This window comes from Paenibacillus methanolicus, assembly GCF_008124765.1.
GTDB lineage: Bacteria > Bacillota > Bacilli > Paenibacillales > Paenibacillaceae > Paenibacillus_Z > Paenibacillus_Z methanolicus.
Genome location: NZ_VNHS01000002.1, coordinates 230,685 through 288,212, shown reverse-complemented (window position 1 = coordinate 288,212; position 57,528 = coordinate 230,685). Strand labels below are relative to the sequence as shown.

General features: G+C 53.8%; 62 protein-coding genes (2 of these 62 running past the window's edge). 61 read left to right on the top strand and 1 reads right to left on the bottom strand.

The window, feature by feature from the left end; genetic code table 11:
* The 8 genes from trmD to BCM02_RS06055 all read left to right on the top strand — a co-directional run.
* On the top strand, positions 1–654 hold the 3' portion of the coding sequence (gene trmD / locus BCM02_RS06090) for a tRNA (guanosine(37)-N1)-methyltransferase TrmD (RefSeq protein ID WP_148928175.1). The gene continues 87 nt to the left of window position 1, outside the view; 654 of the gene's 741 nt are visible here — the last part of the coding sequence; its start codon lies off the left edge, out of view; the stop codon is at positions 652–654.
* A gap of 145 nt (positions 655–799) precedes the next feature.
* Entirely contained in the window at positions 800–1,141 is a 342-nt protein-coding gene (rplS, locus tag BCM02_RS06085) for a 50S ribosomal protein L19 (protein WP_148928174.1), read from the top strand.
* Positions 1,142–1,220: 79 nt separating this feature from the next.
* A complete protein-coding gene (gene lepB, locus BCM02_RS06080; protein ID WP_148928173.1) occupies positions 1,221–1,916 on the top strand; it encodes a signal peptidase I in 696 nt (231 codons plus the stop codon).
* 13 nt (positions 1,917–1,929) lie between these two features.
* On the top strand, positions 1,930–2,802 hold the full coding sequence (gene ylqF / locus BCM02_RS06075; protein WP_148928172.1) for a ribosome biogenesis GTPase YlqF: 873 nt from the start codon (positions 1,930–1,932) through the stop codon (positions 2,800–2,802).
* Between the two features lie 57 nt (positions 2,803–2,859).
* A complete protein-coding gene (locus tag BCM02_RS06070) occupies positions 2,860–3,474 on the top strand; it encodes a ribonuclease HII (RefSeq protein WP_148928171.1) in 615 nt (204 codons plus the stop codon).
* A gap of 228 nt (positions 3,475–3,702) precedes the next feature.
* On the top strand, positions 3,703–5,775 hold the full coding sequence (locus BCM02_RS06065) for a flagellar hook-length control protein FliK (protein ID WP_148928170.1): 2,073 nt from the start codon (positions 3,703–3,705) through the stop codon (positions 5,773–5,775).
* Positions 5,772–6,080: an EscU/YscU/HrcU family type III secretion system export apparatus switch protein gene (locus BCM02_RS06060; RefSeq protein ID WP_148928169.1), complete on the top strand. Its 309-nt coding sequence runs from the start codon at positions 5,772–5,774 to the stop codon at positions 6,078–6,080. Before BCM02_RS06065 ends, BCM02_RS06060 begins: the two co-directional genes overlap by 4 nt.
* A complete protein-coding gene (locus BCM02_RS06055) occupies positions 6,077–6,463 on the top strand; it encodes a YraN family protein (protein ID WP_148928168.1) in 387 nt (128 codons plus the stop codon). The genes BCM02_RS06060 and BCM02_RS06055 overlap by 4 nt, the downstream gene beginning before the upstream one ends.
* 194 nt (positions 6,464–6,657) lie before the next feature.
* On the opposite strand, the gene BCM02_RS06050 is transcribed toward BCM02_RS06055, so the two are convergent.
* On the bottom strand, positions 6,658–8,202 hold the full coding sequence (locus tag BCM02_RS06050; RefSeq protein WP_148928167.1) for a YifB family Mg chelatase-like AAA ATPase: 1,545 nt from the start codon (positions 8,200–8,202) through the stop codon (positions 6,658–6,660).
* Positions 8,203–8,631: 429 nt separating this feature from the next.
* On the opposite strand from BCM02_RS06050, the gene sucC reads away from it, so the two are divergent.
* The 53 genes from sucC to rseP form a co-directional block, all read left to right on the top strand.
* Positions 8,632–9,792, top strand: coding sequence for an ADP-forming succinate--CoA ligase subunit beta (gene sucC, locus BCM02_RS06045; RefSeq protein ID WP_148928166.1), 1,161 nt, complete (start codon positions 8,632–8,634; stop codon positions 9,790–9,792).
* Positions 9,793–9,863: 71 nt separating this feature from the next.
* Positions 9,864–10,793 carry a succinate--CoA ligase subunit alpha gene (sucD, locus tag BCM02_RS06040; RefSeq protein WP_148928165.1) on the top strand — a complete coding sequence of 310 codons (930 nt, stop codon included), beginning with the start codon at positions 9,864–9,866 and terminating at the stop codon, positions 10,791–10,793.
* Between the two features lie 188 nt (positions 10,794–10,981).
* Positions 10,982–12,112: a DNA-processing protein DprA gene (dprA, locus tag BCM02_RS06035; protein ID WP_246183245.1), complete on the top strand. Its 1,131-nt coding sequence runs from the start codon at positions 10,982–10,984 to the stop codon at positions 12,110–12,112.
* Between the two features lie 26 nt (positions 12,113–12,138).
* Positions 12,139–14,241, top strand: a complete 2,103-nt coding sequence (topA, locus tag BCM02_RS06030) for a type I DNA topoisomerase (protein WP_148928164.1) — start codon at positions 12,139–12,141, stop codon at positions 14,239–14,241.
* Between the two features lie 41 nt (positions 14,242–14,282).
* Complete coding sequence (trmFO, locus tag BCM02_RS06025; protein ID WP_148928163.1) at positions 14,283–15,623, top strand: FADH(2)-oxidizing methylenetetrahydrofolate--tRNA-(uracil(54)-C(5))-methyltransferase TrmFO; 1,341 nt, start codon at positions 14,283–14,285, stop codon at positions 15,621–15,623.
* Between the two features lie 191 nt (positions 15,624–15,814).
* A complete protein-coding gene (hslV, locus tag BCM02_RS06020) occupies positions 15,815–16,360 on the top strand; it encodes an ATP-dependent protease subunit HslV (protein WP_148928162.1) in 546 nt (181 codons plus the stop codon).
* Positions 16,361–16,394: 34 nt separating this feature from the next.
* On the top strand, positions 16,395–17,810 hold the full coding sequence (hslU, locus tag BCM02_RS06015; protein WP_148928161.1) for an ATP-dependent protease ATPase subunit HslU: 1,416 nt from the start codon (positions 16,395–16,397) through the stop codon (positions 17,808–17,810).
* Positions 17,811–17,842: 32 nt separating this feature from the next.
* Complete coding sequence (codY, locus tag BCM02_RS06010; RefSeq protein WP_148928160.1) at positions 17,843–18,613, top strand: GTP-sensing pleiotropic transcriptional regulator CodY; 771 nt, start codon at positions 17,843–17,845, stop codon at positions 18,611–18,613.
* 246 nt (positions 18,614–18,859) lie between these two features.
* The gene (flgB, locus tag BCM02_RS06005; RefSeq protein ID WP_148928159.1) at positions 18,860–19,267 is read left to right on the top strand and encodes a flagellar basal body rod protein FlgB; all 408 of its coding nucleotides are present in this window, start codon (positions 18,860–18,862) and stop codon (positions 19,265–19,267) included.
* Positions 19,268–19,270: 3 nt separating this feature from the next.
* Positions 19,271–19,729 (top strand): flagellar basal body rod protein FlgC, encoded by a 459-nt coding sequence (flgC, locus tag BCM02_RS06000; protein ID WP_148928158.1) that lies wholly within the window; start codon positions 19,271–19,273, stop codon positions 19,727–19,729.
* A gap of 40 nt (positions 19,730–19,769) precedes the next feature.
* Positions 19,770–20,075: a flagellar hook-basal body complex protein FliE gene (gene fliE, locus BCM02_RS05995; RefSeq protein WP_148928157.1), complete on the top strand. Its 306-nt coding sequence runs from the start codon at positions 19,770–19,772 to the stop codon at positions 20,073–20,075.
* Between the two features lie 55 nt (positions 20,076–20,130).
* Positions 20,131–21,705, top strand: coding sequence for a flagellar basal-body MS-ring/collar protein FliF (gene fliF / locus BCM02_RS05990; RefSeq protein WP_148928156.1), 1,575 nt, complete (start codon positions 20,131–20,133; stop codon positions 21,703–21,705).
* Between the two features lie 11 nt (positions 21,706–21,716).
* Positions 21,717–22,730 carry a flagellar motor switch protein FliG gene (gene fliG, locus BCM02_RS05985; RefSeq protein WP_148928155.1) on the top strand — a complete coding sequence of 338 codons (1,014 nt, stop codon included), beginning with the start codon at positions 21,717–21,719 and terminating at the stop codon, positions 22,728–22,730.
* Entirely contained in the window at positions 22,723–23,538 is an 816-nt protein-coding gene (locus tag BCM02_RS05980; protein WP_148928736.1) for a FliH/SctL family protein, read from the top strand. Before fliG ends, BCM02_RS05980 begins: the two co-directional genes overlap by 8 nt.
* 1 nt (position 23,539) lies before the next feature.
* Positions 23,540–24,865, top strand: coding sequence for a flagellar protein export ATPase FliI (gene fliI, locus BCM02_RS05975; RefSeq protein ID WP_148928154.1), 1,326 nt, complete (start codon positions 23,540–23,542; stop codon positions 24,863–24,865).
* A gap of 9 nt (positions 24,866–24,874) precedes the next feature.
* On the top strand, positions 24,875–25,318 hold the full coding sequence (gene fliJ, locus BCM02_RS05970) for a flagellar export protein FliJ (protein WP_148928153.1): 444 nt from the start codon (positions 24,875–24,877) through the stop codon (positions 25,316–25,318).
* 45 nt (positions 25,319–25,363) lie between these two features.
* On the top strand, positions 25,364–26,299 hold the full coding sequence (locus tag BCM02_RS05965; protein WP_148928152.1) for a MotE family protein: 936 nt from the start codon (positions 25,364–25,366) through the stop codon (positions 26,297–26,299).
* A 27-nt stretch (positions 26,300–26,326) separates the two neighbouring features.
* Complete coding sequence (locus BCM02_RS05960; protein WP_148928151.1) at positions 26,327–27,754, top strand: flagellar hook-length control protein FliK; 1,428 nt, start codon at positions 26,327–26,329, stop codon at positions 27,752–27,754.
* A gap of 37 nt (positions 27,755–27,791) precedes the next feature.
* Positions 27,792–28,226 carry a flagellar hook assembly protein FlgD gene (gene flgD / locus BCM02_RS05955; protein WP_148928150.1) on the top strand — a complete coding sequence of 145 codons (435 nt, stop codon included), beginning with the start codon at positions 27,792–27,794 and terminating at the stop codon, positions 28,224–28,226.
* Positions 28,219–28,593, top strand: a complete 375-nt coding sequence (locus BCM02_RS05950; RefSeq protein WP_246183244.1) for a TIGR02530 family flagellar biosynthesis protein — start codon at positions 28,219–28,221, stop codon at positions 28,591–28,593. The genes flgD and BCM02_RS05950 overlap by 8 nt, the downstream gene beginning before the upstream one ends.
* Before the next feature lie 126 nt (positions 28,594–28,719).
* Positions 28,720–29,547 (top strand): flagellar basal body rod protein FlgG, encoded by an 828-nt coding sequence (gene flgG, locus BCM02_RS05945; RefSeq protein WP_148928149.1) that lies wholly within the window; start codon positions 28,720–28,722, stop codon positions 29,545–29,547.
* 81 nt (positions 29,548–29,628) lie between these two features.
* Positions 29,629–29,850: a flagellar FlbD family protein gene (locus BCM02_RS05940; RefSeq protein ID WP_148928148.1), complete on the top strand. Its 222-nt coding sequence runs from the start codon at positions 29,629–29,631 to the stop codon at positions 29,848–29,850.
* A 2-nt stretch (positions 29,851–29,852) separates the two neighbouring features.
* On the top strand, positions 29,853–30,341 hold the full coding sequence (locus BCM02_RS05935; RefSeq protein ID WP_148928147.1) for a flagellar basal body-associated FliL family protein: 489 nt from the start codon (positions 29,853–29,855) through the stop codon (positions 30,339–30,341).
* Between the two features lie 37 nt (positions 30,342–30,378).
* Complete coding sequence (gene fliM / locus BCM02_RS05930; protein ID WP_148928146.1) at positions 30,379–31,386, top strand: flagellar motor switch protein FliM; 1,008 nt, start codon at positions 30,379–30,381, stop codon at positions 31,384–31,386.
* Positions 31,376–32,728 (top strand): flagellar motor switch phosphatase FliY, encoded by a 1,353-nt coding sequence (gene fliY, locus BCM02_RS05925; protein ID WP_148928145.1) that lies wholly within the window; start codon positions 31,376–31,378, stop codon positions 32,726–32,728. Before fliM ends, fliY begins: the two co-directional genes overlap by 11 nt.
* A 29-nt stretch (positions 32,729–32,757) precedes the next feature.
* A complete protein-coding gene (locus BCM02_RS05920; RefSeq protein WP_148928144.1) occupies positions 32,758–33,120 on the top strand; it encodes a response regulator in 363 nt (120 codons plus the stop codon).
* 5 nt (positions 33,121–33,125) lie between these two features.
* A complete protein-coding gene (locus BCM02_RS05915) occupies positions 33,126–33,767 on the top strand; it encodes a flagellar biosynthetic protein FliO (protein WP_148928143.1) in 642 nt (213 codons plus the stop codon).
* Positions 33,764–34,525 (top strand): flagellar type III secretion system pore protein FliP, encoded by a 762-nt coding sequence (fliP, locus tag BCM02_RS05910; protein ID WP_148928142.1) that lies wholly within the window; start codon positions 33,764–33,766, stop codon positions 34,523–34,525. Before BCM02_RS05915 ends, fliP begins: the two co-directional genes overlap by 4 nt.
* Before the next feature lie 25 nt (positions 34,526–34,550).
* Positions 34,551–34,820 (top strand): flagellar biosynthesis protein FliQ, encoded by a 270-nt coding sequence (gene fliQ / locus BCM02_RS05905; RefSeq protein ID WP_148928141.1) that lies wholly within the window; start codon positions 34,551–34,553, stop codon positions 34,818–34,820.
* Positions 34,821–34,836: 16 nt separating this feature from the next.
* Complete coding sequence (gene fliR / locus BCM02_RS05900; RefSeq protein ID WP_148928140.1) at positions 34,837–35,628, top strand: flagellar biosynthetic protein FliR; 792 nt, start codon at positions 34,837–34,839, stop codon at positions 35,626–35,628.
* A gap of 13 nt (positions 35,629–35,641) precedes the next feature.
* Positions 35,642–36,733 (top strand): flagellar biosynthesis protein FlhB, encoded by a 1,092-nt coding sequence (gene flhB / locus BCM02_RS05895; RefSeq protein ID WP_246183243.1) that lies wholly within the window; start codon positions 35,642–35,644, stop codon positions 36,731–36,733.
* A gap of 30 nt (positions 36,734–36,763) precedes the next feature.
* A complete protein-coding gene (gene flhA, locus BCM02_RS05890) occupies positions 36,764–38,797 on the top strand; it encodes a flagellar biosynthesis protein FlhA (protein WP_148928138.1) in 2,034 nt (677 codons plus the stop codon).
* Positions 38,794–40,155: a flagellar biosynthesis GTPase FlhF gene (gene flhF, locus BCM02_RS05885; RefSeq protein ID WP_148928137.1), complete on the top strand. Its 1,362-nt coding sequence runs from the start codon at positions 38,794–38,796 to the stop codon at positions 40,153–40,155. The genes flhA and flhF overlap by 4 nt, the downstream gene beginning before the upstream one ends.
* The gene (locus BCM02_RS05880) at positions 40,152–41,027 is read left to right on the top strand and encodes a MinD/ParA family protein (RefSeq protein ID WP_148928136.1); all 876 of its coding nucleotides are present in this window, start codon (positions 40,152–40,154) and stop codon (positions 41,025–41,027) included. The genes flhF and BCM02_RS05880 overlap by 4 nt, the downstream gene beginning before the upstream one ends.
* A 21-nt stretch (positions 41,028–41,048) precedes the next feature.
* Positions 41,049–42,653: a chemotaxis protein CheB gene (locus tag BCM02_RS05875; protein ID WP_246183242.1), complete on the top strand. Its 1,605-nt coding sequence runs from the start codon at positions 41,049–41,051 to the stop codon at positions 42,651–42,653.
* A 45-nt stretch (positions 42,654–42,698) separates the two neighbouring features.
* Positions 42,699–44,786, top strand: a complete 2,088-nt coding sequence (locus BCM02_RS05870) for a chemotaxis protein CheA (protein ID WP_148928135.1) — start codon at positions 42,699–42,701, stop codon at positions 44,784–44,786.
* Positions 44,787–44,800: 14 nt separating this feature from the next.
* A complete protein-coding gene (locus BCM02_RS05865) occupies positions 44,801–45,262 on the top strand; it encodes a chemotaxis protein CheW (RefSeq protein WP_148928134.1) in 462 nt (153 codons plus the stop codon).
* Positions 45,263–45,265: 3 nt separating this feature from the next.
* Positions 45,266–45,889, top strand: a complete 624-nt coding sequence (locus BCM02_RS05860; RefSeq protein WP_148928133.1) for a chemotaxis protein CheC — start codon at positions 45,266–45,268, stop codon at positions 45,887–45,889.
* Positions 45,886–46,380: a chemotaxis protein CheD gene (locus BCM02_RS05855; RefSeq protein WP_148928132.1), complete on the top strand. Its 495-nt coding sequence runs from the start codon at positions 45,886–45,888 to the stop codon at positions 46,378–46,380. The genes BCM02_RS05860 and BCM02_RS05855 overlap by 4 nt, the downstream gene beginning before the upstream one ends.
* Before the next feature lie 3 nt (positions 46,381–46,383).
* Positions 46,384–46,821, top strand: coding sequence for a hypothetical protein (locus BCM02_RS05850; RefSeq protein ID WP_148928131.1), 438 nt, complete (start codon positions 46,384–46,386; stop codon positions 46,819–46,821).
* 4 nt (positions 46,822–46,825) lie between these two features.
* Complete coding sequence (locus BCM02_RS05845) at positions 46,826–47,611, top strand: FliA/WhiG family RNA polymerase sigma factor (protein ID WP_148928130.1); 786 nt, start codon at positions 46,826–46,828, stop codon at positions 47,609–47,611.
* Between the two features lie 21 nt (positions 47,612–47,632).
* On the top strand, positions 47,633–49,036 hold the full coding sequence (locus tag BCM02_RS05840; RefSeq protein WP_148928129.1) for a flagellar assembly protein A: 1,404 nt from the start codon (positions 47,633–47,635) through the stop codon (positions 49,034–49,036).
* Positions 49,037–49,085: 49 nt separating this feature from the next.
* Positions 49,086–49,424 (top strand): hypothetical protein, encoded by a 339-nt coding sequence (locus tag BCM02_RS05835; protein WP_148928128.1) that lies wholly within the window; start codon positions 49,086–49,088, stop codon positions 49,422–49,424.
* 30 nt (positions 49,425–49,454) lie between these two features.
* Positions 49,455–50,036, top strand: a complete 582-nt coding sequence (locus BCM02_RS05830) for a hypothetical protein (protein WP_148928127.1) — start codon at positions 49,455–49,457, stop codon at positions 50,034–50,036.
* Positions 50,029–50,688, top strand: a complete 660-nt coding sequence (locus BCM02_RS05825; RefSeq protein ID WP_148928126.1) for a hypothetical protein — start codon at positions 50,029–50,031, stop codon at positions 50,686–50,688. The genes BCM02_RS05830 and BCM02_RS05825 overlap by 8 nt, the downstream gene beginning before the upstream one ends.
* Before the next feature lie 180 nt (positions 50,689–50,868).
* Positions 50,869–51,567 (top strand): 30S ribosomal protein S2, encoded by a 699-nt coding sequence (gene rpsB / locus BCM02_RS05820; protein ID WP_148928125.1) that lies wholly within the window; start codon positions 50,869–50,871, stop codon positions 51,565–51,567.
* A gap of 66 nt (positions 51,568–51,633) precedes the next feature.
* Complete coding sequence (gene tsf, locus BCM02_RS05815) at positions 51,634–52,323, top strand: translation elongation factor Ts (RefSeq protein WP_281288144.1); 690 nt, start codon at positions 51,634–51,636, stop codon at positions 52,321–52,323.
* 103 nt (positions 52,324–52,426) lie between these two features.
* Positions 52,427–53,152, top strand: a complete 726-nt coding sequence (gene pyrH, locus BCM02_RS05810; RefSeq protein WP_148928123.1) for a UMP kinase — start codon at positions 52,427–52,429, stop codon at positions 53,150–53,152.
* A 3-nt stretch (positions 53,153–53,155) separates the two neighbouring features.
* Positions 53,156–53,710, top strand: coding sequence for a ribosome recycling factor (gene frr, locus BCM02_RS05805; protein ID WP_148928122.1), 555 nt, complete (start codon positions 53,156–53,158; stop codon positions 53,708–53,710).
* A 75-nt stretch (positions 53,711–53,785) separates the two neighbouring features.
* The gene (locus BCM02_RS05800; RefSeq protein WP_148928121.1) at positions 53,786–54,553 is read left to right on the top strand and encodes an undecaprenyl pyrophosphate synthase; all 768 of its coding nucleotides are present in this window, start codon (positions 53,786–53,788) and stop codon (positions 54,551–54,553) included.
* A 32-nt stretch (positions 54,554–54,585) separates the two neighbouring features.
* Positions 54,586–55,380, top strand: coding sequence for a phosphatidate cytidylyltransferase (locus BCM02_RS05795; RefSeq protein ID WP_148928120.1), 795 nt, complete (start codon positions 54,586–54,588; stop codon positions 55,378–55,380).
* A 21-nt stretch (positions 55,381–55,401) separates the two neighbouring features.
* A complete protein-coding gene (locus tag BCM02_RS05790; protein WP_148928119.1) occupies positions 55,402–56,541 on the top strand; it encodes a 1-deoxy-D-xylulose-5-phosphate reductoisomerase in 1,140 nt (379 codons plus the stop codon).
* 78 nt (positions 56,542–56,619) lie between these two features.
* Positions 56,620–57,528, top strand: partial view of an RIP metalloprotease RseP gene (gene rseP / locus BCM02_RS05785; RefSeq protein ID WP_148928118.1) — the 5' portion only. Its footprint extends 378 nt past the window's final position; the window shows 909 of its 1,287 coding nt (coding positions 1–909); it begins with the start codon at positions 56,620–56,622; its stop codon lies off the right edge, out of view.

Below are 57,528 nucleotides of genomic sequence, written 5' to 3'. Positions count from 1 at the left end.
ATCGTGGAGTTGAACGCCGTCAATTTTCGCGATTATGCCAACAATAAACATAACACGGTTGACGACTACCCCTATGGCGGCGGCGGAGGCATGGTGCTGAAGCCGGAGCCTTTGTTCGCGGCGGTGGAAGATCTGGTCAGCCGGCAGCGCGAGGAGGCCGCTCCGCGCGTCGTGCTCATGTGCCCGCAGGGCGAGCCGTTCACGCAGCGCAAAGCCGAGCAACTGGCCGGCGAGAAGCATCTCATCTTCGTCTGCGGCCATTATGAGGGCTACGACGAGCGGATACGCGAGCATCTGGTCACCGACGAAATTTCGATCGGCGATTACGTGCTCACGGGCGGCGAACTGCCAGCCATGGTCATCATCGACAGCGTTGCCCGACTGATACCCGGCGTTCTTGGCAACGAGACGTCGGCGGTGACGGACTCGTTCAGCACGGGTCTGATCGAGCATCCGCATTATACGCGTCCTGCCGTATTTAGGGGCTGGGAAGTACCCGAGGTACTTATGTCTGGTCATCACGCGAAGGTAGAGCAATGGCGTCGCCAGCAGTCGCTCCTACGCACGTTGAAGCGGCGTCCGGAGCTGCTGGAGCGCGTGGAGTTGACCGACAAGGAACGGTTATGGCTGGAACAGCAGCGAACTGAAAAATGAGTTTGCAATCGGTCGCGGTTTGTGTTATAATTTCAAATGTTGCTTTTTGTAATAATCGGGCGGTCCGCTATACAGCTAAGACCCGATTCCTAGGATGAATCGGCGAGCTGATATGAACGTCTATGGTGGAAGGAGTGATTCTAAAATGAATATCGTACAAGCAATCACGCAAGAGCAATTGCGTACAGATCTGCCAAACTTCCGTCCGGGAGACACGCTCAAGGTACACGTTAAAGTTATCGAGGGTTCCCGCGAGCGTATCCAGCTGTTCGAAGGCGTTGTAATTAAACGTCGCGGCGGCGGCATCAGCGAAACATTTACGGTTCGTAAAATTTCGTATGGTGTGGGCGTTGAAAGAACGTTCCCAGTACATTCGCCGAAGCTGGAGCGGATCGAAGTAGCTCGTCGCGGTAAAGTCCGTCGTGCGAAGCTGTACTACCTTCGTAACCTGCGCGGTAAAGCTGCGAGAATTAAAGAGATTCGTTAATGAACGACAAGAGGGGGGCTTGCGCATAGTAAGTCCCCTTTTCGTTTTATTCGGTAGGGATATGAACGGAGGGAAGCGGATGGACCATCAATCCGGGAAGCACGAGGACGGGGAAGACCGTACGAACACAGACAACTCGCAACTGGAACAATCACGCCATAAGAACGAGTTGAACGAGCACAGCACCATTCCGGAGCGAAGCAAGGGCAGCAAAGCCCGCAGCGAAATCGCGGAATGGGTGAAGGCGCTGGCGATCGCGGCGCTGTTGGTTCTGGTTATCCGCTGGTTCCTATTTGCTCCCTTTATCGTGGAAGGGCAGTCCATGGAACCGAACTTCTATACTAGCGAGCGACTGATCGTCAACAAAATCATCTATGATATCCGGGCTCCGAAACACGGAGAAGTTATCGTATTCGAGGTTCCTGACCAAGGACGCGATTTCATTAAGCGGGTCATCGGGGTACCAGGCGATAAGATTAAATACGAAGGCGACGATTTATACATAAACGGCGAGAAGGTCGAAGAGCCGTATCTGGCGGAGGCGATCGCGGCGGCGAAAGCGCGTGGCGAGCTGTACAATACGAGAGAAGGCTTCCCGAACGATACGGTTACGGAAGATACGGTACCGGAAGGAACCGTGCTCGCATTCGGCGATAACCGTTCCCACAGCCAGGATAGTCGGATGATCGGATTCGTGCAGTACGATCGGATCGTCGGACGCGCGGACTTTATTTTCTGGCCGCTGGATAAGTTGCAGTTCGTTAAACACGGATGAGGTGAAAGGCAGCATGACCATACAATGGTTTCCGGGGCATATGACGAGAGCCCGGAGACAAATTCAGGATAAATTAAAGTTGATCGATTTGGCCATCGAGCTGCTGGATGCGCGCGTGCCGTATTCCAGCCGCAACCCGATGGTGGACGAGATTTTGCAAGGCAAGCCGCGGCTGATCATTCTGAACAAAGCCGATCTGGCAGATCCGAAGACGACGGAACAGTGGATAGCCGCTTTCGCGAAGGAAGGACATGCCAGCTTGGCCCTCGACTCCTCCACGGGTTCGCGCGTAGGCGAAGTACCGGCGGCGGCGAAGAAGATTTTGCATGAGAAAATCGCGCGCCAAATCGCTAAAGGGATGAATCCGCGCGCCATTCGCGCGTTGATCGTCGGCATTCCGAACGTCGGCAAGTCTACGTTAACGAATCGGCTTGCGGGACGCAACATTGCCGCAACCGGGGACCGTCCGGGCGTCACCAAAGGCCAACAGTGGATCAAGGTCGGCACGGAGATGGAGCTGCTGGATACCCCGGGTATACTTTGGCCGAAGTTCGAGGACGAGATGGTCGGCTACATGCTCGCCATGACGGGCGCGATCAAGGAGCAGGTCATCAACATCGAAGACGTGGCGTTCTTCTCGATCAAAGTGCTTGTGAAGCGGTACTGGCCGATGATCGAGGAGCGATTCGGCGTCGATAAGCCGCCGGCCGATCCGGAAGATACGGACGAGATCGTGCGCGTTATGGAGGATATCGGTCGCAAACGCGGCTGTCTGGTCAGCGGCGGACGGGTCGATTTGGAGAAGACGTCGGGCATTATTTTGAGAGAACTTCGCGCGGGCAAGCTGGGGAGACTTTCCTTCGAAGCGCCGGAAGATTTTTTCTAAACGACCGCGTCGGGAAGAAACTCGGTTAGCACCGTGGGGGAACGGGAGAGACTCGGCATGCTTACGTACGAAACCGGACTGTGGGAGCAGGGATACCGGCTAATCGCCGGGATTGACGAAGTCGGGCGCGGCTGTTTGTTCGGCGATGTGGTGGCGGCGGCCGTCATATTGCCGGAGGGCCTTATACTGGACGGCATTGACGATTCCAAGAAGTTGTCGGAGAAGAAACGCGAAGCGCTCTATGAGCTAATCACGGGCGAAGCGATCGCATGGGCGGCAGCCAGAGTCAACGCCTCGGTCGTGGACGAGATTAATATAAAACAGGCTGCAAGGCTCGCCATGAGACAAGCGGTGGAACAGCTCGGAGGCGTGCATCCGGATTATTTGCTCGTCGATGCCGAGAAGGTGGACCTCGATATTCCGCAGCTGGCGATTATCAAGGGCGATGCGCTCAGCCAATCGATCGCCGCGGCTTCAATCGTTGCCAAAGTTACGCGGGATCGGCTATGCGTCGGCGAGTGGGAGCGGATGTACCCGGAATACGGCATCGCGATCCATAAGGGGTATGCGACGAAGTTTCACCGGGAGAAGCTGCTGGAATACGGCCCAAGTCCGCTGCATCGCAAATCGTTTTTGGGTAAGCTGTTCGTGGAACAGCAAGTTTTGTTTTGATGGGCCGCAAATGCATAGCGTACTCAGAATGCCGGGCAGGCAGTTCCGCGGAAGCACCGCAAAGGAACGCGCTGTCCGGCTTTATTGTTGTTGAGCTGCAGCATTTTGTCGGCTAAGGTTAAGAGATTTCATGTTTTTGCCGATAATAAGGCTAAATAGCGCAGGTTGGCAAGGTCTGGCGCGAAAGTGTATGGAGAGGCAGTCAAGGATGAGAGGAGGAACGTCGGGATGAATATCGGACATGTGATGCGCGGCCTCATGGGGGATGTACAACAAGGCGAAGGCAAAGCACTCGAATTAAAGGCCGGTCAAGTCGTGCGCGGCGTCGTTCTGCAGGTGATGGACGATAATGAAGCGTTGCTTCAGATTAACGGCAGTCAGGTTCGAGCGAAACTGGAGACGGGCTTGGCTCCCGGACAGAGCGCGTTGCTTCAAGTTCAGCAGCCATCGGAGAACGGTCAAATCGTCATGAAGACGGTGGATTCGCAAGCCGCCGCCCCGTCTGATGAAACGGTGAAGGAATGGGTGAAATCGCTTGGTCTGCCGGAGACGAAATGGGCCGGGGAGTTGGTTCGCGATTTGCGCCGCAGCGGCGTCACGCTGAACAAGCAAGTGATCGGTCAGTTTATGCAGGCAGCGGAGATGAAGCCTGCTAAAGCGGATATGCAAAGCTGGATGCAAACGGCGGCCGTGGCGGTGAAGCGAGGGCTGCCGATGACGGAGGCGACCATGAAATCGCTGCATCAAGCGTTGAGCGGTCCGCCGGTGCATGAGCTGCTGCAGAAGCTGGAGAGCGGACTCGCGCAGTTTCTAGGGTCTTCAAAGACACCGGAAGGAACGAGCGCGACTTCGGCGCAGACGGCTGCGGCAAAAGTTGTCCAGCTGTTGGCGGAAGGCGCGGATTTGATGCAGCTGTCGGAAGACGGCGATCTTGCGGCTATGCAAAGCAAGACGGGGGTGTCGACTTCGACCGGAGTACCCGCGAATACGTTGGCGGCAGCCAAAACGGAAACAACCGTAGGCGAGGTGGAGGACACGTCTGAAGGTGCGACGAATTCGCCTGCTCGAAGCGAGGGTCAGCCGGACACGCCGGAAGTAGCTAACGCTCAAACGCGAAATCAGCTCGGCGGCGCGTTAGGGCAGCTGATGAAGTGGTTTGGCGTTGATCACGAGCGATTACTTGCGCAAGCCGCGCGCGAACAAATAACGACCGCGGATGCGGGCGCACAAGACACCGTGACGGCCGATGTAACCGCGCAAGGGGCGAAGGGGGCAGAGCAACAGCGAGCATCTCAGCAAGGCTCACAGGCCCATCCGTCGCCGTCTGCTGCATCCGGGCAGCCGGGGGCGGCAGTCGCGGCTCAAACTCAGCAAACGGTATCAACGCAACCTTCGGCATCATCGGCTCAGATTTCTAGTACTCAGCAGGTCGGGCAGACCCAATCTGTATCGATCGCGCAACCGCAGCAAGGTACACCGGTCGTGCCGACTGTACAGCATCAGCTGGCAAGTCCTGCATCGCATGCCGCCCAGCCGCAGCACTCGTCTCCGATTCCCAACGAGGGTGGCGCAACGAAGCATGAAGGTGCAATAGCCGATCAAACGCTTAAAGCGGCGGTCGGTGGAGTAGCGGACCGCATCGGTAGCCCGGTATTATCGGAGAAGATTACTCATGTACAAGGACAGATCTTGCAAGGAACTGACTTGATTGCCGCCGGACCCAAAGCGGACCCCGCGGCTCCCACGGAGTCGTTGAAACATGCGCTTATGTTGCTGGCCGGCAGCGATGACGTGCCTCCGGTGCTCAAAGAAACCGCCCAGCAGCTCATTCAGCAAATTACGGGCCAGCAGCTGTTGTTGTCGCCGGAACGCAATGGTTCGCCTTTTACGCATGTGACGATGTTCATTCCGCTCAAGACGGCGGATGGCGACCAGACGGCTTCCATCCACATTCAGACGAGAAGAGGGCGCAAGGGGGAATTGGACGCGGAAAACTGCCGGCTCATGTTCGATCTGCGCATGAAATCGCTAGGCGATACGATCGTGGACGTGCAAGTTGTTGATAAAATCGTATCGCTGCGGCTGTGGAACGATCATCCGGCCATCGAGAGCCTGCTCGACGGCTCGCGCGCCGAAATTACGGAGGCGCTGAAGCAAGCCGGCTATCAGCTGTCTTCGCTTCGCTCGACGCCCATGCCGGACCGGCTAGCTTTTTCCGATACGCCGCCAGCGGCGGTACCGACACCCGTTCAAGCAGCATATGCGTCCAAGCCTTACAAAGGGGTGGATTACCGGGCATGAAGCCAAATCAACCAAGCGGCAAGGGGCAGGCGACGCCCGCTAAAAAAGCTGTTGCGCTTAAGTATGAACCGGGCACAGGATCGGCGCCGGTCGTCGTCGCGAAAGGAAGCGGCCGGATCGCTGACGTCATCGTCGAGAAAGCCGCCGAGAACGGAGTGCCGGTTCAGGAAGACAAATCGCTCGTCGAAGTGCTGGCGAAACTGGATATTGCCCAGGAAATTCCTCCCGAATTATACATGCTTGTCGCGGAAATTTTAAGCTTCGTCTATCGTTCGGACAAACGGGCGGGAGGACAGCTGCAATGACCGCAAGGCATCCGTTACGTGGCAAGAAAAATGCGACGGGGCAGCTAGGAGAAGAGATCACGGCTAGACACTTGGCGTCTGTTGGCTATGTCATTTTGAACCGGAATTGGCGCTGCAGATCGGGGGAGTTGGATCTCGTCGCGGTACATCGGGGCGTCATCGTGTTCGTCGAGGTTAGAACGAGGACTTCCGGGGGGCGGTTTGGCACAGCTGCCGAGTCTGTCGATTATCGGAAGCAGTTACAAGTTCGCGCTGTCGCCGAAGTATATCTGCATCGGTTCGGCTACACTAGCGCGTCCGTTCGTTTCGATGTAGCGGCTATCACGTTGGATCGGATCACGGACGAGGTCTTGGAGTTCCGACATTTCGAGTCCGCGTTCTGAACGATGGTACGTGCGCAAATAACCTCCTTTTCAGCCCCAAACGATAGGTTTGCCGGCTTCATCGATCTCAAAATGGATTGAAGACGGCAAATTGATATCATTCGATGCGGCTGAAAAGGAGGTTTTTAAATTGAGTGGTCCGCGAACAACCATTATATGGGTAGTGACTGGTCTGGCAAGCTGAACGAGCGTAATTAGCGCGCGTGCAAATTACGGTCGAGGCTTCGGTATCCAATCGCTTCCGCAACATGCGGCGCGTCGACGAGTTCGCATTTCTCGATGTCCGCGATGGTGCGGGCCAGCTTTAGAATGCGGTCATGCGCGCGAAGGCTGACGCCCAGCGAATCGAAAGCCAGTTTTAACAATTCGTTCGCTTCCCGGGTTCGAGATACGGCGCGTTGAAGGGAGGCTCCGGCTAGGGCGGCCAAAGGGGCTCCCGTATATTTGAGCCGTTCCTGCCCGCGCTCATGAGCTTCAAGCACGTGTTTGCGCATTTCCGCAGAAGACATTCCCGGTTGCAGCCCGTCGGTATTAACTGGCCGCGCGACTTCAATGTGCATGTCGATCCGATCAAGCAGCGGACCGGAGATTTTGGCGCGATATCGCGAGATCGCAAGCTCGCTGCATTGGCAGCGCTTGTCTTCCGTATCATGGCCGTAATAGCCGCACGGGCAGGAATTCATGGAACTCGCGAGCAGGAAGTGGGCGGGGAAACGGAAGACGGCTCTCGATCGCGCAATGGTTACCTCGCGGTCTTCAAGCGGCTGACGCAGCACTTCCAAGGCATTTCTCGAGAATTCTGGCAGCTCGTCTAAAAACAGCACGCCTCGATGCGCAAGCGTCACTTCGCCTGGTCTCGGGATTGAACCTCCACCGATAAGACCCGCTGCCGAGATGGTGTGATGCGGCGTGCGAAAAGGACGTTCGCGCAGCAGCGAAGCCACGCCATGCGGCAGCTTGCCGGCGGAACTGTAGATTTTGGTAACCTGCAGCGCTTCATCTTCCCCAAGCGGCGGCATGATACCGGGGAGTCGCCGGGCGAGCATCGTCTTGCCCGTTCCGGGAGGTCCGCTGAAGAGCACGTTATGATTGCCGGCCGCGGCAATCATGAGCGCCCGCTTCGCATGATGCTGGCCGAGCACGTCGCCGAAGTCGCCATGCGCGGATTGCTCCACTTTCGAAGGCCACGACGTCTCCGATGCAGGGTCATATCGAAGCGCTTCCCATTTGTCCGATCCGCCACCGCCTTGAAGCTGGCTCAGATGCCGCAGCGCAAACAGTTCCATGCCTCCGATGAAGGAGGCCTCCGGCGCGTTGCCGGCAGGGAGCAGCACTCTTGTCATGCCGCTCAGCTTGGCTTGCTCGACCATGGCCAGCACGCCGGGGATGGCTCGAACCTCGCCGCTGAGCGCCAGTTCCCCGAGCACGAGCGTGTCGCTTAAGGTTTCCGGCTTCAGCTGCGCGCTGGCAGCCAAGATGGAAGCGGCGATGGCAAGATCGAACGCGGTGCCTTCCTTGCGCAGATCCGCGGGAGCCAAATTAATCGTAATACGTTCAAGCGGAAAGTTGAAGCCGCAGTTTTTGATCGCTGCCCGTACCCGTTCCACCGATTCGCGCACGGCGGGGTCGGGCAAACCGACAACGTTGACCTGAGGAAGACCGCTCGCGATATCCGCTTCTACCGCGATTAATTTACCTTCTATCCCGTATACGCTTGCGCCACAAATCGCGACAAACACAAAAAGCACCTCCATCAATTCGGATGAAGGTGCTTCCTCACAAATCCGTTCCACATTTTTATTACCCTCATCATAGAGGGCTTCACGGCGGGTGTCAATTGCCGTCGACATACGTTTATCCCAGAGAGATGCTTCGATTTTGCAGGCACGCGCGCCGATTTGGCGGTCCGCTCATAATCTGACAAGCGAACGGCCATACTACGCTTTGGCTGGCTTGCATCTTAAGGCTGCCCAGTCGATGGATTCATCATGCGCCATTCACGAGCAGGATGCTTCTATCATCTCAATTTGAGATGAAATCCATATCAAAATAACGCGGTTTTTCTAGACGGAAAATAAGGTAATAGCTGACGGATGTATGTTACAATAGTGAAGGTTTTTTGTGTGTACATACGTAGTATTTGACTGCGGATAGGAGGATTTTCGTTAATGAATATCCATGAGTATCAAGGCAAAGAAGTGCTGAAGCAGTATGGTGTAGTCGTACCTGAAGGCAAAGTTGCGTTCACGGTGGACGAAGCGGTGGCGGCAGCGGAAGCGCTGGGCACCCAAGTCGTTGTCGTAAAAGCGCAAATCCATGCCGGCGGCCGCGGTAAAGCGGGCGGCGTTAAAGTTGCGAAAAACTTGGACGAGGTACGCGCATACGCATCCGAAATTCTCGGCAAGACGCTTGTTACGCACCAAACGGGACCTGAAGGCAAAGAAGTTAAGCGCTTGCTAATCGAGCAAGGCTGCGACATTAAGAAAGAATACTACGTGGGCGTAGTCGTGGACCGCGGTACCGGCCGCGTCGTCATGATGGCCTCCGAAGAGGGCGGTACGGAGATCGAAGAGGTCGCCGCGCACACGCCTGAGAAAATTTTCAAAGAAGTGATTGACCCTGCCGTCGGTCTTCAGCCTTTCCAAGCTAAGAAGCTGGCGTTCGCCATCAATATTCCGAACGAGCTCGTGAACAAAGCCGCGAGCTTCATGATCGCGCTGTACACGGCATTCGTGGACAAGGACTGCTCGATCGCGGAGATCAACCCGCTCGTCGTGACCGGCGACGGCAATGTTATGGCGCTTGACGCCAAGTTGAACTTCGACTCCAACGCGCTGTACCGCCACAAGGACATTCTGGCGCTTCGCGATCTGGACGAAGAGGATGCGAAGGAAATCGAAGCGTCTAAATTCGATCTGAGCTACATCGCGCTCGACGGCAACATCGGCTGTATGGTTAATGGCGCCGGACTCGCTATGGCGACGATGGACATCATCAAATACTATGGCGGCGACCCTGCCAACTTCCTCGACGTAGGGGGCGGCGCTACCAAAGAGAAAGTTACCGAAGCATTCAAAATCATTCTCTCCGACGATAAAGTCAAAGGGATCTTCGTCAACATCTTCGGCGGCATCATGCAGTGCGATATTATCGCGGAAGGCGTTATCGCCGCTGCCAGAGAGCTCGGTCTTGACCGTCCGCTCGTCGTTCGCCTCGAAGGCACGAACGTGGAGCTTGGCAAGAAACTGCTGAACGAATCCGGACTGAACATCGTTGCTGCCGAATCCATGTCCGACGGTGCGCAGAAGATCGTCGAGCTCGTGAAGTAATAACTTACTTGTAGCCCGCGAGCCGCTGGCGCCGCGGCATATGAATTCATATAGGGGATGTGAGTCTCGAAATGAGTATCTTGGTTGACAAAAATACAAAAGTCATCACGCAAGGCATTACGGGCAAAACAGCGTTGTTCCACGCCAAAGGCGCGCTTGATTACGGCACGCAAATGGTAGGCGGCACTTCGCCGGGCAAAGGCGGGACGACCGTCGACATCAAGCTGGAGAACGGCGAAACGAAATCATTGCCGGTATTCAACACGGTGGTTGAAGCCGTAGCTGCTACGGGCGCTACCGCGTCGGTTATTTACGTACCGCCTGCATTTGCGGCAGATGCGATCTTGGAAGCGGTAGACGCGCAGCTGGATCTCGTCATCTGCATCACGGAAGGCATTCCGGTTCTGGATATGGTTAAAGTCTCCCGTTACATGGAAGGCAAGAAAACTCGTCTGATCGGTCCTAACTGCCCGGGCGTCATCACGCCAGGCGAGTGCAAAATCGGCATTATGCCGGGTTACATCCATACGAAAGGCCATGTTGGCGTCGTATCGCGCAGCGGAACGCTCACGTACGAAGCGGTTCATCAGCTGACGACTCGCGGCATCGGCCAATCGTCCGCGGTAGGTATTGGCGGCGACCCGGTTAAAGGCTCCGAGTTCATCGACATTCTGAGCATGTTCAACGACGATCCGAACACGTACGCGGTCATCATGATTGGCGAAATCGGCGGGTCGGCGGAAGAAGAAGCGGCAGAGTGGGTCAAAGCGAACATGAAGAAGCCGGTTGTCGGCTTCATCGGCGGCGCGACGGCGCCTCCGGGCAAACGCATGGGTCATGCGGGCGCGATCATCTCCGGCGGCAAAGGCACGGCAGCCGAGAAAATCGCGACGCTGGAAGCTTGCGGTATTAAAGTAGCGCCTACGCCGTCGGATATGGGCTCCACGCTCGTCTCCGTGCTCGAAGAGCAAGGTCTGCTCGAGAAATGTAAAACTCACTAATATTAGCGCGATAAAAAGGTAAGCAACCTTTCGATTTTCCGAATTTTCGGAAACGAAAGGTTGCTTTTTTTAATTTTTTCAAAAAAATGACGATCTTATCGATGGATGCGGCTTGCAATCTGTTTCCTAGTCAAGCACAATAGGGTAAGGATGCGGGTCCGCCCTTCGGAGAAGGGACGGATGTATTAATGAAGCAAAATAATGAATCGCTGATGGAGGCTGCAGTCATTGTCCTCCACGAAACGACAGGCATTGGCTGGCAGACGATTCGGAAGGTCGTCCAACACGGCGCTTGGAACCAATATGCGGAGTACGGAGCTGCCGATTGGCAGCAACAATTCGGAATGAAGTTCGAGCAGGCAAGCGCAGCTTGTGCCGCTATGAGACGAGTGGCCGCGGAGAATCCAAGGGAGGCAGCCCGTCGGCGCGGCATCATGCTGCTCACTCCTTTTCAGGAAGCGTATCCTAAGCTTCTGCGGCACATTCCGCAGCCGCCGTGGGTGCTATATGCGGTCGGAAGAATCGATCTGTTGGAAGGACTCGGCATTGCGATCGTAGGAACGCGCGGACCGACGGCTTACGGTCGACGAACGGCGCTGGATTTATCGAAAGCGTTGGCATCGAGAGGATTGACGGTCGTGAGCGGGATGGCCCGAGGAATCGATGCTTATGCGCATGAGGGAGCGATAGGCGAGACGGGATCGACGATCGCCGTTCTCGGAACGCCGGTAGACGTTGTTTACCCGCCTCAGAATCGCGGTTTATACGCGGACTTGAAGGAGCGAGGGCTTATTTTGTCCGAAGTGCCGCCAGGTACTCCTTTTCATCCCGGACATTTTCCGCTTCGCAACAGGATAATCGCAGGCTTGTCCGTAGGGACGCTGGTCATCGAGGCGGCTGAACGAAGCGGTTCGCTCATTACGGCAACGCAAGCGCTGGACATGTCCCGCGAAGTGTTCGCGGTTCCGGGGCCGATCTCGTCGCCCAAGAGCGCCGGCACAAACCGACTCATTCGCGAATGCGGGGCCAAGCTCGTCACCGATGCGGCACATATTATTGAAGAATTTCCTTGGATGGATGTCCTGAATGCGCAATCGTCCAAGTCTCTTGTGAACAAGCAATCCGAATCTTCGGCGCAGTCGCTCTTGAGCGTCGAAGAAGCGAATATTTACCGGTTATTGCAGGATGAAGCTAGGACGATGGACGAGCTGCATGAGGCTTCGGGTTATCCTTTTGGACTTTTGCACGCGATTCTGATAAATTTAACTATAAAACGGAAGATTGAACAGCATCCCGGTTCATTATACAGCGTTACATAGCAGTTAACGGAGAGGAGGGCGCTAGTATGGCAGCAGATTCGCTCGTCATTGTCGAGTCGCCGGCTAAGGCGAAGACGATTGGCAAATACCTTGGCAGCAAGTTCATCGTCAAGGCTTCCATGGGTCATATTCGCGATTTGCCCAAGAGTCAGATCGGCGTTGAAGTCGAGAACGATTTCAATCCTAAATATATTACGATTCGCGGTAAAGGCAGCGTTCTTAAGGAATTGAAAGATGCGAGCAAGAAAGTGAAAAAAGTGTATCTCGCAGCTGACCCCGATCGCGAAGGCGAAGCGATCGCATGGCACTTGGCGCATTATTTGGAGTTGAACGAGAAAGATCAATGCCGCGTCGTATTTAACGAAATTACGAAGCAGGCCGTGAAAGACGCTTTCAAGACCCCGCGTCCGATCAATATGGATTTAGTAAACGCCCAGCAGGCGCGGCGCATCCTTGACCGCCTTGTCGGTTACAAAATCAGTCCGCTGCTCTGGAAGAAAGTGAAGAAGGGGTTGTCAGCCGGCCGTGTGCAGTCGGTTGCGGTTAAGTTAATCATTGATCGCGAGAACGAAATCGACGCGTTCGTGCCTGAAGAGTATTGGACGATTACGGCGCAGCTCAAGCATAAAAACTCCGCTTTTGAAGCGAAGTTCTACGGGTTGAACGGCGAGAAGCGGGAACTCGGCAGCGAACAGGACGTGCAGGAAGTACTCGCCGCCATGGGGACGGGAACATTCCAAGTCATCGACGTACGGGAAAAAGAACGACTGCGTAATCCGGCGCCACCATTCATTACGAGTTCCTTACAACAAGAGGCGGCAAGAAAGCTGGGCTTCCGGGCATCCAAGACGATGTCGGTCGCGCAGCAGCTTTATGAAGGCGTGGATCTCGGCAAGGAAGGCACGGTTGGTCTGATCACGTATATGCGTACGGACTCGACTCGGATCTCTCCTGTGGCGCAAGAGGAAGCGAAAGGGTACATCGAAGAGAAATATGGCGCTTCGTACGTGCCCGAGCAACCAAGGGTGTATACGAAGAAGAACAGCAACGCGCAGGACGCGCATGAAGCGGTTCGTCCGACGTCGGTAATTCGCGATCCGGAATCGGTGAAGGAATTCCTGAGCCGGGATCAATTCCGGTTGTACAAATTGGTGTGGGAGCGCTTCGTCGCTAGCCAGATGGCTTCGGCCGTTCTCGATACGATGACGGTCGATTTGACGGTCGGCTCCGCAACATTCCGCGCCGCCGGTTCGAAGGTTAAATTCCACGGCTTCATGAAGATCTACGTGGAAGGAAACGATGACGGCACGACCGAGGAGGAGAAGTTCCTTCCGCCGCTGGCCGTCGGCAACGAAGCAGTCTCGGAGGCGATCGATCCGAAGCAGCATTTTACCCAGCCGCCTCCGCGATATACGGAAGCCCGGCTGGTACGCACGATGGAAGAGGTCGGCATCGGCCGTCCGAGTACATATGCGCCAACGCTGGAGACGATACAGAAGCGCGGATACGTCGCGATCGAGGAGAAAAAATTCGTGCCGACGGAGCTCGGCGAGCTGGTCATCCAGCTAATGGAGGAATTTTTCCCCGAGATTTTGGACGCCGAATTTACGGCCCATATGGAAGGCGATCTCGACCATGTCGAGGAAGGAACCGAGAACTGGGTTCGCGTACTCGGTCAATTTTATGAGTCGTTCGAGAAACGGCTTGAAGTGGCCGAGGACGAGATGAAGGAAATCGAGATCCAAGACGAAATTTCCGACGAGACATGCGAGAAGTGCGGCAAACATATGGTGTACAAGATGGGGCGCTTCGGCAAGTTCCTTGCTTGCTCCGGATTCCCGGACTGCCGGAACACGAAACCGATCGTGAAGGATATAGGCGTCGAATGTCCGAAGTGTCACGAAGGTAAAATCATCGAGCGACGGAGCAAGAAGGGGCGAGTCTTCTACGGATGCGACCAGTATCCAGGCTGCGATTACGTCTCGTGGGATAAACCGGTTAGCAAGCCGTGCCCTTCCTGCGGAGGGCCGATGGTGGAGAAGCGCAATCGCAGCGGGGCCAAACACGTATGTACGCAATGCGACTTCTCGGAGGAATTGGTTGAAGATGCGGATCAGGCGGAAGGTTGAATGAAGCTTGATTTCGCATAGAAGAAAGGTAGGTACATGTTTTGTCAGAACAGCAGCAACGAGTAACCGTAATCGGCGCGGGTCTGGCGGGAAGCGAGGCCGCATGGCAAATTGCTTCCCAAGGCGTTCCCGTGACATTATACGAAATGCGCCCGGCGACTAAGACGCCGGCGCATCATACGAACAATTTCGCCGAATTGGTATGCAGCAACAGCCTTCGCGCGAACGGACTACAGAACGCGGTAGGCGTCCTAAAGGAAGAGATGCGCCGTATGCAGTCGCTCATCATGGATTGCGCGGACCGTAACGCGGTCCCGGCGGGAGGAGCTTTGGCCGTTGACCGTGACGGTTTTTCCGGGGATGTCACGCGATTGTTGAAGGAGCATCCGCTTGTTGAAGTACGCACGGAAGAAGTGAAGCATATCCCGGAAGACGGCATCGTCGTCATCGCGACGGGACCGCTTACGGCGGACGCTCTCTCGAAGGAAATTCAAGCTTTGCTGGGCGAGGAATACTTCTACTTCTATGATGCGGCGGCGCCGATCGTAGAGAAGGATTCGATCGACATGTCCAAGGTGTACCTGGCGTCCAGGTACGACAAGGGTGAGGCGGCGTACTTGAATTGCCCGATGACGGAAGAGGAATTCAACGTCTTTTACGATGCGATCATTACGGCCGAGACAGCCGCGCTCAAGGAGTTTGAGAAGGAGCAGTATTTCGAGGGCTGCATGCCGATCGAAGTCATGATGCGCCGGGGCAAACAAACCGCCCTTTTCGGCCCAATGAAACCGGTTGGACTGATCAACCCGCATACCGGCAAATTGCCTTATGCAGTCGTTCAGCTTCGCCAAGATAACGCCGCTGGCACGCTCTATAATCTCGTCGGGTTCCAAACCCATCTGAAGTGGGGCGAGCAGAAACGCGTCTTCTCGTTGATCCCGGGTTTAGAGCAGGCGGAATTCGTCCGATTCGGCGTCATGCACCGCAATACGTTCATCAATTCGCCGAAATTGATGAAGCCGACGTATCAATTTGCTCGCCGGGACAACTTATTTTTCGCCGGTCAAATGACGGGCGTGGAAGGCTATGTCGAGTCTGCCGCATCCGGATTGATTGCCGGACTGAATGCGGGACGCCTGGCACGCGGTCTAGATCCAATCGTACTGCCGGAAGATACAACGCTCGGCAGTATGGCTCACTATATTACGACAGCAGACTTTAAACACTTCCAGCCGATGAATGCCAATTTTGGATTGTTCCCGCCGCTGGAGAAACGAATTAAAGGAAAGAAAGAAAAGAATGAAGCCATTGCCGGACGCGCGTTAGACCGATTGGCGCAATTCCAGGCATCGGATCTGGAAGGTACCCCTGTAGAAGGCTAAATTTAGCTAACATCAGATTATCCGATTTATCCGAGCTTGACGTGGGCAACGTTAGTTTATACGATCAATCGCAGCGGGAACCGGTATGCCGGCCGCTGTTTCCTTTTTTGACAATCGAACATTAGCATGTCATATTTGACATCGTCTTCATAGATGAATCAATTCTATAAGCCGGAATGGGGGCAGAGCCAATGGAAATGCAGTTTCATGCAACGACGATCTGCGCGGTTAGGCACAATGGGCAAGGCGCGATCGCCGGAGACGGTCAGGTTACGTTCGGTAACAGCATGGTCATGAAACATCAGGCCAAGAAGGTGCGCCGATTGTACCGCGGCCAAGTCGTCGCAGGTTTTGCGGGCTCGGTTGCAGATGCCATTTCGTTGTTCGAGAAATTTGAAGCCAAGCTGGAAGAGCATCACGGCAACTTGCAGCGAGCTGCCGTCGAGCTTGCGAAAGATTGGCGTTCGGACCGCATCCTGCGCAAATTGGAAGCAATGATGATCGTCATGGATAAGAGCGGCATGCTTCTCATTTCCGGCGGCGGCGAAATCATCGAGCCGGATGACGGCGTGCTTGCGATCGGTTCTGGCGGAAGCTTCGCATTGGCCGCGGCACGCGCGCTCAAAGGCCATGCCACGAATATGGAAGCGAAGGATATGGCGCGCGCCGCTTTGGAAATCGCCGCCGATATATGCGTATTTACGAATCGGAACATCGTTGTGGAAGAGCTGGAGTAATCGGACGGACACTACTCGGGCGGAGGGATAATCGATGGGAAATGAAGCTTTAACGCCGCGTCAGATCGTCGCAGAGTTGGATAAATATATCATTGGTCAAAAATCGGCGAAACGTTCGGTGGCGGTCGCGCTGCGAAACCGTTACCGTCGCAGCCGTCTGGCTGAGGCTTTGCGGGACGAGATCGTGCCGAAAAATATTTTGATGATCGGACCGACCGGCGTAGGGAAAACTGAAATCGCGCGCAGACTGGCGAAGCTCGTGAACGCGCCGTTCGTCAAAGTGGAGGCGACGAAGTTTACCGAGGTCGGTTATGTGGGCCGCGATGTGGAGTCGATGGTTCGCGACTTGGTGGAGACGGCGATTCGCATGGTGAAAGCCGAGAAAACCGAGCAGGTACGCGATCGTGCGGAGAAGCAAGCCAATGAGCGGATCGTTACGCTGCTCGTGCCGTCGGCCGTGAAGCCGAAGAGCGGCAAAAACCCGCTCGAGATGCTATTCGGCGGTCAATCCGGCAAGGAGGAAGAGGACGATTCGCAAGAGAACGATCCTTCCATTCTCGACCGGCGTAGATCGGTTAAGGAGCAGCTGGATGCCGGCAAACTCGAGAATCAATCCATCGAGATCGATGTCGAAGACACGTCGCCGACGATGCTTGATATGTTGTCCGGTCAAGGCAGCATGGGGGATGCCGGTGGCATGGGCGGCATGAATATGCAGGAACTGTTCGGCCAGCTGATGCCCAAACGGACGAAGAAGCGCAAGCTGCCGATAAAGGAAGCGCGCAAAGTATTGACGCAAGACGAAGCGAACAAACTAATCAATATGGACGACGTCATCTCGGAATCGATCGTTCGGGCCGAGCAAAGCGGCATTATTTTTATAGACGAAATCGATAAAATCGCCAGTCCTTCTCGAGGCTCCGGTCCTGACGTTTCGCGCGAAGGCGTGCAGCGCGACATTCTGCCGATCGTGGAAGGTTCGACGGTGGTGACGAAATACGGTTCAGTCAAAACGGATTATATTTTATTCATGGCGGCAGGTGCGTTTCATGTAGCGAAACCGTCCGATTTAATACCTGAACTGCAGGGCCGTTTCCCGATTCGGGTCGAGCTTACTAGTCTTAGCATGGAGGATTTTATCCGGATTTTGACAGAGCCAAAGAACGCGCTCACGAAGCAATATACGGCTCTTCTAGAGACCGAAGGCATCGAGATCGATTTTTCGGAAGAGGCCATCAAGGAATTGGCGACGATTGCTTCCGACGTGAACAAGAATACCGAGAACATCGGCGCGCGCAGGCTGCATACCATTTTGGAGAAGCTGCTTGAAGACTTATCGTTCGAAGCGCCGGAACTCTCGCTTGATCGCCTCACAATTACGCCGGAATATGTAAGGGAAAAGTTAGGAAATATTGCGAAAAATCGCGATTTGAGTCAATATATTTTATAAGAGGTACGGACAGGATCGTAGGAGGCTTACAAATGATTTTACTAGCAAAAACAAGAACGCTAAACCGGCTGCTGCAGCGGGCGGCCGGCGGAGCGCTCAATTTCCGGGAGATGGCGGAGGTGCTGTGCACAACGATACAAGCGGACGTCTTTGTCGTTAGCCGGAGAGGGAAAGTGCTCGGTTGCGCGGCGGTAGGTCCATTTCAGCACGAGCAATTAAGAGCCCTTCCGGCAGACGAGCTTCGTTTCCCGGTCGAAAGCAACGACCGGTTCATGCTCATGCAGGAGACCGTGACGAATGTCGTGCCGGATGAAGGGATTCGCGATTCGTTTCCGGCTATGGCCGGCGCGGAGAAAATGACGGTCGTACCGATCGTGGGCGGACGCGACCGGTTAGGGACGCTAGTCTTGCTGCGAAATGCAGAGCCTTTCGGAGATGATGATCTGATTTTGGCGGAATACGGCTCAACCATCGTTGGGATGGAAATTTTGCGCGAACGCGCGGAAGAAATCGAGCAGGAAGCCAGAAGCCGCGCGGTCGTGGCGGTTGCGGTCGGTTCGTTGTCGTTCAGCGAGCAGGAAGCGGTCGAACATATTTTCGACGAATTGGACGGGAAGGAAGGTCTGCTTGTCGCTTCCAAAATCGCGGATCGCGTGGGTATTACACGCTCGGTTATCGTGAACGCGCTTCGCAAGCTGGAAAGCGCTGGCGTTATTGAGACCCGTTCCCTTGGCATGAAAGGAACCTATATCAAAATTCTTAACCCTCAGCTCATAATTGAGCTGAAGAAGAATAAGGAATAACAGTTTCTTAACACTATACTAACAGCATTTTCGAACACCTAAGGTCCTATCTGACTAAAAGATAGGGCTTTTTTCTTATTGTATTCTAGGTTCGAAAAATAGAATATTAAGTTTGTCGATCTTAATCGACACGATATTCATGTATTCGTGATATTCTTTTGTCGAACAAAGAAGGAAAGTCGGACAATCTGTTGAATATCTACAAATGACATCAGGAAAACAGAATGAAAACGGGGGTATATACGAATGAGCCTCTTAAACGGAGCACACTTTAACCGGCTGGAAGGCGCAATTAACGCCTCGGAAATGCGCCAACGCGTCATTTCGAATAACGTGGCCAACGCGGATACGCCGAAATTCAAGCGTTCGGATGTCCTCTTCGAAGAGACACTACAACAATCCATGGGAGCTTCGGCCGAACTGTCCGGGCGCCTAACGAATAAGAAGCATATACCGATCGGCAGCGGCGGATCGAAACCTCAAGCGCAAATCGTTACGGATGAATCGACGGTCATGAATAACAACGAGAACAACGTCGATATCGATCGCGAGATGACATTGCTTGCCAAGAACCAATTGAACTACAACTTCTATATTCAGCAATTAAACCATGACGTGAAGATGATGCGGACCGGCATCGATGGGAGGGCTTAATAGATGAGAATCACGAATGGCTTCGATGTAAGTGCTTCCGCCTTGACCGCGCAGCGGCTGCGGATGGATGTCATTTCATCCAACATTGCCAATGCTGAGACAACGCGCGCTAAATTTGTGAATGGACAGTATGTCCCTTATGCTCGTAAGATGGTTGTACTCGAGCCGACGACGCCATCGTTCGCTGATGTGCTGAGCGGCAAGATGAATGGGACGGCATCTTCGAAAGCGGCTGGCGTGAAAGTCGCGAAAATTGTCGAAGACCAGGCGCCATTCAAGCAAGTCTACGATCCTACGAATCCGGATGCCGACTCGAATGGCTATGTGCAAATGCCGAACGTCGACGTAGCAAAGGAAATGGTCGACATGATCACGGCTTCCCGTTCTTATGAGGCGAACGTAACGGCGCTCAACACGACGAAAGCGATGTTCTCGAAAGCGCTGGAAATCGGACGAGCTTAATCGATATAGGAACAATCGACTATAAGATGGAGGGATCAACTTGATTCAGAAAACAACGTTTAACCCTTTGACGACAATCCAATCAACGCAGAATTCAGCTATGAAGGACAAAACGCCGGCAGAAATGACGCAAACGTTCGGCGATTTCCTGCAAAATGCATTAAATAGTGTTCAAAACCAAGAGAAGAACGTACAGGTAGTAACGGATAAATATATGGTTGGACAAGCGGATATCTCGCAAGTTATGATAGCATCGTCCCAAGCGGAACTGAGCTTGCAGCTAACTTCACAAGTGCGTAACAAGGTCGTAGAAGCCTACCAAGAGATCATGCGGATGCAGATGTAATAGATCGTAAGACGGCGCTTCGACAACTACAACTACGAATAAGTGAGGTGAAGTCGTGAACGAAACATTCAACCAATATAAGGCTAAAGTCGCACAGTTGTGGACGGGGATGGGCAAGAAGCAAAAGGTGATGCTCGGCGCGACTGCAGGTGTCTTGATTATCACCGTCGTGTTGCTCACGATGGTGTTCTCCAAGACGGAATACGAGCTCGCGTTTCAAGATCTGGATTCGACGGACGCTGCGGCGGTCATGAGCTATCTGGATTCGAACAGCATTCCATACGAACTGGCCAATAGCGGCCGGAACATCCTCGTGCCAGCGGCGAACGCCGAGAAGGTCAAGGTTGAAGCAGGTTCACAAGGTCTTGTTCAAAATGGTTCGATCGGCTTTGAGTCTTTCGCCTCAGGTTCGACGCCGTTTGGTTCGACAGACCGAGAGTTCGATGTGAAATACCGCAGTGCGCTTAACGGCGAAATTCAGCGTCTCCTTAATGGCATGAACGGCGTGCAAAAGTCCAATGTGCTGATCACGCTGCCGGAAGAGAGCGCGTTTCTTTCGACGGAAGATGCAGAACCGGCTTCCGCTTCGATCATGATTACGTTCAAACCGGGCTATCGCCCGACGCAAAAAGAAGTAGACGGCTATTATAATCTCGTAAAAACTTCGGTGCCAAAGCTTGCGATTGAGAACATTACGATCTCCAGCGCGGAAGGTGAGCTGACGGCTTCGAACACCGGCGGCGCAGATAGCTCGACAACGGTCGAGAGCCACTTCCAAATCCAGAAAAAGTACGAGAGCGAAGTCAAACGCAGCATTCAACAAACGCTTGGCCCGATCGTCGGGCTTGATAATATGGTCGTGAACGTATCGAGTTCCTTTAACTTCGACAAAAAGAAAACGGACGAGCAGCTGGTTAAGCCGCTTGAGAATAATAATAATAACGGCATTATCGTAAGCGAAGCGACGAACTCTTCTTCTTCGACGGGTACAAGCGGTTCCGGCGGCGTAGCCGGCACGGGTTCGACCGATGTCCCAGGCTACCAAGCGACGACGGGCGGCGATTCCAGCAGCTCGGAAGAGAACAGTCGTACGACGAATTACGAGTTCAACCGGATCAATAACCAGATCGAATCCGCTCCATATGTGATTAAAGACCTATCCATCAGCGTAGCGGTCGACAAGTCCAAGCTTAGCGAAGACGCCAAGACTTACGTGAATGACTTCTTGTCTTCCCTTGTTCGTGCTCAATTGCGCGAATCTGGGCAAAATGTAGACGACGACGCGATCATCGGGAAGAAAATTTCGATCAGCGGTCTGACGTTCTTGGCATCGGACGACGCTTCCGAGACGTCCGGCATCTCGATGACGATGGCGATCGGTATCGGCGCAGCAGCGCTTGTAATCATCGGCGCGCTCGGATTCATGCTCGTGAAACGCCGCCGCAAGCAGGCAGCAGAGCAGCGAATGCTCGCGGAAGAAGTCATTACGCCGCACAAAATCGACTTTGCTACCGTTGATCTGGAGATGGCGGGCAACGACAATCAAATGCGCAAGCAGCTTGAGACCTTGGCTAAGAACAAACCGGAAGAGTTTGTTAACCTTCTCCGTACATGGCTTGCTGACGAATAGGAGGAATGCAAATGGCTAAAGTCGCGCAAGGTTACAGTGGTCGCCAAAAGGCGGCCATCCTTCTCATCTCGTTAGGCCCGGAAGTGTCCGCTCAGGTGTTCAAACATCTGCGCGAAGAAGAGATCGAACAACTGACGCTGGAGATCGCGAACGTGCGCAAAGTCGACAGCGAAGATAAAGACACGATCTTGAGCGAATTCCACCAGATTTGTATGGCGCAGGAATACATTTCGCAAGGCGGTATCACGTATGCGAAAGAAATTCTAGAGAAAGCGCTGGGCGAGTCGAAGGCGCTGGAAGTGATCAACCGCCTAACGGCAACGCTGCAGGTACGTCCGTTCGACTTTGCACGCAAAGCCGACGCCAGCCAGATCCTCAACTTTATTCAGAACGAGAACGCGCAGACGATCGCTCTGGTACTGTCGTACTTGGGCGCCGACCAATCGGCAGCCATCTTGTCCTCCTTGCCGCAAGATAAGCAAGCGGAAGTCGCTAGACGCATCGCGCTGATGGACAGCACGTCGCCGGAAGTGATTGCGCACGTCGAACGCATCCTGGAGCAGAAGTTGTCTTCGACGGTTACGCAGGACTACACGAGCGCTGGCGGTATCGAGTCGATCGTTCAGATCCTAAACGGCGTCGACCGCGGTACGGAGCGCACGATTCTCGACGCGCTCGAGATTCAGGATCCGGAACTGGCCGAGGAAATCAAGAAGCGCATGTTCGTGTTCGAGGATATCGTCAACATCGACAACCGCGCGATTCAGCGCATCATACGGGATATCGAGAACGCCGACCTTCAGCTTGCGCTTAAAGTGGCGAGCGAAGAAGTACGCGAAGCCATCTTCCGTAACATGTCCAAACGGATGGCCGAAACATTCAAGGAAGAAATGGAGTTCATGGGTCCTGTTCGACTGCGTGACGTTGAGGAAGCTCAAACTCGTATCGTAGCGACGATCCGTCGACTCGAAGAGTCGGGTGAGATCATCATCGCACGTGGCGGAGGAGATGATATCATTGTCTAGCCTTCATAAATCCACCCATGTCGTTTCATTAGACGATCTGAAACGTCTGGAAGTTTTCCGCAACTATTATGCTAATACCCAGCAGGGAGAAGATCGAAACACCCCGCCCGGGCCAGATCAAGAAACAATTTCGCTGCGCGACCAAATCATTCAAGATGCCGAGAATTTCGCGAAGCAACGAATGGAAGAGGTCGCTGCCGAAATACAGCAGATGTTGGACGACGCGAATGCCGCCATTGAACAATGGTGGCAGGAGCGCCGCGAGCTCGACCTGCAGCACTTTGAACAAATGCGCAGCGAAGGGTATCAGACCGGTTACAACGAGGGCCGCGAAGAAGCCGAGCAAGAAATTCGCCAACAATGGGAAACGTCTCTGGGCGAAGCGAAGACGATACTCGAAGGCGCCTACAGGATGAAAGAAGAAATCATTCAAGAAGCAGAGCCGTTCCTGGTGGAACTTAGTACCTCCATTGCCGAGAAGATTATCGGCAAGCAGCTGGCAATGTCGCCTGAATGGACGATCGAGCAGGTGACGAAGGCGCTTTCCAGAAGACGCGAACAAGGCGTCATCACGTTGTGCGTATCGCCTTCGCAGCTGAATTTTATCCAGGCTGCCCGCGAAGAGCTTCACTTGGCGATCGACTCGCAAGCCGAGCTCCAAATTGTGCCTGACGTAACGGTAAAAGACGGTGGTTGCGTGATTCGCTCCGCCTTTGGTAGTATTGATGCCCGGATAGATACGCAGTTGTCCGAGATAAAACGCGAGCTGATGCAGCTAGCGCTTCAGCCAGGCGAAGAGGGGGCATAACATGGCCACGCTTAAACTGGATCCGATGAAATATATCGAGCACATGCGTCCGATCGATCCCGTACGGGTGAACGGCAAAGTTACGCAGGTTATCGGTTTGACGGTCGAGTCGGAAGGTCCGGATGCAAGCATTGGCGATGTGTGCTATATCTACCCGACGAAAGCATCCAAGCCGCTTAAAGCGGAAGTCGTTGGCTTCCGCGACAATAAATTGATTCTAATGCCGCTCGGCGAGCTAGCTTCGATCGGTCCGGGGTGCGACGTGGTCGGTACCGGCAAACCACTTACCGTGCAGGTTGGCTCAGAGCTGCTGGGCAAAGTGCTCGACGGCTTGGGCCAGCCGCTGGACAGTTCGATGCTCCCGGCCAGAATGCCGCATTATTCAACGCATAACGAACCGAGCAACCCGTTGGCCCGTCCGCGGGTCAAGACGCCGCTGACGGTCGGCGTGAGAGCCATCGACGGCCTGCTCACCGTTGGACAAGGTCAACGTATCGGTATCTTCGCAGGTTCAGGCGTCGGCAAGAGTACGCTCTTGGGTATGATTGCTAGAAACACTTCGGCCGATGTGAACGTTATAGCTCTTGTCGGCGAACGCGGACGCGAGGTGCTCGAGTTCGTCGAGAAGGATTTGGGACCGGAAGGTCTGGCCCGCTCGGTCGTGATCGTCGCGACTTCGGACCAGCCGGCGCTGATTCGGATGAAAGGCGCCTTGATCGCAACGAGTATCGCGGAATACTTCCGCGATCGCGGCTTGAACGTCATGCTTATGATGGACTCGGTTACCCGTTATGCTCAAGCGCTTCGCGAAGTTGGTCTTGCGATCGGCGAACCGCCGGCGACGCGCGGTTACACGCCATCCGTATTCGCGAATTTGCCGAAGCTGCTTGAACGCGCAGGGACAGGACCGAGAGGTTCGATTACGGCGTTCTACACCGTGCTTGTCGACGGGGACGATATGAACGAGCCGATTGCCGACGCGGTCCGAGGCATCTTGGACGGTCACATCGTACTAAGCCGCGCAATCGCCCAGAAGGGCCATTACCCGGCGATCGACGTGCTTCAATCCATCAGCCGCGTTATGAAAGAAATCGTGCCGGAAGAGCAGCAGGATGCGGCGAATGAGTTGAAGCGGCTGCTCGCTACCTATAAGGATTCGGAAGACCTCATTAATATCGGGGCGTACCAACGAGGTTCAAATGCGGAAATTGACCGAGCGATCGACAGGATCGGTACCATCAACGCGTTTACCCGTCAGAAGACGACGGAGAAAGTAAGTTACGAGGAAGCGGTGCACGCGCTGTTAAGTGAATTCGAACGGAGCTGATCGTAAGGAATGGCCAAGTTTAAGTATGCCTATCAAAAAATCGTCGACTTAAAGGCGAGCGAGAAATCGCAAGCCGAGACGGTATTGTCCGCGGCAATCGGCAAGCTGCAGGCCGAAGAGGCCTCGCTGAGCGAATTGATCGCCGAACGGAGCTCGTGGATGGACAGGCTGCAGGAGGCCGCAAGCGGAGGCACGTCGCTCTCCGAGTTGCTCGACATGCAACGGTACGTTGAGTTTATCGATTCCCGCATCATGCGCAAGCAAGCCGACATCCGCAAAGCGCAGCGAGAAGTCGAGCTGAGCCGTTCGAAGTTGACAGAGAAGATGCAAGACGAGAAGGTATGGCTGAAGGCCAAGGATAAAGCTTTACATCAATACCGCGCGGTGATAATGCTGCAAGAACAGAACGAGCTGGACGAGATCGCGACGGTTCGATACGTCGCGCCGGCTTAACCCATACGACTACAGAGCGTTTAAAGACCGGAGGAGGGGTAATTCGTGTCAGAATTGGAAGCGGAGAAGGGATATAGCGGGTTTGAGCGGTTCATGTTTTTCGTCACCCCTATCCTGTTCACCATCGTACTGCTCGGCGTGCTGCTCACGTTGTTTAACTTCGACCTGAGGAACAAGGTGCTGACCGTTGGCGACTCCATCCCGTTTCTGAATGAAGTGCTGCCGGATCCGGTAACGGAAAGCGAAACTTCGGCCGGTGACGGCGAGAACGCGGATGCAGGCGCGACAGCCAAAGCGGCTGAAGAGCAGAACGCGGTAATCGCGCAGCTTAAGCAGCAGTTGTCGGCCAAGGAGAAGGCGCTGCAAGAGGCGACCGGTCAGCAGACCGTCAAGGATAAGCAAATCGGCGACCTTCAAAATCAAGTGAAGCAGCTAAGCGCGCAGAAGGAAGAGAGCGACACGTCGAAGCTAAGCGACGAAGAATATGCGGCGAAGATCAAAGCGCTGGCCGATACGTACGCGAAGATGTCGCCTAGTAAAGCCGCCCCTATTATGGAAGCGATGGAGCTTGACGAAGCGGTACTCGTGTTGAACTCGATGCGTACGGATGATCAAGCCAAGGTCCTGGAGAAGATGACGCCGAAGACGGCCGCGGAAGCGACCGTGAAGCTGAAGGACATCAAGAGCGCGAAAGACCAACAAATCGCGGCGCTCCAGGCCCGCCTCAATAAGCAAACGACGACGACGGAAGAACCGTCCTCATCGCTTAGCACGACGCAGCTGAAAGATACGTTTACGAATATGCCTGCGGCCAACGCCGCCGAGCTTCTGATCAAAATGTCGGAGGTGAGCCCTAGCAAAGTGTTACGGATCCTAAATGCGGTTGACAGCTCAGCACGTTCGTCGATTTTGTCGGAAATGTCTTCGTTAAATGAAGGAATTACAGCGCAGCTTGTTTCCAAGCTGATGACCGGTAAATAATTCATTTGAAAGGAGGTGACAACTAAGATGCCCATGACAACAATGATGCCGATGGCGGCGGTGCAGCCAGCACCTACGGCCAATACGCAACCTTCTTCTACCAATAAGACCTCCATGTCGGACAAAGGCGCTTCAGGCGACTTTAGCAAGAAACTCGATCAGACGATGAAGAGCGCAAACAGCAAATCGGACGTCGATCAAAATAAGGCGGACCCGGTAAATAATACGGATACGCAAGCAGTCGAATCGGATGCCGCTGACAAATCGCAAGCCACTGAATCCATGGATAGCACGGCGGAAACAAAGGCAACGCAGACGTTGAGCGAAAATCCGACCGAGGAAGAACTAGCTGCGTTCGTCGAAAGTTTGCTGGCACAGCTTGGCGAGATGAAAGACGCGGACCAAGATGAACCAGTGACAAGCGAAGATATGACCGGTATACTCGGAGACCTGGACAACTTGCTGGCCATGCTCGAATCGATCCCGCAGCTTCAGCAAGCGATTCAAACGCAGCAGGCGGTTGACGTGACGGCAGCGGCGTCCGGAGAAGAAACGGCAATCGGCGCTTTGCAAGGGATGCTGAAAGAGCTTCAGGCGGTTCTGCAACAAGACAAGACAGGCGCTATTAGCAAAGACATGATGACGGCGATCACCAAGCAAGTGAAAACGGTGGATCAAGCGGTTAACGGGACTAACGCAGCGCCAGCTATCCAGAGCGGCGGCGCGGATGAGGCAAGTACCGCAAGCGTGCCGGCACAGTCATCGCATTTGCATCGCATGGGGGCGCAGCTTCTTCATGCAAGCGTACTGACGACGGTCGTGCCGACGGAAGAGGCGACTTCGGCAGAATCTGCAGTAGCCGCACCGGCGCAAGAGACGGCGAGCACCGAAGGAACGATCGTGCCGATCGCGGTGACAACGCCGGACAATCAGCCGCGTTTAGAACCAACAGGCAAGCTCGTCATGCCGCAGCCGGTTCCGGCGGAGAAATTCGCGGAAACGATGAAGGACATGATGGTGAACCAATTTAACGTGAAGACGAAGGATGGCCTCTCCGAAGCGACCATTTCCTTGGCTCCGGCTCATTTGGGCCAAGTGGACATTCGGATCGCGGTGCAGAATGGGCAGTTAACGGCGGTGTTCGTAGCCGAATCGGCAGCCGCGAAAGATATGCTGGAGAACCAAATCGCCCAGCTTCGCAACCAGTTGCAGACGCAAGGCCTTCAGGTCGAACGGTTGGAAGTGACGCAAAGCTCGAATGCATTCGAGTCGAACATGTTCCACAGCGGTAATGGCAAAGGTGCTCGTGATCAGCATTCCACCAAACAGGGTGGTTCTAACCGCGATGCGGTCAATGAAATAAACGGCTATAATCCAGAAGCGGAGCAAGCGGCCGTAGAACAAGCAGTTACCCGCACTTTGGGCTTTGGCAGAGAGATCAACACGACGGCATAACGAATAAGCCCTTGGTCGGAACGGAGGTGAAAGAGCGATGGCAAATACGATTACCGGAACATCCTCGGCAAGCAGCGCGCAAGCATCCGGCGTAACGGGCAAGACGAACACGCTCGGCAAAGACGAGTTTCTGAAAATTCTCGTGACGCAGCTGAAAAACCAAGACCCGATGCAACCTATGCAGGATACGGATTTTATTGCGCAAATGGCTCAATTCTCGTCGGTTGAACAGCTGATGAACATGTCCGAAAATATGGGCAAGCTAAGTCAGAATTTGGGACTGGCTTCAAGCATGATCGGCAAGAACGTAGAGTGGTACCAGAGCGACGAGAACGGCACGTCGTTGGAGTCCGGCATGGTGGAATCGATCGTGGTTCGCGACAGCGTGCAATATGCGGTCGTAGACGGCGAGTCTGTACCGCTGGATAAGATTGTGTCGATCGGACAAGGCGGTGAAGGAGAAGGTGAATAACCGTCTAACGATCGGACAGCTGCAGATTGGCGCGCAAGGCGCAAGACCGTTAGGGAAACCGGCCGCGAATCCGGTGCCTAATACCGCTTTTAAGGACATGCTGGACAGCCAAGTGCTCAAGTTCAGCCAGCATGCGGAGACGAGGATGCGCCAGCGAGGCATTACTCTCGGCGTGGATACCTTGAGCAAGATTGAAGGCGCGATCGACCAAGCGGCTGCCAAAGGGGCGAAGGATTCGCTCGTCATCTGCAAAGACGTTGCCATGATCGTCAACGTACCCAGCCGGACCGTCGTGACCGCGATGGACGGTAATAGCTTGAAAAACAACGTATTTACGCAAATCGATAGCGCGGTAGTCATTTCGTAATCGACAGGCATGAACAATTCGGCTGGACCTCTTTTGAAGGAAGCCGCGGGCTGCTGACCGACTGATGCACCCATAACGATTAAAAAAAGTCCATCATAAACCCAATACTCAGGAGGTAATCTACGAATGCTAAGATCTATGTACTCCGGTGTTTCAGGCATGCGCGGTTTCCAAACGAAGCTCGACGTCATCGGTAACAACATCGCGAACGTGAACACGGTCGGCTTTAAGGCAGGACGCGTCATGTTCAAGGATATCTTGAGCCAGACGGTATCCGGCGTTACCGCCCCTACGGAAGGCGTGACGGGCGGCGTGAATGCCAAGCAGATCGGCCTAGGCGTCGCGGCGGCTTCGATCGATACGATTCATACGCCGGGCAGCGCGGTCACGACGAACGTGCCGACGGACGTCCGCATCGATGGCGACGGTTTCTTCGCCGTAACGGCGACAGGCGACGGCGCGCAAGAAACGCCATATCTGACGCGTGCCGGCAACTTCACGCTGGACGCGAACAACCAGCTTGTCAACGCGGACGGAATGTTCGTATTGAGCTCTGACGGCGCGCCGATTACGCTGGATGCCGAAATCAAGTCGTTCTCCATCTCCGGCGACGGCACGATTATCGGCGTGAATGCCGACGGCACGACGGCCGCGACCGACTTCAAGATCGGCGTCGTGAAAGTCAATAATCCGAACGGTCTCGAGAAAATAGGCGGCAACTTGTACCAAATTACCGCCAACTCCAACCCTGACGGAGCAGCAGAGCTGTCCGAAGCGGCTAACGCCGAAGCAGGCACGGGATCGATCGTAGCCGGCCAGCTCGAAATGTCCAACGTCGAACTGACGGCGGAATTCACGGAGATGATCGTCGCGCAGCGCGGTTTCCAGGCGAACTCCCGCATCATCACGACTTCCGACGAAATTTTGCAAGAAGTCGTTAACCTGAAGCGCTAATAAAAAGTTAATTTTTTCCTAACAGTTCTGAAGTAAGATAGGGGAGGTCAAGTCCTCCCCTTATCCTTGAGGGGGATTTACATGATTGCTGTAACGCGTTTGAACGGCTCGACCATATTCGTGAACGCGCTACTGATCGAAGTGATCGAAGAGACGCCGGACACGCTGCTTACCCTGACGACCGGGAAGAAATTCATGGTGCGGGAGAAAGCGACGGACGTCATTTCCTCCATGCAGACATATTTGCAAGCGATTGGCGTGAACGCCGCGACAATCAAGAGCGTACAATCGGAGGGTCCATAACGATGAAAAAAATGCTGCCTTGGCTTATCACAATTTTGCTCGCCATAACCTTAATCGCGGTGGTGGCGATCGTTCTGTTCAATAACATATTGGGCGGCGGCTCGAATGATCCGGCCAAACAAGCGGAAGAGAGCGTACAGAACGTGGAGGCGGAGAAAATTACCGCCGACGAGCTAGTTGCGGTGACAAGCGAGTTGAAGGGGATCAAGACGAACCTGTCCGATCCGACATATATTGTGCAAATCGACTTTGCATTCCAGCTGGACACGGCGGAAACGAAAGCGGAGTTCGAGTTAATCAAGGAATTCGCCATTAAGCCGATTATTATCAGCACGCTCGGCGATATCAATCCAGAAGAAGTCAGTGGCTCGCAAGGCAAGGATGCGTTACAATCAAAACTGCTTAACCTGATTAACGAAAAGTTAACCGAATCGTCCGAAGGCAAGCTGGTCAACGTTACGATTACGAATATTTTGGTGGCTCAGATCTAGTCAGGCTTTTGACGCATCCTTGAAAGGGGGGAGAACATTGGTTGATGTATTATCGCAAAGCGAGATAGACGCGCTGCTTGCAGCGTTATCATCCGGTGAAATGGACGCGGAAGAGTTAAAGAAGGAAGAGACTCAGCGCAAAATCCGCTCATATGAATTCAAGCGCGCAGTGCGCTTTTCGAAAGACCATATTCGCAGCTTAACGCGGATTCACGAGAACTTCGCCAGGTTCCTGACAACCTATTTCTCGGCACAATTGCGGACGTTCGTCCAGATTAGCGTCGTTCAGGTTGAACAGCTGCCTTATGACGAATTCATTCGCTCCATTCCGAAAATGACAATCCTGAACATTTTCGAAGCGGAACCGCTTGAAGGACGCATGGTACTCGAGGTTCATCCGAACGTCGCTTTCGCGATGGTGGACAGGCTGCTAGGCGGACAAGGCATCGCGCCTTCCAAGATCAATGCGCTGACAGAGATCGAAACGACGATCATGGAGCGCATTTTCGGCCGTACGCTCGAGAGTCTTCAGGAAGCATGGAAGACCGTCATCGACATATCGCCGCGCATGGAGGCATTGGAGACCAACCCGCAGTTTATGCAGATCGTCTCGCCGAACGAAACGATTGCCCTGATCTCGCTCAGCACGAAGATCGGCGATACGACGGGCATGATCAACTTATGTATTCCCCATGTCGTCATTGAGCCAATCATGTCTAGACTGTCCGTGCACCATTGGTTCGTATCGCAGAAGAAAACGAGAGCGCCGGAAGAGGTCGAGGTGCTCAAGAGTCGCGTGAGCAAAGCGAAGCTGTCGATCGTAGCCGAGCTCGGCCAGTCGACGATCAACATACAGGAGTTTCTCGGACTCAGCGTCGGCGATGTCATCGCGCTTAACAAACCAATAACCGCGGGACTCGACATTAAAGTCGGCGACAAGCTTAAATATATCGGTAGTGCAGGCTCGATCAGAGAACGGTTGGCGGTTCAAATTGATCAAATACTCAGCGAGAGCGAAGGAGTGGAGGAAAGTTATGACGAGTAAAGACTACTTATCGCAAGAGGAAATCGATGCCTTACTACGTCAGTCTTCCGATGAACCCGATACGTCGAAATCGGATAGCGGTCCGATTGAAGAGCTGAGTGAATATTTGAGCTCCATCGAGCAGGATGCGCTTGGCGAAATCGGCAACATCACGTTCGGAAGCGCGGCGACGGCTTTGTCCACGTTGCTTGGCCGGAAGGTCGACATCACGACGCCGAAAGTATCCATTATTAATAGGAAGGATCTTGATAACGAGTTCCCGAAACCGCACGTTGCGGTATCGGTTGAATACGTGGATGGCTTCGAAGGCATAAACTCGCTCGTGATCAAGACGCGGGATGCGCAAATCATCGCCGATTTGATGTTGGGCGGTATGGGCGAACCCGATCCGAATCAAGAGTTAAACGAAATCCATATCAGCGCGGTTCAGGAAGCGATGAACCAGATGATGGGCTCCTCCGCGACGTCGATGTCGACGATCTTTAACCGGTTCGTGAATATTTCCCCACCCGGTATCGACATCCTTAATGTATCGGAAGGCGAAGGCGTCGACCGGCTCCCGCCGGAAGACCTGTTTATCAAAATCGCGTTCCGTCTGACGATCGGCGACCTGATCGACTCGCAAATCATGCAGCTCCTGCCGATTCACTTCGCGCAAGAGATGGTATCGACCTTGATGGGCGGAACGAGCGAGCCTCAAGCGGCGCCAGCGCCAGCGGCAGTTCCAGCAGCGCATGCGGCTGCACCGCAACCGGCTGCAGTACCGGCGGCCGCTCATGCGGCTGCACCGCAGCCAGGAGTACCTGCGGCAGCGGGAGCGCCGGCATATGATCCGTATCAGCAGCCGATGGGCTATCCGCCGCAAGGCATGCCGATGATGCCGCCGCAAGGTATGCCGGGACAGCCAGGCATGCCGATGATGCCGCCTGCAGCTGCTATGCCAGGCTACGGCATGCCGGGTTACGGCGCCCCTGGTTACGGTATGCCGCCGCAAACTTACGGCGGTATGGGGAATCGCAATGTGAACGTTCAACCGGTTCAATTCGGCAACTTCCAAGGTGCGGGCTTTGGTCAAGCGGATGATTCTAACCTGAATTTATTGCTCGACATCCCACTGAAAGTCACTGTAGAATTAGGTAGAACTCAGAAGCAAATTAAGGATATTCTCGAGTTATCGCAAGGTTCCATTATCGAACTGGACAAGCTTGCCGGTGAGCCAGTCGACATTTTGGTCAACAATAAGCTTATCGCAAAAGGCGAGGTTGTCGTAATCGACGAGAATTTCGGCGTGCGGGTGACCGACATTGTCAGCCAATGGGATCGTATTCAGAAACTACAATAACTAACGTGTGACTCTAGGAGGAAAAAACGATGGCTAACCGTATTTTGATTGTGGATGACGCAGCTTTTATGAGAATGATGATCCGCGATATTCTCACGAAGAACGGCTATGAGGTAGTCGGTGAAGCTCAGGACGGCGCGCAAGCGATCGAGAAGTTCAAGGAGCTGAAACCCGATCTTATTACGATGGACATCACGATGCCGGAGATGGACGGCATCGTCGCATTGAAGGAGATCAAGAAGCTGGACGGCAACGCGAAGGTCATCATGTGCTCCGCGATGGGTCAACAGGCGATGGTTATCGATGCGATTCAAGCGGGAGCTAAAGATTTCATCGTGAAACCTTTCCAAGCTGACCGCGTTATCGAAGCCATCAAGAAGACGCTTGGTTAACTCGTATGAAACGGTCTATCCTGCTTTCCGCGGGCTGTGGAACCTTCGGCGCGCTGCTGCTACGAGCTGCAGCAGCGGCAGCTGATTCAGGGGAAAACACCGGGGCGTCGGGCGGCCCGGTTGAGGAAGCCGTGAACATACCGGGATCGAGTATGACGGGGTACCTCATCTGGGTCGTTTTCGTCCTATTAATGGTAACAGCCTTAATCGTTATCGTGATTCGTTGGCTTGCGATGCGCAATCGGACGCTCATCACGAACAGGGCCTTGCGTTCTCTTGGGGGCGTGCCCCTGGGCGCGAACAAATCGCTGCAAATCATCGATTTATCCGGTCGCATGTATGTCGTTGGCGTAGGAGAAAATGTCGCGCTGCTGGACAAAATCGACGATCCGGAGGAAGCGAGGGCGATCATGGAAGCGCTGGAACAGCAGCAATTTCAAGGCTGGAATCCGGCATCCGTCAAGGAATGGTTCGATCGTCTGCGTCGCCGGGATAAAGGGGAAGAACCGGGGAAGGAACTTTGGCAGGAACCGGACTCGTTCCAATCGTTGCTGCAGTCCAAGCTGCAGAAGCAATCGGATCGGAGGCAGGAGATGGAATCGATGCTGAAGGACCAAAATCAAAACGATCGGTTGTCGGACGAATGAACAAAAAAATTATACTTACTCTTCTCGTGCTGCAGCTTGCTGCGCTATTTTTTCATACCCAATCATTTGCCGCAGATCCGCTGCCGAATGTAAGCGTCAATATCGGGGGCGCGGGCGAAGGGGAGCAACCCGGAACCAGCGCGCTGTCGCTTTTGCTGATGATCACGATCCTCAGCGTGGCGCCGGCCATACTCGTCTTGATGACCAGCTTTACGCGGATCGTCATCGTGCTGGGGTTCATTCGAACCTCGCTCGGTACGCAGCAGATGCCGCCGAACCAGGTGTTAATTGGGCTTGCGATGTTCCTGACCTTCTTCATCATGTCCCCTACGCTCGGACAGGTGAACGAAGTGGCGCTTCAGCCCTATTTGAAGGGCCAAATAACGCAGACGCAGGCACTCAACAAAGCGGCGGTTCCGATGAAAAAATTTATGTTCAACCAGACGCGGGAAAAAGACTTGCTGCTCTTTCTGAACTATACGAAGACGCAGAAACCCAAAACATACGAAGACGTGCCTTTGACCATTCTCGTACCCGCTTTTGCGCTGAGCGAGATGCATACCGCTTTTCAGATGGGGTTCATGATATTCATCCCCTTTCTGATTATCGATATGGTGGTGGCCAGTACGCTCATGGCGATGGGGATGATGATGCTGCCGCCGGTCATGATCTCGCTGCCGTTTAAAATTTTGCTGTTCGTGCTTGTCGACGGCTGGTATCTCATCGTCAAGTCGCTGCTGCTAAGTTTTAACACGTGAGTTCACCAGGAAGGGATATGAAGGCATGAATGCAGAATTTGTAATCCGATTGGCAGGGCAAGCCGTGTATACGACCATGAAAGCAAGCGCGCCGATGTTGATCATCGGTCTAGTCGTCGGCTTGATCGTCAGTATTTTTCAGGCAACAACCCAGATTCAGGAGCAGACGCTCGCTTATGTACCCAAGATCGTAGCGGTATTGCTGGCCATCTTGATTTTCGGTCCGTGGATATTGAACACACTCGTTGATTTCACTTACAACCTGCTGAACAATCTCTATAAATATATCGGATAAGCCGAGGAATTTTTTGATGGAACTGTTTCTGGAAGGTTTCCCTATTTTTTTGCTTATTTTTTGTCGAATAACCTCCTTTTTCGTCGTCGCGCCTGTCTTTTCGACTCGAACGGTGCCGACGATGATGAAAGTCGGACTCAGCTTTCTGGTCGCGTTGCTCGTGTTCCTTAGTTACGGGTTAAAGCAGACGATCGTGCCGGATGCTACATACGTGCTTGCGGTAATTCGAGAAGTGCTCGCCGGCTTGTTGCTCGGCTATACGGCTTACTTGTTCTTTACCATCATCCAGACCGCAGGCGCGTTTATCGACCTGCAAATGGGCTTCGGGATGGCCAATGTCATCGATCCGATGACCGGCACATCTTCCCCGCTGATGGGCAATTTCAAATTCATGGTGGGCACGCTCGTGTTTCTGTCCATGAACGGGCACCATTATATGTTAAGCGCGTTGCTTAAGAGCTACGAGTGGATCCCTATCTCGAATGAATTGTTTACGCGAATATACGAAGGAAGTATTTCGGAATTCCTTCTGCGCACGTTCGCGGATACATTCATGCTTGCGCTGCAACTGTCGGCTCCGCTCGTAGTGGCCATGTTCCTTGTCGACGCTGGCTTGGGGCTTCTAGCGAAAACCGCGCCGCAGTACAACGTGTTCGTTATTGGCGCACCGCTAAAGATAATGATTGGTTTCCTGCTGTTGGCAGCGCTGATGCCGGGAATGATCGATCTGTTTGAAAATATTTTCACGTTAATGTTCGATGCATTGGAGAAGCTGTTCGGAATCGTTCAGGCTCGGGCGGAGCAGTAGGGGGGACTTTCGCTTGCATACGTACCGCTTAAGACTTGACCTCCAGCTGTTTAGCGGAGAGAAGACGGAGAAAGCGACGCCGAAGAAAAGGCAGGAAGCGCGAAAGAAAGGCCAGGTTGCCAAAAGCCAAGAGCTTCCGGGGGCTCTTATCCTGCTTTTTTCCCTGCTGTGTCTGTTAATGCTCGGAGACTTTTACAAAGACCGACTGTTTCGCATGTTCGGCTTGCTCTTCCAGCAGAAGCTCTCCATGAACTTGACGACCGAGAACATTATGACCCTCTTTACGGACATTACCATACAAGGCGCGTATTTGCTCGCGCCAATTCTTGCCATAGCCGTCATCTTCGCGATGGTCGGCACGTTCGTTCAGATCGGATTCCTCTTCACGGGAGAGAATTTGAAGCTGAAATTCAACAAGCTGAATCCGATTGCAGGATTCAAAAACATCTTCTCGATGCGCTCGGCGGTGGAGTTTCTCAAGAACATTCTAAAGCTGAGCATTATCGGCTTCATGGTTTATCGAACGGTTTGGGGTTCAATCGGGAACATCATGAAGTTGTCCCATGTGCCAGTCGAGAACATGCTTAGTTTCACGGCTCACTTGGTCATGAATCTGGGAATTACGATTGGCGCCATTCTCGTCGTGATAGCCCTTATTGATTACATGTACCAGAAATACGAACACGAGAAAAGTCTTCGGATGTCCATGCAAGATATTAAAGACGAATACAAGAAGTCGGAAGGCGATCCATTAATTAAAGGAAAAATTCGCGAACGGCAGCGCCGCATGGCGATGCAGCGAATGATGTCCGACGTTCCGAAGGCGGACGTCGTCATCACGAACCCGACTCACTACGCCATAGCGCTCCGGTACGACGGGACGAAGATGGAGGCGCCGACAGTCGTTGCGAAGGGCGCGGATTACGTCGCGCTGCGCATCCGGGAAATCGCGAAAAACAACGGCGTCATTACGATGGAAAACAAGCCGCTGGCCAGAGCCTTGTATGCAAGGGCTGAAATCGGGGAGAGCGTTCCCGCAGACTTGTTCCAAGCAGTGGCCGAAGTATTGGCTTACGTATATAGGCTCAAAGGCAGAGCTAAGTAATAACGGAGAACGCAAGGAAGGGGGAGCATTATGAAAACAAAGGATCTCATCATCTTAATCGGCATTATCGGCATCGTGCTTATGATGATCATTCCTCTTCCGATTTGGCTGCTTGACGTCTTGCTCGTCGTTAACATTTCCACGGCGCTCATGATCTTGCTCATCGCCATGAACTCCAAGGAAGCGTTAGACTTCTCGATTTTTCCGGCGATGCTGCTCATTACGACGTTGTTTCGCTTGGCACTCAACTTGTCGACGACGCGTAACATTCTTGCCCACGGCGAAGCGGGCCACGTCGTCGCCACGTTCGGCAGCTGGGTCGCCGGCGGCCAGATCGCCATCGGCTTCGTCGTCTTCCTCATACTCGTCGTCGTGCAGTTCATTGTCATCACCAAAGGCTCCGAACGCGTAGCGGAGGTGGCGGCGAGATTCACGCTCGACGCGATGCCCGGTAAACAAATGAGTATCGATGCCGATTTGAACGCAGGCTTGATCAACGAAACACAGGCGCGCGAGCGCCGTTCCAAGATTGAACGGGAAGCCGACTTCCATGGTTCCATGGATGGTGCCAGCAAATTCGTCAAAGGCGACGCGATCGCCTCGATTATCATCCTCATCATCAACTTGATCGGCGGTTTTATCATCGGCATGGTCGTCCACGGCATGGACTTTCAAACCGCCCTCGAGACGTTCTCGGTCCTGACCATCGGCGACGGTCTCGTCAGCCAGGTACCTGCGCTCCTTATCTCCACGGCAGCCGGTCTGATCGTAACGCGCGCGGCATCCGAAGGCAACTTGGCTTACGACCTTCAAGTGCAGCTGTTCCGTTACCCTAAGCTTCTCTACATTGTGGCCGGTACGGTCGCCATGCTCGGTCTGTTCACGCCGATCGGTCCGATTGCCACGCTTCCGTTCGCCGGGTTGATCGCTTTTGGGGCATACCGCATGCAGAATACGATTAAGCAGCAGGAGCAGCAGGAGGAGCTCATGCAGGAAGAACAACAGATCGAAGAAGTTCGCAGCCCGGAGAGCGTCATCAGCTTGTTGCAAGTGGATCCGATCGAATTCGAATTTGGATACGGACTTATTCCGCTGGCCGATACGCAGCAAGGCGGCGACTTGCTTGACCGGATTATCATGATTCGGCGTCAATGCGCGTTAGAGCTTGGCTTGGTCGTACCGGTCATCCGAATAAGAGACAATATTCAGTTGAAACCTAACGAATACGTCATCAAAATCAAAGGCAATACGGTCGCGCGCGGAGAGCTGCTGCTTAACCACTATCTGGCGATGTCGCCCGGCTACGACGACGATTCGGTCATTGGCATCGAGACGACCGAACCCGCGTTCGGGCTGCCCGCGATTTGGATCGACGAACCGACGAAGGAACGCGCGGAACTTTCCGGCTATACGGTCGTAGACCCGCCGTCGGTCGTCGCGACGCATTTGACGGAAATCGTCAAACGACATGCCCACGAACTTATCGGCCGTCAGGAAACGAAAGCGCTCGTGGACAACGTCAGGGAAAGTTACCCGGCCCTAGTGGATGAGCTGATTCCTTCGATTCTTTCCATTGGCGACGTTCAGAAGGTGTTGTCCAAGCTGCTTCGCGAGAAGGTTTCCATTCGGGATATGGTCACGATTTTCGAGACGTTGGCCGACCAAGGACAATACTCGAAGGATCCGGATATATTGACCGAATATGTGAGACAGGCGCTGTCGCGGCAAATTACGCAGCAGTTCTCGCAGAACAGCGACAAGCTGCGCGTCATTACGGTTGGGCCGTCGCTCGAGAAGAAAATCGCCGAATCCGTGCAACAATCCGATCAGGGCAGTTACTTGGCGCTTGATCCGATTTCGACCCAGACGATTTATCAGAAACTGACGGAACAGGTCAATCGGCAGATTCAATCCGGCAACCAGCCGATCGTGCTCGCCTCGCCGACGATTCGCATGTACTTACGCCAAATCGTCGAACGAACGATGCAGGATATTCCGGTGCTGTCCTATAGCGAGCTGGAACCTAGCGTAGAAGTTCAAAGCATTGGGGTGGTTAACCTGTGAAGGTAAAACGTTACATTGTAAACGCGCTTCCCGAAGCTCTTCCGATGATTCGCAGCGAGCTCGGGGCGGACGCGGTCATCTTGAATACAAAGGAAATTCGGATCGGCGGCTTCCTCGGCATGTTCGCCAAGAAAAAGATGGAGGTCATCGCCGCCGTCGAGACGGGCTCGGCCAAACCGGCGCCGAAGGCGCAAACACCGGCATCGGCTAAACCACAGCCGCAATTGTCGCCCACCGAAGCCCAGTCGGCTTTGCTGGAATCGCTTGGACTCGTTAGGGGAAGACAACAGGAAAGCGCAGGCGCCACAGCCGTATTATCTCCCCCGGTCACCTCGAGCAAGGCCGCTGCTGCCGCGTACGGCGGCGCACGGCCTGCCGACTCGAGACCTGCATCGCCACAGCCGGCTATGCAGCCGGTTCCGCCACCGCCGGCAGCGCTGCGCTCGGAGGCGGCCATCGAGAAGGGGAACGCGAAGTTAGATGATGCCGCCCTGCTGGATGAAATTCGCGATATGAAACAATGGATCGTGCGGATGTCGAAGCAGCAGCAGATGAAACGGCTTCCGGAGCCGGTTCAAGCGCTCCATGCTCGTTTGATCGATCAAGAGGTCAACGCCGACCTCATCGAGAAGCTGATTAGCGAAGTGACGGAGATGGTCGAGAGCGTGTCGGAGGCAGATCTGACGCAAGCGGACGTTTGGGCGCAAGCTCGAACCGTGTTGACGCAGTGGATGAGCGGGAAAGCCGCGAAAGGCATTCAACGGGACACGCGCGTCATACATTTCGTTGGACCGACCGGCGTTGGCAAGACGACATCTATCGCGAAGCTCGCGGCGGAACAGACCTTGAAGAGCGGCCGCAAAGTCGGATTCATTACGTCCGATACGTACCGGATCGCGGCGGTCGATCAGCTGCGGACATATGCCAACATTTTGAACGTACCGCTCGAAGTGGTGTTTTCGCCGGCTGAAGTGTCCCGGGCATTTAAGGATCTGGAAGATCGGGAACTCATTTTTATGGATACGGCAGGACGTAACTTCCGCAATGAACTGTATGTTTCGGAAGTGAACAGCCTTCTGCAGACGAATCATCAATCCGAGACTTACCTGGTACTTAGCTTGACGAGCAAATTCAAGGATATGTCCGTCGTAGCTGGCCATTTTGCCAAATACGGCATCGAGAAAGTTCTTTACACGAAGCAGGACGAAACGGATGCCTACGGCGCGATTTTGAATTTAGCCGTTCAATATGATCTACATCCCGCCTACATCGCTTATGGTCAAACCGTTCCCGACGATATCACCACGTTTAAGACAGATGTTTACGTCGAGCAGTTATTGGGGGCGTATGAGCAATGAATGACCAAGCGGAAGCACTACGCCATATGGTGAAATCCTACGAGCAACAGCAGGAGAATAGCCGGAAGACGCGAGTGGTCACGATTACCAGCGGTAAGGGCGGCGTCGGCAAGTCTAATTTCAGTCTGAATTTTGCGATCGCCCTTCAGCAGCTTGGCAAAAAAGTGCTCGTCTTCGACGCTGATATCGGCATGGCGAACATCGATGTGTTAATGGGCGTGTCCGCGAAGTACAATTTGTACCATTTACTGAAGCAGCAAAAAACGATTTGGGAGATCGTACAGGAAGGTCCAAGCGGCGTACATTTCATCGCAGGAGGGTCCGGGTTTCAGGATCTGCTCGATTTATCCGCCGAGGAGCTTGATTATTTTGAAGAGCAGATCGAGAAACTGCATGGAGAGTACGATTTTATCCTGTTCGATACGGGCGCCGGATTATCCAAAGAAACCGTCAAATTTATCGTGGCCGCCCAGGAAACGGTAGTCGTCACAACACCGGAGCCGACGTCGATTACCGATGCTTACGCGCTCATCAAAATGGTCAAGGGGATGGAGCATAACGTCAACTTCAAGCTTGTCGTCAATCGGGCGACAGATTTGAAAGAGGGCAAAGCGACGGCTGACAAAATCGGGTTGGTCGCCCAGCGCTTTCTCGATACGGCGCTGCCGTTTCTGGGGATCGTGCAAGACGATCCGAACGTCTCCAAGTCGGTCAAAAAACAAGTTCCGTTCGCGCTAGCTTACCCGTCTTCCGAGGCGACGCGCGACGTAATGGCGATAGCGAAGCAATTTTGCGACCTTCCAGCAGATCCTGCCGAGTCATCGAACGGGATCAAAGGATTCATACACAAAATGTTCAGACGATCAAAGTAATCCTTTGAGGAGTGGAAGCCCATGGCTCTATATCGTGTACTTGTCGCGGATGACTCCGCGTTTATGCGGAAAATTATTAGCGATATGATCAACGCAGATAAGCAGTTCGAGATTGTGGCTACGGCTTCCAACGGACGCCAGGCGGTCGATGCGACCGTCCTGATGAAGCCGGATGTCATTATGATGGACTTGGAAATGCCCGAGATGAACGGTTTGGAAGCGTTAGTGCAGGTCATGCGCCAAAGGCCGACGCCGACGGTCATGATGTCGAGTACGAGCGACGACGGGACGAGAATGACGATCAAAGCGTTGCAGGTCGGCGCTTTCGACTTTATTCGCAAACCGGCCGGGCCAACTTCCCCGGATATTAAAACCGTCGGGGACCAAATGCTCGAGAAGCTGCGCATCGCGGTGGAATCGAACGTCGCGGCTTCCATTGCCTCAACCGATTTGGAAGAAGAAGCGCCGATGGATCCAACTGCGAAAGAAGCGCAAGCAGCCGCGGAGCCGGTGCGGAAGCGGCAGACCGCAGAGTGGCAGGAGTGGCAGGCCGCGATGGCCGCGCAAATGCAATCTAACGAGGCGGAAATTATCGAGGACAAATCGGTAGTGGCGGAAATTCCTGCGAACGAACCGGCCCAAGCGGTAACCATTTTAGAGGAGCAACGAGTGCCTGCTTCACCTAAGGAGACAGTGCTTCCGCCTAAGCCGCAAACGCCGCCTGCGAACCCGGTTGCCCGCGAAATCGCGTCGTCTTCTCAGGCAAAGACGTTCGAACCGGAGAAGCCGCGCCGTGCCGCCGTGCCGCTGGTTGAGCGTAAACCGGCTCCTGCGCCGCCGGCAGCAGCCATCAAGCCAGAACCGAAGCCGGCCCCAAGAAACATCGCCTCACCGCAGGTTCCGACCGCGAAACCGATGACTAAGCCCGAAGTCAAGCCGGAGGTGAAGCCAGCCGCGGCAAGCATGAGCAAGCCATTGCCGATAGCGGCTGATTTGATGGATGAACCGATTACGCCAAGAGTAAAGAAACAATCGGCCAAACAAACCAATTTCCGCCATTTGGTCGCGATCGGCACTTCTACAGGCGGTCCGAGAGCGCTGCATGAAGTCATTACCGCGCTGCCGGAGAATTTACCCGCTCCCGTATTGGTCGTACAGCACATGCCGCCTAAGTTTACGCATTCCCTAGCCCAGCGACTGGATTCGTTCAGCGCGCTGCAAGTGACGGAAGCCGTGAACGGCGAACGCGTTTATGCGGGCGTGGTTTACATCGCCCCAGGCGGGCTGCACATGGAACTAGCCAAGGACGGCCAAGGTTATTTCATCCGTTTGACGGAGCAGCCGCCGCGCGGCGGACATCGGCCTTCGGTTGACGTCATGTTTGAATCCTGCGCGCCGTTCACCGAGCTGCAACGCCATTCCGTCATTATGACGGGCATGGGCAGCGATGGCGCCAAGGGAATGAAGACGCTGATGGAAAGCGGCGGCAAATCCGCCATCGCGGAGTCCGAAGAAACATGCGTCGTGTACGGGATGCCAAGATCGGCCGTGGAGAACGGCGCGGCGAAGACGGTCGTCCCGCTGGGACGGATTGCTGGCGCGATCGTGGATGCGGTTATGCGGTAGCGAGCGGACAGTTATTGATTCATACCAAACAGGAGGTGCCAGGCAATGGATATGAACGCATACTTATCGATGTTTATTGATGAGTCCAACGATCATTTGCAGTCGCTTAACGAGAACTTGCTTCGTCTGGAAAGCGACCCGGAAGATTTAAGTATTGTCCAGATTATTTTCCGATCCGCTCATACGTTGAAGGGCATGTCGGCAACAATGGGCTTTGAAGATCTGGCCGCGCTTACCCATGAGATGGAGAACGTGCTGGATCTGGTTCGCAACAACAAGATCAAAATGGATAGCTTCATTTTCGATACACTGTTCAAAGGCTTGGATGCCCTAGAAAACATGGTGCAGGACGTCATCGGAGGCGGCACCGGCAAGCTGGACGTCACCACGATCGTAACGGCGCTGAAGTCGATCGTGCAGGGCGATTACAAGACCGAAGGGCCTGAAGTCGCCCAAGAGGCGGCGCCCGCTAACGCCGAGGCAACCGAAGCTGTGAACGATGCGGCCGCACTGCTCGACGAATACCAAACATCCGTGCTGATGCAGTCGATCGATTCCGGTCTTTCGGTTTACCACGTTGTCGTTCATGTAAGCGAAGGCTGTATTCTGAAAGCGGCTCGTGCTTACATGGTATTCGACTTCCTGGAGCGGACAGGCGAGATCATCAAATCTCATCCGAGCGTGCAGGACATCGAGCAGGAGAAATTCGAACGTTCGTTCACCGTGTTCATGATTTCATCCTCCAGCGCGGATGACATCCGCAAAGGAATCATGTCGGTATCCGAGATCGAGACCGCGGACGTTACCCAGCTGAACCGCGATTCCTTGAGTCATCTCGGCCGTCGCTCGAACGAAGCGCCTGCTGCAGCACCGGCGCAAGAAACCCCGGTAGCTACGGAAGCCCCGGCGGCTACGGCGGCACCAGCGACGAAGACGGAAGCGCCGAAGGAAGACAAGCCGCGTCCGGCTGCGGCCGCTCCGGTAAATCGCACGATCCGCGTCGATATCGAGCGTCTCGATGCGCTAATGAACTTGTTCAGCGAACTGCTGATCGATCGTGTCCGTTTAGAACAGCTAGCGACGGAGATTCGTCGCGCAGATTTGACCGAGACGGTCGAACATATGGCGCGCGTTAGCGGCGACCTGCAGAATATCGTGCTCAAACTGCGCATGGTACCGGTGGAATCCGTGTTCAATCGCTTCCCGCGGATGGTGCGCGATATCGCCAAGTCGCTGGATAAGAAGATCGATCTTGTCATTACGGGCGCGGAGACGGAGCTAGATCGGACGGTCATCGACGAAATCGGCGATCCGCTCGTGCATTTGCTTCGCAACTCGTGCGACCATGGTATCGAATCGATCGCGTCGCGCGTAGCAGCGGGCAAGTCTGAGACGGGAACCGTTCATCTGCGCGCGTTCCACAGCGGCAACAACGTATTTATCGAAATCGAAGATGACGGCAACGGCATCAATCGCGAGCGGGTTAAGCAGATCGCCATCAAGAACGGCGTCGTGACGCCGGAAGAGGCGAAACGCATGACCGATAACGAGATCAACATGCTGATCTTCGCGCCAGGATTCAGCACGGCCGAGAAAATTTCGGATCTATCCGGCCGCGGCGTCGGCTTGGACGTCGTCAAGTCCAAAATCACGTCGCTCGGCGGCAATGTCAGCGTCACGTCGCAAGAGGGGAAAGGTTCTATTTTCTCCATTCAATTGCCACTGACACTTTCGATTATTTCGGCTATGCTTGTGAAGCTTGGTGCTGAGAAATACGCGATCCCGCTTTCGTCGATCGTGGAGACCGGCATCATTCGCAAAGAGCAAATTCGCTCCGTGCACAAATCGTTCATGATGGAATTCCGCGGTTCGGTCATCCCGGTCATTTCGCTCAGCAAGATTCTCGAGTGCACGTCTTGGACCGAGAATGGCGAAGCCGAAACAGAGATCGTCGTGATCCGCAAAGGCGAGAAATTGGTCGCCATTTTGGTGGACGAATTCATTGGCCAAAGCGATATCGTCTTGAAGACGCTGGGCAACTACTTAACGAATATCGATGCCATCTCGGGCGCGACCATTCTTGGCGACGGACAAGTCGCTTTGATCATCGATCCGAATGCGCTAATTAAATAAGGGAGGGATTACGTATGGGCGAAGAATTAAAAGTAATCGTGTTTGGTCTCGGCGAGGAAGAGTACGGCATTGAGGTTGAGAAAGTAAGAACGATCGAACGCATGATGCCAATCACGCGCGTTCCCAAGGTCCCTTCCTTCATTAAAGGGGTTATAAATCTGCGCGGCGTCGTGCTGCCGGTTATCGATTTGCGCGGCCGTTTTGGACTTGAAGAATCGACCTCTACGGAGAACTCCCGCATTATTATCGTGGGCGTCGGCGACGTGGAAATCGGATTTATCGTGGATTCCGCTAATGATGTTATCGACATCGACAGCGACAACATTGAGACACCTCCAGAAATTGTCGGCGGGATCCGGGCCAAATATTTGCGGGGCGTAGCCAAGATCGGCGAGAACCGCTTGCTGATCATGCTGAACCTGGCAGAAGTGCTTAAACAGAAAGAGATCGATCAGATCCTAGAAATTGAGGGGTAAACCGTGACCAACCCACTATCGAAGCTGGAAGCATTCAAACTGGACGTTCTCAAGGAAGTCGGCAACATTGGAGCAGGACATGCAGCAACGGCCTTGTCGCTTCTGCTGGACAAGCCGGTAGATATGAACGTTCCGACAGTCAGTCTAGTCCCGTTCGAGGAGGTTGCGGATAAAGTCGGCGGTGCCGAGCAGGTCGTGATTGCCGTCTACTTGCGCGTCGAAGGCGATGCGCCGGGCCACATGTTCTTCCTCATCCAGGAAGATTCCGCCCGCAAGATGCTCCACAACTTGCTTGCCATCGAGCATCGGGAAGAGATTGGCTATACCGAAATGGAATTTTCAGCATTGTCCGAAATCGGTAATATTTTGGCGGGTTCCTATCTCTCGTCGTTGGCCGATTTCACGCAGCTTTCCATGGGGCCAACCGTTCCGTCCGTTGCCATCGATATGGCAGGGGCCGTTCTGAGCTACGGATTGATGCTGTATGGCGAGATGGGGGATTCTGCGCTGCTCATCGATACGAAGTTTTTGGAAGGTCACGAAGAGGTCGAAGGCTTCTTCTTCCTTATACCTGATCCGGAATCATTCGATAAAATATTCAGCGCCCTGGGAGTGCCGACCGAATGAATCAAGACATCATGGTGAAAGTAGGCATGGCGGATTTAAACATTGCGCTCGGCGGACAAGTACTGAAGACAACAGGGCTCGGTTCATGTGTCGGACTTACGCTTTTCGATGAGAAAAGCAAGGTTGCCGGCATGGCGCATGTAATGCTGCCATCTTCTGACATCGCCAGGGAGTCCACCTTAAATATCGCGAAATATGCAGATACCGCTATTCCCGAACTAATCGAACGGATGAAGAAGGCTGGCGCGTTGACCGGAAGATTGAAGGCCAAAATGGCCGGAGGGGCGCAAATGTTCGCTTTTTCTTCCCAAAGCGATACGATGCGCATCGGACCGCGTAACGTCGAATCGTGCAAGGCTGCTTTAAGCAAGTTTTCCATCCCTTTGATTGCCGAAGATACGGGCGGGAATTTCGGAAGAACGATTGAATTTAGCAGCGCGACCGGAATACTCGTTATTCGCAGCGTTCAGTTTGGCGCAAAGGAGATTTAATTCATGATTGGGACATGGCGCTGGAATGCCGCCCTTGGCATAATCGGCGGGTTGCTCACGATGCTGGCCTCGATGGGCGGCAACGGACTTCTCATCTCGGCAGTGCGCTGCGTGTACGCGTTTGTGGCATTTTTCGTGCTTGGTTTTTTATTCCGCGCGGCACTTGCCATGATCCTTCGCCAGCCAGCTCCTAGCAGCGAGACGATTCTGACCGATGAGCTTGAAGACGAGAGCAAAGGTCGCCGTGTCGATTACGCAACACCTGATGAAAGCGACGAGCTTTCCGACTTGCTCCGCGAGCAAATGAACGGAAAGCAGCCTTCGGTTAACTCGGAGGAACAACCGGTATTCAAACCGTTGCAGCCAGAGAAATTAATGTCGACCCAGAACCGGGACCCAGAAGAACTAGCCAAAGCTATACGTCACTTGACAGGAGAGTGAGACGATGATTGAGCCGAAAACGCCTCATCTGTCCAATATTGAAATTTGGCAGAAATGGAAAGAAGACGGGGACATCGAAGCGAAAAAGCGGCTGATCGAGGATTACTTGTCTTTAGTTGACTACGTAACCAACCGGATGGCGATCGGACTGCCCAAAAACGTATCTAAAGACGACTTGGCAAGCAATGGCGTAATGGGGCTAATCGATGCCATCGAGAAGTTCGACTACCGACGCGGGCTTCAATTCGAGACGTATGCGTCTTGGCGGATTCGCGGCGCCATCATCGACGGCCTGCGGCAAGGCGACTGGGTGCCAAGATCGGTAAGAGAAAAAGCGAAGCGGATCGAAGAAGCGTATCAAAAGCTGGAGCAAACGTATATGCGCACCGTTTCGGACAGCGAAATCAGCAATTATTTGAACGTCAGCGAAAAGGAATTCCAGAACATGCTTCAGGAAATCGCGGTGACGACCGTTTGTTCGCTGGAAGATCCGATTCGCGAAGAGGAGTCGGAGACGCGATTGTCGCTGCTCGTCGACGAGAAAGCGAAAAATCCAGAGCACAAGGTGCATGAATTTTACTTGAAGGATTCGCTTGTCCGCGGCATCGAAAAGTTAACGGAGAAAGAACGTACGGTCGTGTCGTTGTTCTACTACGAAGAGCTTTCGCTGAGCGAAATTGCCGAAGTGATGAATTTGTCCCCGTCCCGTATTTCGCAATTGCATTCGAAGGCGATTCTACGCTTGCGGGGAGCGCTCGATAAACAGAAAGACCAACTTATGCAGCACTAATACGCAAAGGGAGAGTGTGTCATGTCAGCTTCGGAAACACTGGAATCATTGGCCGTGATTTCGATCTCGCAGGATAAGCTGACGGCAACGCTACAGCTGCTGGCGACAGAAGACACCATTGCATTTACTTCCGAAGATTGGGCAGCTTTTCTGAATGATAAAGGGGTCAAGCATGGCATTGATCAGCAGGTCGTCGACAAATTGACGGCGAGCCCGAAATCGTTCATGAACAAGCAGGTCGTCATCGCCCAAGGAGAACCGGCGGTTGCGGGTAAAGATGGATATATTCAATATGCCTATGACATGATGGACAACCAGCAGCGTCCCGCGGAATTGGAAGACGGCAGCGTGGACTTCAAAGAAATTACGCAGCTGAAGAACGTCAAGCGCGGACAGCTGATCGCGGAGAAAATTCCGGCGACGCTCGGCGTGAATGGTAAGCTCGTGACGGGCGAAGAAGCCGTTTGCCGAAACGGGAAAGAAGCGTTTTTCAAGATTGGCAAAAACGTCGTGCTCAGCCAGGATCAATCCGCGCTGTATTCCGCGATCGACGGTCTAATTACGATGACGGACAAGAACAAAATCAACGTATTCCCGGTATACGAAGTCAAGGGAGACGTAGATTACAAAGTCGGAAATATCGACTTCGTTGGCACGGTCGTCATCCGTGGTAATGTGCTGACAGGCTTCAGGGTTCGCGCGGCCGGAGATATTCGGGTCGTCGGCGGCGTCGAAGGGGCAGAGTTGGAATCCGATGGTTCAATTGAGATTACCGGCGGTATTCTTATGCACAACAAAGGCCACGTCAAAGCGGGTAAGAACGTTAAAAGCACGTTTATTCAAGACGGGATCGTCAGTGCGGGAGAAGACGTAACCGTGACGCAGAGCATCATGCATTCGCAAGTTCGGGCGGGCAGGAGCGTCGTTTGCGGCGGGGCAAAAGGATTGATCGTGGGCGGAACCATTCAAGCCGGCGAGTCGGTCATTGCCAGAACGTGCGGCAACACGATGTTCACGCCGACATCGATCGAAGTCGGCGTCAGGCCGGAACTGCGCGAAGAGTTGATGGAGCTTCGCGCTCATCTCAAAGAGACGACCGCTAACCTGGACAAAACGGATAAGGCGTTAACGCTTCTTGACCAAATGGCTGCGGCAGGTCAGCTTGCGCCTGACAAACTCGCACTTCGGATAAAACTTACGGCCACTAAACGGCAAGCTGTGGACGACATTGCCCATACGAAGGACCGAATCCTCGAGATCGAACGCTCGCTGGAGGATACGGAGCTTTCCAAGGTGGATGTCAATCATACGATTTACGGCGGGTCCAAGATCGTAATCGGACGTTATACCAGATTTATTAAAGATCCAGCTCAGCGCGTAAGCTTCCGTTACTCGGAAGGCGATATTGTCATGCTGCCTCTATAATTCCGCACTTATAAATGAATATTCGCCACATGACCAGGGAGGAAAGCTTATGCCTTACCGGTCCATAGATCTTCAAGTATCCGTGCCCAAAGTGACGGAACAGAGCATCGCGCAGCAGCATGCGATTCATAAAGCGCATGCCGAACAAACCAAGTTGGAAACCGATATGGTTAAACATACCGAACAGCTGCGCAGCAAAAATACGGCTGTCGAAAGCGGCGGCCATGCGCATATCAATGATCATCGTTTGAAGGAAGACACCGGTTCTAAACGCAAAGGCAGACGTAAAGCGACCTTGGCGAGCGGCGAAGAAGAAAAAAATGCGGAAGACGCGCCTAAAGGGAGTAAACATCCCTTCAAAGGAAAGCATATCGACATAAGCTTCTAGTCGCATCTTTTAGAAAACACAGGTGATGAAATGAACCAACCTTGGCTTTATATCGTGCTCCTTGGCGGGGTGATCATTGTCATCGGCATGATGATGCCCCGCAAGACGCAGGAACCGGAATCGTCTGGCGAAGAGTCCGTGCACGGCATGGAAGCGGCGCTCGAACAGTTTATGGAGAACATGGAGGAGGAAAACCGTCAGATGGTGGAGCTGATCGCGAAGTCGCGCAAAGAAGCGCAAGCGAACGCAAAATCTTATGACGAACGGATTAAGCAGCTGGAGATGCGATGCGCGGAACTCGAGCATCAACTGAGTAAGCAGACATTGTCGGCTGCTCCAATTCCGTATCCTTACATAACGGATAAGCTTACATATGCCGAACACGCGGCGCTGCATCAAACTCCTCCCCCAGCAGCGGAGGCGATTGTGGAGCCCGATCCAGTCGAGCCCGAAGAAGATACGTCGATTAAGGGCCGATATCCCGAGTTGTTCGACCTGTACCAAAGCGGAAAATCCGTCGAAACGATTTCCAAGAAACTCGGCATGAATAAAGGCGAAGTTCAGCTGATTCTACAGCTATCCAAGCAGGAAGAGGTGGCGCCGCATGAGTAAACGTTCGTTTCTGACCGGACTAGGAACGGGCGTCATCATCGGCGCCGTTCTGCTTCAGCTGTTTCTGATCGGCCAAGGGCATGACAGCGGAAGCGCCGATCCGCTCGCGGCGGGAGACACGTATACGCAAGAAGAAGTCGATCTCATGCTTGAAGACGAACGCGCTAAAGTCAAGGCCGAAATCGCGGAGCAGGAGAAAGCCGCGGCTAACGCTCAAAAGAAACCGACTGCCGGCACAACCCAGACGCCTGCGAATACGACAACGCCGGCAGCGGGACAGAAGCCTGCTGCGGCTACAGGCTCGACTGCCAATACGGGGAGCGCCGCTGGCACTGCAGGTCAAAAGCAAACGACGTCGCCTATCTATGAAGGTGCGAACGGGCGAACCATTATCCGGATTCTACCAGGAAAAGGCGTCCAAGACGCGGCGAATTTACTGTTCGAAAGCGAAATCATTACGGACAAAAAAGCGCTGCTGACGCTAATGAAAGGGAAGACGGTCCGAGCCGGTTACTTCGGGTTCTCGGGTAACTTGACGCTTAAGCAAGTGCGCGATATTTTGACGAGTACGCCGATCTCGGCCAAGAAGGCGGAGGCTGAAATCGCGGCTCGCAAGGCGAATGCGTCGGCGAAAACGGTCAATAATAGTTAACATTCGGCAAAGTATGCAGGTCCATGTTGCATGGACTATCTAGATATGGTATAGTAATTCTCGGTGTTAAAAACGCACGTCGATTAATTTCGTCAAGGGTGCTTCGGCTCGGCCGAAGTTTTGACGGAAGATGAGATCGGACGGAGGATAACACAAAACCAAACCCAGGAGGTGTTGAATATGGCAGTTATCTCCATGAAACAGCTTCTCGAAGCTGGGGTACACTTCGGTCACCAGACTCGTCGTTGGAACCCAAAGATGGATCGCTATATCTTCACAGAACGTAACGGCATTTACATTATCGACCTGCAAAAAACAGTTAAGAAAGTCGAAGAGGCTTACAACTTCGTTCGCTCGGTAGCGGAAGAAGGCGGCACGATCCTTTTCGTCGGCACGAAAAAACAAGCTCAAGATTCGGTTAAAGAAGAAGCAGAGCGTTGCGGCAACTTCTATATTAACCAACGTTGGCTCGGCGGCACGCTGACTAACTTCCAAACGATCCAAAAACGTATCGATCGTCTGAAAACCCTCGAGAAGTGGGAAGAGGACGGCACGTTCAACGTACTGCCTAAGAAAGAGGTTATCATTCTCCGCAAAGAGAAAGATCGTCTTGAGAAATTCCTCGGCGGTATCAAAGGCATGAAAGGTCTGCCAAGCGCGCTGTTCATCATCGACCCGCGTAAAGAGCGTATCGCGGTTGCGGAAGCTCGCAAACTCGGTATCCCAATCGTAGGTATCGTTGACACGAACTGCGATCCGGACGAAATCGACTATGTTATCCCGGGCAACGACGATGCAATCCGCGCTGTTAAGCTTCTCACGGCGAAAATGGCTGACGCAATCGTTGAAGCAAACCAAGGCGAGCAAACGACGGCTTAAGTCGTTTATTCATAGGACAGCAAGAAAGGGTGGTCAGAAGCTGTTAAGCCTCTCACCGCCCTTTTTTTGAACGTAAACTTACGAACCTTCAGGAGGTCTATAGCCATGGCAGTTAATGCGAGTGCAGTCAAAGAATTGCGTGAAAAAACGGGCGCGGGCATGCTCGATTGCAAAAAAGCGTTGGAAGAGTCGAACGGTGATTTGACGAGAGCGGCTGAAATTCTGCGCGAGAAAGGTCTTGCGGCAGCAGCTAACAAAGCAGGTCGCGTAGCGACTGAAGGCGTTGTTGAATCCTACATACACGCTGGCGGACGGATCGGCGTACTGGTTGAAATCAACTGTGAAACTGACTTCGTTGCCAAAACGGACCAGTTCCGCGAATTCGCACGCGACATCGCGATGCAAATCGCGGCAGCGAGCCCGAAATTCGTTGGTCGCGAAGAAGTATCTCAAGAAGAGCTCGACAAAGAGCGCGAAATCCTGACGGCTCAAGCGCTGAACGAAGGCAAGCCAGAGAAAATCGTCGAGAAGATGGTAGAAGGCCGCCTTTCGAAATACTACGAGGAGTTCTGTCTCCTTGAGCAAAACTTCATCAAAGATCCGGACAAAACGATCTCGACGCTGCTGAAAGAAAAAATCAGCACGATCGGCGAGAACATCTCGATCCGTCGCTTCGTTCGTTACGAGCTGGGCGAAGGTCTGGAGAAAAAAGAAGACAACTTCGTTGCCGAAGTTATGTCGCAAGCAAAACTGTAAATCCGAACGCACTAGGCGGGGCGGGGCGTTCGCCCCGCCTTTATTTTTTAGCCATACTAAATCTAGCACCGGACCCGATTGGTTCGAATTGGAGGTAAAGAAGTTGCAAAATCCCGTGTATAAACGTATTGTGCTCAAGGTAAGCGGCGAATCGCTAAGCGGCGATATCGGTTATGGTATTGAAGCATCCGTTATTTCGTCGATTGCCGAGCAAGTGAAGGAAGTCGTGGCGTTGAATGTCGAAGTTGCGATTGTCGTCGGTGGCGGGAACATTTGGCGCGGAATCGCAGGAACGGCCAAAGGCATCGATCGTGCGACTGCCGACTACATGGGAATGCTTGCTACCGTAATGAACTCGCTGGCGCTTCAGGATGCGCTGGAATCGATCGACGTGCCGACGCGCGTACAGACATCGATTGCCATGCAGCAGATCGCGGAGCCGTATATTCGTCGCCGGGCGATTCGCCACTTGGAGAAAGGCCGTGTCGTGATCTTCGCAGCCGGAACGGGCAATCCGTATTTCTCGACCGATACGACGGCAGCGCTTCGCGCCGCGGAGATCGAAGTGGACGTCATTTTGATGGCGAAGAACAAAGTAGACGGCGTTTACTCGGCAGATCCGTTCAAAGACGCTTCGGCAGAGAAGTTCGAAACCTTGACCTATCTGGATGTGCTTAACCGCAATCTGGGCGTTATGGACTCCACGTCGACATCGCTTTGCATGGACAACAACATCCCGCTCGTCGTGTTCGCGATTACGGAGCAGGGCAACATCAAACGCGTCGTCCTCGGAGAGAAAATCGGTACAATCGTGAAAGGAAGTGTGTAAGTCGTGCCTCAAACGATCAAGAAAAACGCGGAAGAACGTATGGATAAAGCGATCGGCGCGCTGAAACGCGATTTGGCAACCCTTCGGGCAGGACGCGCGACGCCTGCGCTGCTTGACCGTGTACAGGTTGAATATTACGGCGCCTTGACGCCGGTTAATCAATTGGCGAACATTAATACGCCGGACACCCGCACATTGATGATCCAGCCTTGGGATAAGTCTTCCGTATCCGCGATCGAGAAAGCGATTATGAAGTCGGATCTGGGCCTAACGCCATCGAACGACGGAGCGAGCATCCGCCTATCGATCCCGGCTTTAACCGAGGAACGCCGCGCCGAACTCGTGAAGCTGACGAAGAAGTTTGGCGAAGAGGCGAAAGTCGCGATCCGCAACATTCGCCGCGACGCGAACGACGATATTAAGAAGCTGGAGAAAGGCGAGATCTCGGAGGACGAATCCCGCCGCCATCAAGACGACATCCAAAAATCGACCGATAAATTCACGGCGGAAGTCGACAAAGTATTAGCCGCCAAAGAGAAAGAAATCATGGAAGTATAATCAAAACTCACCGGCCCCTCCGATAGGTGGGGTTTGTTGCATCCATTATGCGTCTACGGTGGGAGGAGATGACATATGTTTCAGCGACTGAAAACGAAATTCGCCAAAGCGCCGGAAGACGCTTCGCAGGAAGTACTCGATGCCGATAACATTCCGCAGCATATCGCCATTATTATGGACGGCAATGGCCGATGGGCGAAAAATCGCGGTCTGCCAAGAATTGCGGGTCATCACTCCGGCATGAAGACCGTCAAGCGGATTACGATGGAAGCGGATCGGCTTGGCGTCAAATTTTTAACGTTGTACGCCTTCTCGACGGAGAACTGGAAAAGACCGAAAGCCGAAGTGGAGTTTCTAATGAAATTGCCGCAGGAGTTTCTGTCTATCGAATTGAGCGAACTGATCGAGAAGAACGTGCAAGTGCGCATGATGGGACATAAAGAAGACTTGCCTCCGCACACGCTCGCGGCCGTGGAGGAAGCGATACGGCAGACCGCGGGCAACACGGGACTTGTGCTTAATTTTGCCTTGAATTACGGAAGCCGTAAAGAAATGATGGAAGCGGTACGCCGGATCGGGCAAGACGTGCGCGAAGGCAAGCTATCGCCGGACGATTTGAATGAATCGCATTTCGAACAATACTTGCTATCGAGCGACATGCCGGATCCGGACCTGCTCATTCGGACGAGCGGCGAGCTCCGACTTAGCAATTTTATGCTCTGGCAGTTGGCGTATAGCGAACTGTGGTTCACGAATGTATATTGGCCGGAATTTTCGGAAGCGCATTTTAATGAAGCTATACGAGAATATCAGCGTAGGGCGCGCCGTTATGGCGGATTGTAATCCGCGGCGGCTTACTGGAGCGTGACAACGAGTTGAAACAACGTATTATTACCGGCGTTATCGCCGGCGGATTTTTTATCGCGCTGACGATAATAGGCGGCTGGTTCTTCTATGGCTTGCTGCTTCTGCTGGCTATTATTGGTTATGGCGAATTCGTGCGTATGAATGGTTTGTCCTGGACGAACCCGGCTTCTCTGCTCGGATTTGCCGGCGTGCTGGCGTTCATGCTGCCTTGGCAGGAATGGTCGATTGACGAGCCTTCCGGCCAATTTATAGCGTGGCTACTGATGTTTGGCTTGTTGAGCATAACCGTGTTCACCAAAAATCAAGTCAAGCTCGACGAAGCCGCGCTGCTGCTCCTTGGGGCTATGTACGTAGGAATCGGGTTTCAGGCGATGCATGAAGTGCGCAGTGCGAACGGACACGGTCTATTGGCTACGATCGTCGCGTTCTGCGCGATTTGGTCCTCCGATATCGGCGCGTATTTTTTCGGGAAGGCGTTCGGCAAGCATAAACTATGGCCGGCGATTAGTCCGAACAAAACAATCGAAGGTTCGATTGGCGGCGTCTTGCTATCATTAGCAGTCGCTCTGTTGTTCGCGGTGATCTATCCGGATATGATCGGCTTCGCCGACGCGTTCTGGATCGGCATCTTGGCCGCGGTCGCCGGTCAGCTTGGAGATCTTATTCAATCCGCCTACAAACGGGTGCGCGGCATTAAAGACTCCGGCGCGCTTCTTCCGGGCCATGGCGGCGTTTTGGACCGGTGCGATAGCTGGATCATCGTATTCCCGCTGCTGCTGATGACCGGTCTGCTGCCGTTTTAAGAGAAGGATAGGTGTGCATCGATGAAAAAATTAACGATTCTCGGCTCGACCGGTTCGATCGGCACGCAAACGTTGGATGTCGTGGCGAATGATCCGGAGCTATATGAGATCGAAGCTTTGGCCGCGGGTGGGAACGTCAATCTGCTGGTCGAACAAGCCCGCAGGTTCCGCCCAAAGACGGTCTGTCTAGCTACGAAAGCGTTGGCGGATGAGGCAACCGCGCTCCTGCCGCCGGGTACTCGCGTCGTCTATGGCGAGGAGGGACTCGTGGAAGTGGCCGCATCCGGCGACGCCGACACGGTCGTGACCGCGATTATGGGCAGCAGGGGCTTGAACGCGACGTTAGCCGCCATTGAATCGGGCAAGCAGATCGGACTGGCCAACAAAGAAACGCTCGTAACGGCCGGACATCTGGTCATGTCGCAAGCCGCGCGGAAAGGCGTGTCGATTCTGCCGATCGACAGCGAGCATTCCGCGATTTTTCAATGTTTGAACGGAGAAAATCGCGCGGATATTAAACGGATCACGCTGACGGCATCCGGCGGCTCTTTTCGAGACAAAACGAGGGAACAGCTGGTCGGCGTGACGGTGGAACAAGCGCTCAATCATCCGAATTGGTCGATGGGAGCCAAGATCACGATCGACTCGGCGACGATGGCGAACAAAGGACTCGAGGTCATTGAAGCCCATTGGCTATTCGGCGTATCCTATGACCAAATCAGCGTTCTGATTCATCCGGAGAGCATCATTCATTCGTATGTGGAGTTCGTCGACAACAGCGTCGTCGCGCAGCTCGGCATGCCGGATATGCGAGTTCCGATTCAATACGCCCTTACATATCCCGATCGTCGCGCGACGCCTACCGAAGCGCTCGATTTAGCCAAGATTGGCAAGCTGCATTTTCGCGAGATGGACTTTCATCGATATCCGTGCCTGCGCATGGCCTTCGAGAGCGGACGTTTGGGACGTTCGGCGCCGACGGTGTTCAACGCGGCGAACGAAGTTGCCGTGGACAGGTTCTTGAAGGGGGAAATCGCCTTCCTGGATATCGAGCGCGTGATCGAGACCGTATTGGAGAAACATCAAGTGACGGACCTTCCAGACGTGGAAGCCATCACGGCCATGGACGCATGGGCAAGGAGAGAAGCGGGGGCGGTCTGAAAGACCGGTTCTCTTGTATCGGACGGGAGAATAATGATAATCTAAGTACAGGCCGTTGCGAACAGGAGGCTCGAAACGATGCACATGATACAGGTCGTCTTTTTGACCGTGCTGGTATTCTTCGTCATTGTGACCATCCATGAGTGGGGTCACTATTATTTTGCGAAGCGCGCGGGCATTTTGGTTAGAGAATTCGCCATTGGTTTCGGACCGAAACTGTTTTCGATCAAACGCGGCGAAACCCGTTACACCTTAAGGCTCGTACCAGCCGGTGGTTTCGTCCGCATGGCCGGCGAAGATCCGGAACTGGTCGAAATACAACCCGGACAGACCGTCGCCGTTCGAATAGCGGCAGACAGCGTGACCCGCTTTTATTTGGATCGTCTAGACGAGCGAACGAACGTCATTCGGGGCGAAATCGAGACGATTGATTTGGAAGACCGGCTGAAAGTGACGTTGAACGCCGACGGCGTCAGCGAAGTGTATAACGTTCATCCGCAGGCGCTGCTGATCGCCAAAGGCAGAGAGACCCAGATTGCTCCGCGCGACCGGCAATTCGGCAGCAAATCGGTTGGCGCGCGTTCCTTGGCGATCGTGGCCGGACCGGTCATGAACTTTATATTGGCGTTCGTGCTGTTCTTCGCGTTCTTCCAAATGGCCGGCGTGCCGCTGGACACGCCGAAGCATCTGTTTATCGGCGAGATCGTCGCGGGAAAACCGGCTGACAAGTCGGGTCTTACGACGGGCGATATCATTGTCGCGATCAATGGCGAGACGATCGGCACGGATCAAGATAAGATGATCGCGCTCATCAGTAAATCCCCGAACAAACCGATTACGTTCACCGTAACGCGAGATGACAAGAAGCTGGACATCAAGATGACGCCAGAACCCGACCCCGAAACCGGAGAGGGAAAGGTTGGCATTCGCGCGGCTTCATTCTTTGAAACCCGTCCCGCCGGTTTTATCGAATCGTTCTCGCTTGCC

Excerpts from the sequence above, each read along its gene's own strand:
- rplS (WP_148928174.1), top strand. The coding sequence starts at position 800 with ATGAATATCGTACAAGCAATCACGCAAGAGCAATTGCGTACAGATCTG.
- lepB (WP_148928173.1), top strand. The coding sequence starts at position 1,221 with ATGGACCATCAATCCGGGAAGCACGAGGACGGGGAAGACCGTACGAAC.
- ylqF (WP_148928172.1), top strand. The coding sequence starts at position 1,930 with ATGACCATACAATGGTTTCCGGGGCATATGACGAGAGCCCGGAGACAA.
- BCM02_RS06070 (WP_148928171.1), top strand. The coding sequence starts at position 2,860 with ATGCTTACGTACGAAACCGGACTGTGGGAGCAGGGATACCGGCTAATC.
- BCM02_RS06065 (WP_148928170.1), top strand. The coding sequence starts at position 3,703 with ATGAATATCGGACATGTGATGCGCGGCCTCATGGGGGATGTACAACAA.
- BCM02_RS06060 (WP_148928169.1), top strand. The coding sequence starts at position 5,772 with ATGAAGCCAAATCAACCAAGCGGCAAGGGGCAGGCGACGCCCGCTAAA.
- BCM02_RS06055 (WP_148928168.1), top strand. The coding sequence starts at position 6,077 with ATGACCGCAAGGCATCCGTTACGTGGCAAGAAAAATGCGACGGGGCAG.
- sucC (WP_148928166.1), top strand. The coding sequence starts at position 8,632 with ATGAATATCCATGAGTATCAAGGCAAAGAAGTGCTGAAGCAGTATGGT.
- sucD (WP_148928165.1), top strand. The coding sequence starts at position 9,864 with ATGAGTATCTTGGTTGACAAAAATACAAAAGTCATCACGCAAGGCATT.
- dprA (WP_246183245.1), top strand. The coding sequence starts at position 10,982 with ATGAAGCAAAATAATGAATCGCTGATGGAGGCTGCAGTCATTGTCCTC.
- topA (WP_148928164.1), top strand. The coding sequence starts at position 12,139 with ATGGCAGCAGATTCGCTCGTCATTGTCGAGTCGCCGGCTAAGGCGAAG.
- hslV (WP_148928162.1), top strand. The coding sequence starts at position 15,815 with ATGGAAATGCAGTTTCATGCAACGACGATCTGCGCGGTTAGGCACAAT.
- hslU (WP_148928161.1), top strand. The coding sequence starts at position 16,395 with ATGGGAAATGAAGCTTTAACGCCGCGTCAGATCGTCGCAGAGTTGGAT.
- codY (WP_148928160.1), top strand. The coding sequence starts at position 17,843 with ATGATTTTACTAGCAAAAACAAGAACGCTAAACCGGCTGCTGCAGCGG.
- flgB (WP_148928159.1), top strand. The coding sequence starts at position 18,860 with ATGAGCCTCTTAAACGGAGCACACTTTAACCGGCTGGAAGGCGCAATT.
- flgC (WP_148928158.1), top strand. The coding sequence starts at position 19,271 with ATGAGAATCACGAATGGCTTCGATGTAAGTGCTTCCGCCTTGACCGCG.
- fliG (WP_148928155.1), top strand. The coding sequence starts at position 21,717 with ATGGCTAAAGTCGCGCAAGGTTACAGTGGTCGCCAAAAGGCGGCCATC.
- fliI (WP_148928154.1), top strand. The coding sequence starts at position 23,540 with ATGGCCACGCTTAAACTGGATCCGATGAAATATATCGAGCACATGCGT.
- fliJ (WP_148928153.1), top strand. The coding sequence starts at position 24,875 with ATGGCCAAGTTTAAGTATGCCTATCAAAAAATCGTCGACTTAAAGGCG.
- BCM02_RS05960 (WP_148928151.1), top strand. The coding sequence starts at position 26,327 with ATGCCCATGACAACAATGATGCCGATGGCGGCGGTGCAGCCAGCACCT.
- flgD (WP_148928150.1), top strand. The coding sequence starts at position 27,792 with ATGGCAAATACGATTACCGGAACATCCTCGGCAAGCAGCGCGCAAGCA.
- flgG (WP_148928149.1), top strand. The coding sequence starts at position 28,720 with ATGCTAAGATCTATGTACTCCGGTGTTTCAGGCATGCGCGGTTTCCAA.
- BCM02_RS05940 (WP_148928148.1), top strand. The coding sequence starts at position 29,629 with ATGATTGCTGTAACGCGTTTGAACGGCTCGACCATATTCGTGAACGCG.
- BCM02_RS05935 (WP_148928147.1), top strand. The coding sequence starts at position 29,853 with ATGAAAAAAATGCTGCCTTGGCTTATCACAATTTTGCTCGCCATAACC.
- fliY (WP_148928145.1), top strand. The coding sequence starts at position 31,376 with ATGACGAGTAAAGACTACTTATCGCAAGAGGAAATCGATGCCTTACTA.
- BCM02_RS05920 (WP_148928144.1), top strand. The coding sequence starts at position 32,758 with ATGGCTAACCGTATTTTGATTGTGGATGACGCAGCTTTTATGAGAATG.
- BCM02_RS05915 (WP_148928143.1), top strand. The coding sequence starts at position 33,126 with ATGAAACGGTCTATCCTGCTTTCCGCGGGCTGTGGAACCTTCGGCGCG.
- fliP (WP_148928142.1), top strand. The coding sequence starts at position 33,764 with ATGAACAAAAAAATTATACTTACTCTTCTCGTGCTGCAGCTTGCTGCG.
- fliQ (WP_148928141.1), top strand. The coding sequence starts at position 34,551 with ATGAATGCAGAATTTGTAATCCGATTGGCAGGGCAAGCCGTGTATACG.
- fliR (WP_148928140.1), top strand. The coding sequence starts at position 34,837 with ATGGAACTGTTTCTGGAAGGTTTCCCTATTTTTTTGCTTATTTTTTGT.
- flhA (WP_148928138.1), top strand. The coding sequence starts at position 36,764 with ATGAAAACAAAGGATCTCATCATCTTAATCGGCATTATCGGCATCGTG.
- BCM02_RS05880 (WP_148928136.1), top strand. The coding sequence starts at position 40,152 with ATGAATGACCAAGCGGAAGCACTACGCCATATGGTGAAATCCTACGAG.
- BCM02_RS05875 (WP_246183242.1), top strand. The coding sequence starts at position 41,049 with ATGGCTCTATATCGTGTACTTGTCGCGGATGACTCCGCGTTTATGCGG.
- BCM02_RS05870 (WP_148928135.1), top strand. The coding sequence starts at position 42,699 with ATGGATATGAACGCATACTTATCGATGTTTATTGATGAGTCCAACGAT.
- BCM02_RS05865 (WP_148928134.1), top strand. The coding sequence starts at position 44,801 with ATGGGCGAAGAATTAAAAGTAATCGTGTTTGGTCTCGGCGAGGAAGAG.
- BCM02_RS05855 (WP_148928132.1), top strand. The coding sequence starts at position 45,886 with ATGAATCAAGACATCATGGTGAAAGTAGGCATGGCGGATTTAAACATT.
- BCM02_RS05850 (WP_148928131.1), top strand. The coding sequence starts at position 46,384 with ATGATTGGGACATGGCGCTGGAATGCCGCCCTTGGCATAATCGGCGGG.
- BCM02_RS05845 (WP_148928130.1), top strand. The coding sequence starts at position 46,826 with ATGATTGAGCCGAAAACGCCTCATCTGTCCAATATTGAAATTTGGCAG.
- BCM02_RS05840 (WP_148928129.1), top strand. The coding sequence starts at position 47,633 with ATGTCAGCTTCGGAAACACTGGAATCATTGGCCGTGATTTCGATCTCG.
- BCM02_RS05835 (WP_148928128.1), top strand. The coding sequence starts at position 49,086 with ATGCCTTACCGGTCCATAGATCTTCAAGTATCCGTGCCCAAAGTGACG.
- BCM02_RS05830 (WP_148928127.1), top strand. The coding sequence starts at position 49,455 with ATGAACCAACCTTGGCTTTATATCGTGCTCCTTGGCGGGGTGATCATT.
- BCM02_RS05825 (WP_148928126.1), top strand. The coding sequence starts at position 50,029 with ATGAGTAAACGTTCGTTTCTGACCGGACTAGGAACGGGCGTCATCATC.
- rpsB (WP_148928125.1), top strand. The coding sequence starts at position 50,869 with ATGGCAGTTATCTCCATGAAACAGCTTCTCGAAGCTGGGGTACACTTC.
- BCM02_RS05800 (WP_148928121.1), top strand. The coding sequence starts at position 53,786 with ATGTTTCAGCGACTGAAAACGAAATTCGCCAAAGCGCCGGAAGACGCT.
- BCM02_RS05790 (WP_148928119.1), top strand. The coding sequence starts at position 55,402 with ATGAAAAAATTAACGATTCTCGGCTCGACCGGTTCGATCGGCACGCAA.